This is a genomic window from Primorskyibacter flagellatus (genome assembly GCF_900176485.1).
GTDB lineage: Bacteria > Pseudomonadota > Alphaproteobacteria > Rhodobacterales > Rhodobacteraceae > Primorskyibacter > Primorskyibacter flagellatus.
The window spans coordinates 1-55,011 of record NZ_FWYD01000016.1; the positions used below are offsets into that span (position 1 = coordinate 1).

Consider the following 55,011-nt stretch of genomic DNA (forward strand, 5'->3'; position numbering starts at 1 on the left):
CGTAGGTTCAAATCCTACTCCCGCAACCAACTCAAGCGAAGACGCACTTTCTTCAAGGCCCGCCAACTCGGCGGGCTTTGCTTTTTTGAGCATTTTCTTCATTGCAGCCGCGTCGAGCATCTGCTCAGCCAACAACTTCTTCAGCTTGGCGTTCTCGTCTTCAAGCGTCTTCAGCCGTTTGGCGTCCGACACCGTCATCCCGCTAAACTTCGCCTTCCAGGCATAAAAGGTGCCTTCCGACATCCCGTGCTTGCGGCACAGATCAGCGCACTTCGCTCCGGCCTCATGCTCCGTCAGGATACCGATGATCTGTTCTTCGCTGTATCGCGTTCGCTTCATTGTCCGTCCCTTCGTTGGGTCGGACTCTAATTCCAAATGGAGGAAAAATCCCGTGGCAGCTCAGACATCACGTCCGTCCGACTTTGGGTGCGCTTTTTGTCAACATGACCTAGGTTTGATGGGGCAGTGACCCGGCACAGTAAATACCCTACTCTGATCGGATCATCATCGGACCAGCAAGGATCAACGCAATCAGGTCGGCCTGGCGATTTGTGCCGGTTTTTTGAAAAAGGTTTCGCAGGTGGAACGACAAGGTCGTTTGCGTCACGCCCAATTCCTTTGCTACATCGGCAGAGCGGTTTCCGCGGGCTAAAGACCCGGCGACTCGCGCTTCGGTTGGTGTCAGATCGAAAATCTCCATGAGCAATGCTTCTGGAATCCGCCTTTTCTGATCTGGCGTAGAAATGAACAGCGCAACATGCGGGGTGCCTTTGTTGGCCTTGCCGGATTGGGGCAGGCTGCACACGACGACCGAAATCACGCCGGTTTCCCCTGATTGCTGCAAATTAATGCCAACAACATTCTCTTTTCCGCTTTTTGCCAACCCCACAGCATCACCAATAGCGCGCTTCAAGTCTCTGTTTGATAGCGGATCAGTCGAAAAAAATCCGTCTTGATCGAGCTCGATGGTATCGGTGGTGGCAACCATGCGCTTGGCGGCGTGATTGCAGTGGACGGGTTTCGCGGTCCCATCCAGCAACACTGCTCCGAGGGCGATAAGGTTGAGGGCCGCCTCCGCACCGGTGCTGGACAGGCTGGCAAGTGCTTCACGCAAGGCGGTAATTTCGCTCTCGTGTTGATTTCGAATACGATCAACCTGACGCACCCGCGCGGCGATGGTCGCCAGCATCAGGTCATAGTCGACGGGCTTGACCAGATAATCGTCGGCACCCAGAAGCTTTCCTCTGATCATCTCAGAGGGTTCGGACATCGCGGTCAGGAAGACGAAAGGCACTGCGAACAATTCTGGCCGCATGCTCCGGATTTCGTGCAGCACACCGTAGCCGTCCAGACCCGGCATCGTTATATCGCAAAGCAACAGATCAGGTGAAGCACTTGCCAGCAGATCCAATGCTTCGTCGCCCGAGCACGCGGCGAGGGTGCGATATCCGGCTTCCTGCAATTCCTCGACTATGTCATTTCGCAATGCCCTTTCGTCTTCGACGACAAGGATCAGCGCCCGGTCTGCCGTGCGGCTCATGTCTGGCCTTTCTTGAAGCGGAGCAGTGTCATGCGAAACGTCACGCCGGCGACATCGGGTTGCAAAGTGACATCGCCCCCCTGCAATCGTGCCAATGCGCGTGCCATGAACAGACCAATCCCGGTACCAACGACACCGACGCTATTCGCGCCGCGATAGTTGCGATCAAAAATCTGGGTCCGCTCATTTTCGGGAATAGTATGGCCGGTATTGGACACATCACAAAACAGCCACTGCGCATCTGCGTGCAGAACAACGGATACAGCGGTTTCCGACGCTGCATACTTGATGCCGTTCGACAGAAGGTTTTCCAAGATGTGTTCGGCATGGGCCGGATCGCAGAACGCGGCAACCGATCCTGATACATCGAACCGCAGGTCAATCTTGGACGTGGGCGTCGTTTCACGCTGTCGAGCGCAGACCGTCCGGATGATTTCGCCAAGGTCACATTCTACCCGGCGCGCGCCCATTTGGCCTGCATCAAGACGTGCTGCATCCAGTGTGCTTTCCACCAACCGCGTGAGACCGGCAATGGCGTTTCTCGCGCGGCCCGCGCGTTCAACCACCTCATCCGGTTTCGCATGTAGACCCCTGCGAATGAGACGTTGCAAGGCGGAATCCGCGACTGCGAGAGGCGTGCGGAATTGATGCGAGATCATGGCGGCAAAGTTCCGGTAAATTTCACCAGCCGACCGTTCCCGAAGCAACGCGTCGTCCAATTCACGGGTGCGCTCGGCCACTAGGTACTCCAATCGATCACGGTCTTGCGCATCTTTCTGGTGAACCGCATATCGATCAGAGGCATCATTAATGAACAGGATCGCTCCGAGGATATCTTCTTCGTTACGCATTGGGAAAAACCGCAGATCCACATAGAGCGGCTCGTCTGCATCCTTGCGAAAAAGCGGCTGAAGCATATGTCGCGAGGTTTCACCTTTCAGCGCGCTCTTGATCCCCTCACGCACCGGAGTTGTGTCGAAAAAGCCGGCGATCCTGTCTAACGGTTGATTGACTGCGTCTTCGCCGCTCGTTTCCAGCAATTGTGTCATTGCGCTATTCCACATGGTGCATCGCGTGGATTGATCTACAGCCAAGATGCCTTCGCCGCTGGACGAAACAAGTAGTGCCGAAAAATCCCTTTCGCGCCGCAACATGCGGTTGCGCTGACGCGTTTGGCGCAGCGCCAAAACAAGTATCACCGCCAGAATGCCGCCAGCCATCATGATCCCGATCAGCGAGGCTATAATCTGGCGCAACTGGTCGCGATAGGTCTCTAGCCGCCCGCCCAACTCGTCCCATTCAGCTATCATCGCAGCATTTGCTGCCCGCCCGAAAAGGCGTGGAAACGGTGCCAATTCTACGCGCAGCGGCGCACCGTCACCGGGCGCAAACTCCGCGATCATTGGTGCAATTGAAGCAAGAGTCCCGGACAGGTGATCCAGATCGTCGCTAAAGCCGGTATGTTCAAGAAACCGGCGCTGTGGCCCGTCATTGAGCAAGGCAAACCGGCTGACGAGAAGATCGAAACGCAGGGAAAGATCGTCGCGCGTGGCTTCTCCCAGATCTGCCAGTGCCACGGTCTCGGATAGGCGAAGTGCGGCGACTTCGCTTTGGTGCAGCACCCATAGCATGTTCTGCTCTGCGTCCACGCGCATGTCCTTCTCGATCTCGAACATCCGGATCAAGGAAAAGGTCAACAGCATCGCAAAAACCACAAAGGCCGCAAGTGGCAGGATCAGTCTGAGTGTGGGATTTTGAGAATACGTCATTGCACGTCGAGTTGATAGAGCTGCCAGACCCAGCGATAATCAAAGCGAATATCCTGCAAGGCACGGTGGTCATCGCGCGGATAAACAATCCAGAACGGCCCTTTATCGGCGCGGCGTAGTGCCTTTCCGTCCATGTGCGTGGCGACGATCACGTCGTAGTCGTAGAAATCATTCATCGGGATCTCCACTGAGTAATCGTTCAGCGCGACTGCAGTGACGCTGGTACCTGTTGCGCCCAGGTGGTCCAGAAGATCGCGCATCAGGAACCCGGTGAAGCTGTGCGTGCCGTCGGTGATGACCGTCGATGTGTTGATCGTGACCGCCGAAAGGTCGTCCAGGGCTGCGCGATCCAAGGTAACGGGTGCTTTGGCGAACTGTCCTGTCACGTGCAAGGATAGCGCGGGTTGATCCGCGGATGTGGCAATACTGGCCAGCATCAAGCCACAGGCCAAAGCGGCGACTTTGATGAACATTGTGGCATTCTCCCATTGTCCGGTTGCTTGATCAGTGGTCTTCGCGTGCCGGTGCAAGCATTTTACGATAGAATTTATTTGTCGTCCCCCTCTGAACGAACGGGGCACGACCCGGACAGACCGTGCAAGATTAAAGTGAAACCTTGCAACTTGCGAGCGCACCAAACATGGCCGGAGTAGACCTATGCTGAACATCGTCCCACATTTCAGGATTGTTGGAGTCGCTGGGTTTGTTTTGCTGTCGAGTTGCGGCACACCAGAATACCGAACTGAAAAAAGTCATTGTGAAGCGGAGTGGATGCTTAAGATTCCGCCGGTCTATCGACAAGAGATTGTCACCAAATACCGCAACGAAGAACGACCGACCGGCGAAACGGTCTGCGAATCAACCGGGACAACTACCAATTGCAAGCCGGTCTTGAAGACGGTTTCGGTTCCCTACACGGCGGTAGAAACCGTCGATATCAAGAAATCGCAACGCGGCCCGCAGATATCATCCTGCACCGCGCGGGCGTGCGTGACAAAATACGGCAATAACAAGTGCGAGGGGTAATCCCAGCGCACGAAACAGTTTTTTAGGCAGGCAATGTAGCTTTACTCGGGAGAGGGAAATGTGGGATTTTAGTATTGGTGGTGCGCTTAGAATGATGGTGCGCACGATGCCGTTTATCCTGTTGCGCATGGCGGTCTATTTCGGGATTTCGCTGGGTTATATTCTGATAACCGGAGTCGGTGCCGGTGTCGGCTGGGGTGTCGGTGGGTTTGGCGACGAAGAGTTTCGCGCCACGACAACAATGTGGGGCGGTTTTGCGGGCTTTGGAATTTTTGGCGTCTTTATGTATTGGGCGCGCGAATATATTCTTTACATCGTCAAGGCCGGACACATTGCTGTTTTGATTGAATTGATCGACGGCAAGCCGATGCCAGATGGCCGCAGTCAGATCAGCCATGCAACAGCCGTGGTCAAAGAGCGGTTTCCGCAGGCCAGCGTGTTGTTCGCTGTCGATCAATTGATCAAAGGCGTTGTGCGCACCATTTCGGGATTGGTGCGCGGCATCTTGACCATTCTGCCGATCCCCGGCGCGCAACAGATTGGCGGCCTTATATCCGCGTTCTTGCGCGTCGCTGTCGGGTTCGTTGACGAAGTGATCCTTGCCTACGCCATCCGCACGAATTCGACAAATGCATGGGGGTCCGCGAAAGTGGCGCTCGTGCTCTATGCGCAGAACTACAAACCGATGCTTAAAAATGCTGCATGGCTGGCAATTATCGTCTACGGCCTGAGCTTTATCGTGTTCCTTCTCATGCTCGCGCCAGCGGCGCTGGTGGTCTACCTGATGCCCGGCGCATGGGCGGCAGGCGGCGTGGTATTCGCGCTGCTGTTCGCATGGAGCGTGAAAGCGGCACTGCTAGAACCTTTTGCCATCACCTGTATGATGCAGGTCTATTTCCAGTCAATTGAAGGTCAGCAACCGAACCCTGAATGGGAAGCCAAGCTGGAGCAGATGTCAGGTAAATTCCGCAAGCTGAAGGATCGCGCGTTTGGCGTAGATGCAGCGGCAACATGATAAATATCACAGGATTTGACGTCCATAACGTTGCTAAGGGAGGTGCGGAATGAATAATTCCACACGGATATCACTGGCGCTCGCATTTGTTGCGATGTTACCGCAGGCAGCCGTGGCGAACATTGTTTGCGAGGGCACCTATGAATTCTTCAACGGCAAGGACACGATTAACGCAATTCCCGGTGAAGCCCCAGAAAATGGTGCGCGGGCGGCAGAGCTTTACAACGCCAACCGCGGTGCCTGGCTGGGTCACTTCATGGGCAAACCCAAAAGCGAAGGCCTGCACGAGGTCGAGGTCAGCCAGTGCGGCCGCCAGTTCCTCCTGACCCAAGGGTCGAAAAAGATGCTGTTCCTGCAATCGATCCTGGATGAAACGCTGTATGTGGCGCAGGATATCGGCACGAACGAGGCGGAATTGACGCTGCGCGTCGTCGATCATCGGATCATGGTCGGTTCAGTCAAGGGGAAATCCCACGGCTTTGCCTTCAACATGCCCGTGGCGATGGAGCCGCGCGATGTCACCGTGCCTGATATGAAGGGCTGTTTTGACGACCCGGTGCCCGAGGGCAAAGAGGTGGTCGGCGACCGGTTGATCGTGGACCCCGCCATGCGTGACGAAGTGATCGACATTGTCGCGGAAAAACTGGGCGTGCCACGCGCGCAGGCCGAGCGATATATCTCGGCCCCTCGCTTTGAGAAGAAAACCCGCCAATCCGATACTGGCGTGACCGAAATCCTGCCGGGCGAACCGAACTGCCCGATCGAACTGGCCGGGGTGAAAAACTGTTATGTCCACCCATCTGACACAACGAACACCGTGAATGCCTTTGTGTTGCTTGATGAGGACGGGCGCCTGTTGCCCGTCACGATGGAAGGGGCGACATCGAACCGGCCGCGTGTTTATGATCCGGGCGTCGATGATCTCTGCGCGCCGAAAGCGACCGTGCCACCGGCGGATCAATTCTTGCAGTTCATGTTCATGCCGTACGAGGACACTGGCCACAACGACGTTCAGGCCATTCTAGGAGATGCAAGGACAGGTCTTTACAAAAAAACGCATCGATCTGACGGCAAATCCAAGGGGCGACGCGGGCGGGAGGAAGCCGCCGATGAGGCCTATCAGGCCGTCGGCGCGCCGGTCACGGGGTTGCATTAATCACTTCGCGTTCGACACAAAGCCCGGCACGAAACCACGCAATACAAAAGAGTACCTTCAGCAAGGAATGAGCGCATGAAACAGATCGTATCGAGAATTGCGGCGATGGCGATGACGGCCTGCGTTGCCGCGGCCGCCGGTCCCGCGATAGCGCAAGAGGACGTGGTGATCGTCTATGATGCATCCGGGTCGATGTGGGGTCAGATCGACGGTACCAGCAAGATCGAGATCGCGCGGGATGTCCTGGGCGATCTGGTGACGGATTGGGATGACAACACCAATCTGGGTCTTGTTGCTTATGGTCACCGCGCGGAAGGTGACTGCACTGATATCGAAACAATGGTCGCCCCGGGCCCGCTTGACCGCGCAGCCTTTATCGCCAAGGTCAACGCAATTAATCCCGTAGGTAAAACGCCGATTTCCGCCTCTGTCAGCCATGCCGCCGACCTTTTGTCCTACCGTGACAATCCGGCGACGGTGGTCCTGATTTCTGACGGGGTGGAAACCTGCAACGCCGATCCCTGCGCATTGTCCGCGCAGCTTGCAAAGCAAGGCGTCGCGTTTACCGTTCATGTGGTGGGCTTTGATCTGGATGACGCGGCCAACGCCAGTCTGTCCTGCATTGCCGAAAATACCGGCGGCGTTTTTCTGCCCGCCAGCAATGCAGCCGAATTGACCGACGCCTTGGCGCAAGTCCAAAGCGCCATGGTCCTGAAGCCGGTGACACCCGAACCCGTCGCAGAGGAACCCGCGCTGCCTGAAGTCACGCTAACCGGTCCGCAACAGGTCACGACCGGAGCGGTGTTTGATGTTGCGTGGAGCAAAACCATCAACGCGCGCGACTATATCACCATTGTGCCGATGGGGTCGGATCCGGGCACTTCTACGGATTACATCCGCGCGAAAACCGACACTGCGGGCAAACTGACCGCACCGGCGGAAACGGGCCTTTACGAGCTGCGCTACGTTCTTGACACCGGGGCTGTGACACTGGCCAGCGCACCGATCGAAGTCGTCGAGGCAGAGGTCACCGTAAGCGGTCCGGAACAGGTCACGACCGGAGCGGTGTTTGATGTTGCGTGGAGCAAAACCATCAACGCGCGCGACTATATCACCATTGTGCCGATGGGGTCGGATCCGGGCACCTCTACGGATTATATCCGCGCCAAAACCGACACTGCGGGCAAACTGACCGCACCGGCGGAAACGGGCCTTTACGAGCTGCGCTACGTTCTTGACACTGGGGCTGTGACACTGGCCAGCGCACCCATCGAAGTCGTCGAGGCAGAGGTCGGTATTTCCGGCCCAGGGTTAGTGCGTGCGGGGACTGAAATTGACGTTACCTGGTCAAGCAACGTCAACGCGCGTGATTTCATCACCATCGTGCCGATGGGGGCGGATGAAGGCAGCTACGCTGATTATATTCGCGTGAATTCGGTAACGCAGGGCAAATTGACAGCACCTGACACCACAGGCTTGTATGAATTGCGCTATGTGCTTGATAAGGGCGCGCGCACGTTGGCAAGCGCTCCCCTAGAAGTCGTTGGTGCCGACGCGCCGTTAGACAATGGGGCTGGGCTGAGTGTGCCAGCGACGGCTGCGCCGGGTGAAACGATCACGGTGACATGGACTTTGCAAAGCGACAGCGCCGATCAGCGTATTGCACTGGCACGCAAGGACCAGCCGGATTTCAGTTGGATTTCGGTGCAATCAATCGGTGACGTGGCTTCCATGCAGGTCACACTGCCCGATGAGGCCAGTCTCTATGAAATCCGGTTTCTGGATGTCTCGGGTGGCGCGCTTTTGGGCCGGTCCGTTGTGGAGGTAAAATGATGTTCTGCAAAATATTAAGCAGTGTCACTCTGGTGCTGAGTTTTGCAGCCACTGCGGCATTTGCGCAGATCGACGGCCACGGACCGGACAGTTGGAAGGTGACCGGCGTTGCCGAAAATGACGTGTTGAACGCCAGGATGGGGCCGGGAACCATGTATCCGGTAATCGAGACCTTCGCACCCGATACGCGCGCGTTGGAACAGCTCACCTGCGTACCTTATTACACATTGCGCCATTATAGTGCGATGACCGAGGCACAAATCAGCGCATTACCGCAGCGCTGGTGCCTGATGCGCGACAGCGACATGACGCGCGCAGGCTGGGTCGCCGGACAGTTTATCAAGCCAGACGGCGAGGATACGACCATTCCATCTTTGGACATGATGAAAAAAACCGGCGACCCGCTGCTAGATGAGGCACAGGCGCTGGTGCGCGAGTTGTATATCGTTTTTGAAATGGGCGGAGAGCCGGGCGACAATCCGTTCTTTCCACCGACAGCCGCGCGGTACTTCTTTGCTGACATGGTGCCTGACCTTTCGGGTCACGGCAGTGACGTGCTCTACGATGCGCAGGACTTTCAGGGTCAGGTGACGCGGATCGCACCCGATGATGAACAACCAATGTTTCGGGGTATGATCACGATCAATGTCGATTTCACCAATTTCGGACAGCAAAGCCGTGCGGCATTCAGTTTGCGCGCGGATACATCCCAACCCGGCGCACCGTTCCGGATTTTCCGTGTCGAGCATGGGGATTGGAGCTTTCCACAATGACATTTTTAAAGACCGGATGTGCAGCCGGTGACGCAAAGTCAGATGGTAACCGGGGACGTCCGGAATCTGAACTATGCTATCCGGCAACATCAGGCCATTTCAGCGGTGTTCCGGATGATATTCGCGCAAAACCTATAGCGGATCAGGCCCGAACCGGGAGGGATGCTATCGTTCAGTCCGCTGCAAAGTGCTTATTCAACGGCTGGATCTGCTAATCCCTCACACAAGAAAAGCTCACGAGATGGGCGGAGACGATCTTGTCTCTTTCCGACCGCACCGGAAAGCTCACACGCACCGATTGTCCCAGTCGGTCGTTATGCGCAATGCTGTGCCTCTCAAACGCGAGAAGGCGTTGTGACCCATGTCCCTTGTCCGTGCGGTAGGAAATCGCCCCGCGACAGGCAATGAAGACGTGGTCACTGCGGTTCGGATCAAACTCTTGCTGCGACAGTCGCACACGAACGCTGGCAACACATTTTCTTATGCCGCTGTTACCGAACAGCGCCGGGCGGCAGTCGAAATCCAGCTTGCTGACCCGCAGCGGCGCAACGGGCCGGTGGGTCTGGTTTTGGTGCTCCGGTCTGGTTCGATGGTGACCCCGAAATATCGGGCGTTTTCTTTCGGTGCCAGTCCTTGCACCTTGCCCTAGAAAACGCGCCGCGACCCAACCATCCGCAGCATGCCCTTCAGCGCCTTGAACGAAAACTCTCGCCCAGCCGTCGCGACGGTCAAGGATGCTGACAGAGGTTCCATAGGGCAGGGCGCGCAATACGGAAGATCTCGTATCCGGTGCGGTTCGCAGATTCAGCGCGTCGGCCTGAACATGGGCGTAGCTGCCGACCTCTTGCGCAGAGGCTACGCCACCGTCAAAGCTCAGACATGTCAGTAGCGCGAGCAATGCGAAGAAGGCTCTTCCCGTAATAAATTTACCTGTCATTTTCGCGCCCCCATTATCTGATCCAACCTTCCGGCGCTTGGCGTTAACTGTGTCCAATCTGGCAAGCTCACAAGTGATCGGGCACATATCTTCATATCGACACCGAAGCAGTTGGCATCTCGTCGGCGTCCAGATCAAGGTATCCTTCAAGGCCCGCGCGCATTTCGGGTGCCAGATCTTCGGGATGCATGATGCGGGTATAGAACAGTGTGAAATAGACAACCTTGATCGCGGTCACGACACGCGCGAACAACGTGTGCAGCAGGACACTGACAGAGACTACAACAAAGACCGGCAGCCAGTTAAAGACGGTGTCCGGACCGATCGGGCCCAGTTGCGGCATGTTGCGAGAAATTTCGGAAAGCGCCCCGGCCGAAAAGGCATCCGGCATACCGCCACCAAAGAAAAGGCCAAGAGCAACCCCCGCAAGGCCGCCGAAGACATAGAGCGGCTTCATCAGCGAGCCGATCACGCCGCCCATGATGTCGATTCCGAACACACCAGCCAGGGTTTCGGGCACATGATCCTTCAATCGTTTCATTTTGATAACCCCGTCGCCCAGGCTCAGCCGGTCGATCGCGAAAGCCGGTAGCAGGAAGTGGTTTACCAGATCCCATACTTCGACGATGCCGCCCAGTAACATCGCCATCAGGCCGCCTTCCTTGTTTTTGCGGCTGGCCACCCAGACGGCGGCCATGTCCAGCAGGCCAAGGGTGCGGACCTGAGAGCCGAGGCCGGTAATTTCGCGTCGTGCTTCACGCCGGGTGGGCGTGCCACCGGTGGCGGTGCCATATGTCAGGCGGCTGAGCGTCAGTTCGGCGCGGTTGTAAAAAAAGAACTTGTAGATAAACATCACAGCCCCTCCGAGCAGGAACCATGTGCTGTTGCCGTTCTCGTAAACAGCAAGAACAAGCCCGGCGAAGAACAGGCCGGTCATCACCACAGCATAGACCCACATGACAATCAGCGGCCCCAACAACGCGCGATTTCGCCCGACAATGGTGAAAGTGTGCCGGACGAGAAAGCCCAGTTGTGCAAAGCGGGCCTTGAGGTCTGGTTTCGTGAAATCCATGGTTTTCTATCCCCTAATTCTGCTGTTCTAGTCGCCCGCCGATGCAGGAACGGGTTCAACGCGCCTTACCGTCACTCAGCCGGCCGACCGTAACGTCGTCTTCGACCCAAGGTTGTCAAAGTCGGGCTGGTTACGCCCCGTCTGTTCGCAGGGGAAAAGGAAAATATCTTAAATTTAAAAGGGCTGCCCATTAGTTGCGGGCTCGATTGTCTCAAATCCCAGAAAGCGTTGCGTCATGGGTGCCGGGCAGGAGAATACGCGGAGCCACACTTGACGGTGAGATTTCTCGCGTCGGCTCTATGAAGTTGCGCGGTGCTGTTGCGCGCCCCTCCGCGCAGGCGGTCGTTCCGGCGTCCGGGGAAATGTCCACCCACGCGCGGCTTGAACCTCGGCACGGCGACTGCTACCTCATAGGCGAATCCGTTGGGGTGTTCCGTGAGGGACTGAGAGGCGCGAGCCAACCCATCGAACCTGATCCGGACAATACCGGCGGAGGGAACGGAGCACGAGCAGGCTGCGGGGCAACCTCCGCCCGCCTTTTCTCCCTCCTCCCGTCGTCGGTGGAGGAAGAAATGACACCACAGGTCATCAAGATCGGCATGCTTTTCTCGCCCGAGATCGTTGCCGTCCCTGCCGAAGCGGACGCTGATTACAGCGGTCCCGTGATGCGCGATCCGGTGCTGGTCGCAAAGTCGGTCGATGCGCTGCTCGCCGCTTCCGGCACCATCGCGTTGGAGCAGTCAAGGGTCACCACCTGGAATACCCATGACACCGGATGCAGCCTATCCTCGGCCATTACCGCCGAACTGGCAAAAGGCGCGCCGTTGGAAGGCCCGGCCGGGCGTGCGCAGGTCTGGCTGCACGGCGCGATCTGCGCGGCTGATGACCGGGCTATTGGCGGCGGCCACGGCCCGGTCCACCATTTTCACGGATACTGGCCATGACGCGGGCCACCGTCATCGGCGCTGGCGTCGCAGGGCTCTGCGTGGCCACCGAACTGGTCGCCCGAGGCTGCGCGGTCACTGTCTTCGATCCTGTGTTGCAGCCCGGACCACACCATTGTTCATGGTGGGCGGGCGGCATGCTTGCGCCATTCTGCGAAGGCGAAACGGCAGAAGAGCCGGTGGTTCGGCTGGGTCAGCAGGCGGCTCGCTGGTGGGAACGGCAGGGCGTGGGTGTCACGCAGCGCGGCACCGTCGTCGTGGCCCTTAATCGCGACCGTCGCGAACTCGACCGTTTCGCCCGCCGCATTGAGGGCCACACCCTGCTTGACGGTTCCGCCCTTGCAGCACTGGAGCCGGACCTCTCAGACCGCTTCGACCGGGCGCTGCACGTCACCGCCGAGGCTCACCTTGACCCGCGCGCCGCCCTGCGCCACCTTCGAACGCGGCTTGAGCGCGACGGTGTCACCTTCATCGCAGAGCCGGGCCGTGCCGATGGCCTGACCTTCGACTGCCGTGGTCACGCGGAGCGTGACGCGCTTCCCGATCTGCGCGGCGTTAAAGGCGAAATGGTTGTGCTGCGTGCGCCCGACATCCGCCTGACCCGCCCGGTTCGTCTGCTCCACCCGCGCTTTCCGCTTTATGTTGTGCCCCGTGCCGATGGTCATTTCATGCTGGGCGCGACACAGATCGAAAGCGACGATCGCCGCCGGCGTGTTCGGTCTGTGCTGGAACTGCTCTCGGCCGCCTACGCGCTGCATCCCGCCTTTGGCGAGGCCGAACTGGTCGAGATCGGTGCCGATGCACGTCCGGCCTTTCCCGATAACCTGCCGCGCCTTGTCCGGCGCGGCGAGACGATCCATGTCAATGGCCTGTTCCGCCACGGTTTCCTGCTCGCGCCTGCGCTTGCACGGATGGCGACTGAACTGGCCTTCGACCACAGCAAACCGGAGTTTTATTATGCAGATCACGGTTAACGGAACCGCAACCGAGGTGCAGGCGCAAACCCTCGCCGATGCGCTGGACGAACTGGGCTATCGCGATGCCAAGGTCGCCACCGCCGTCAACGAAAGTTTCGTTCCGGCGACGGCGCGCGACGCCCCCCTTTCCCCTGGCGACCGGATCGAGATCGTCGCCCCGCGGCAGGGAGGCTGAGATGCTGCTTTACGGTACCGAGATCAATTCGCGGCTGATGCTGGGTACGGCGCAATACCCGTCGCCGGCGGTTCTGGCCGAGGCCTTCCGCTGCTCGGGTGCCGGTATCGCCACCGTCTCTGTGCGACGTGAGGCGGGCGGCGATCGCGCCGGCGCGGCATTCTGGGATTTGATCCGCGACCTCGATGTGACACTCCTGCCCAACACCGCAGGCTGCCACTCGGTCCGCGAGGCGGTGACCACGGCGCAGATGGCCCGCGAGCTGTTCGACACACCCTGGATCAAACTCGAGGTGATCGGCCATGCGGACACCCTTCAGCCCGACCCCTTCGGACTGGTGGAGGCCGCGCGCATTCTGACCGATGAGGGTTTCAAGGTTTTTCCTTATACCACCGAGGACGTGGTTCTTGCCGACCGGCTGCTACAGGCGGGTTGCGAGGTGCTCATGCCATGGGGCGCACCCATCGGCACCGGGCTGGGGCTGACCAACATCTATGGCCTGCGCACCCTGCGCGCCCAGTTTCCCGACGTGCCCATGGTGGTGGATGCGGGCCTCGGTCTGCCGAGCCAGGCCGCCATGGCGATGGAGTTGGGCTATGACGCGGTGCTGCTCAACACCGCCGTCGCCAAAGCGGGCGACCCGGCGAGGATGGCGGAAGGTTTCGCCCGCGCGGTCGAGGCCGGGCGGCTCGCCTACGAGGCAGACCCGATGGAGCCACGCGACATGGCGGCCCCTTCGACCCCCGTCATCGGCAGGGCGTTCCTGACATGAGCCTACACCGCTTTTATCCGATCTTTGACAACGCCGGCTGGCTGCACCGCACGCTTCCGCTGGGCGTGAAGCTGGTGCAGCTTCGTATCAAGGATATGGACGTGGCCGACCTTTGGAACGCCATCACCCAAGCGAAATCGCTCTGCCGCGCGCATTCCGCGTCGCTGGTGATCAACGACCATTGGCAGATCGCCATCGACGCAGGCTGCGAGTGGGTGCATCTCGGGCAGGAAGATCTCGATACTGCGGATCTTCCGGCCATTCGCCGTGCTGGCCTCAGGCTGGGTATCAGCACCCACGACCACGCCGAACTTGACCGTGCCCTGTCAATGTCGCCTGACTATGTTGCGCTGGGCCCGGTCTATCCGACGATCCTGAAAAAGATGAAATGGCACCAGCAGGGGCTTGAGCGTGTCACCGAATGGAAGCGCGCCATTGGCGACCTGCCCCTTGTCGCCATCGGCGGCATGCGCGTCGAGCGAACAGCGGACGTCTTTGCCGCCGGTGCCGATGTCGTGTCAGTGGTCACCGATATCACCCTCAGTGACGATCCGGAGACCCGCGTTCGTGCCTGGATCGAGGCGACGCGATGAGCCGCTATGCCCGCCAGATCGCAGTGCCCGAACTTGGGCCTTTGGGCCACGCCCGCCTGCGCCGGGCGCATGTGCTGGTCATCGGCGCGGGCGGGCTTGCTGCCCCGGTGCTGCAATACCTCGGCGGGGCTGGCGTAGGCCGCATTCGGTTGGTGGATCCGGACCGGGTTGAGGCGACGAACCTGCATCGCCAGACGTTGTTCCGCGAGTCTGATATCGGCGTCGCAAAGTCCAAGGCCGCCGCTGCGGCGATCACCGCGCTCAACCCCGATTGCAGGGTCGAGGCGGTCGTGGCGGCGCTTGATCCTGCCAACGTCGGCGCACTCTGCGACAGTACCGATCTTGTGCTTGATTGCGCCGACAGCTTCGCGGCAAGTTACATCCTGTCCGACGCCTGCCACGCTGCGGGCCGCCCGCTGGTCAGCGCCTCGGTGGTTGGGCTCGACGGTTATGCCGGGGCCTTCTGCGGCGGCGCGCCCAGCCTGCGCGCCGTGTTTCCCGACCTGCCGCAAAGGCTCGGCTCGTGCGCCGAGGATGGCGTTCTGGGGCCGGTCGTGGGTGTGATCGGCGCGCTGCAGGCGCAGATGGCTCTCGCATTACTCGCAGGGCTCGATCCTTCGCCCCTCGGGCAGCTTTTCACCTTCGACGGGCGCAGCCTTAGATCGGGCGGGTTTCGCTTTGCCGATACGCCCGAACCCGAGCGCGGCCCCCGTTTCCTCGCGCCTTCCGCGATCACTGCCGCTGACTTTCTCGTCGACCTGCGGGCCGAGGACGAGGCCCCCCTGATGCGGCCCTTCGCCCGCCGTCTTCCCGCCACCGCTTTCGGCCCCGGAGGCCCCATTCCCGCCACCGGACAACGCGCCGTGCTCTGTTGTCGCTCGGGCCAGCGCGCCTGGACGGCCGCTGAAAGGCTTGGGGCGGTCTGGGACGGAAACATATTTCTCGTCGCCCTCGGCGACCCAACCGGAGACATCCCATGAAACCCATGCTGACAGCCCTCGCCCTTGTTCTGGCGACACCCGCCGCCGCGCAGGACGAGATGACCGTTATGCTCGACTGGTTCGTGAACCCCGACCACGGGCCGATCATCATTGCAGAGGAACTCGGTTATTTCGCTGAAGCAGACCTGGCGGTCGAAGTGATCGCCCCGGCCGACCCTTCCGATCCGCCCAAGATGGCTGCCGCAGGTGCGGTCGACCTTGCAATTTCCTACCAGCCGCAACTGCACCTTCAGGTGGCAGAAGGCATGCCGTTGGTGCGCGTCGGAACGCTGGTCGCCACACCGCTCAACTGCCTGCTCGTGCTGGATGACGGACCTGTCGCGCAGATCGCGGATCTCGAAGGTCGCAAAGTGGGTTTCTCTGTCGCCGGCGTCGAGGAGGCGCTGCTTTCGGCCATGCTGGGCGAGTCCGCGCTTGGCACCGGCGATATCGAGTTGGTCAACGTCAACTGGTCGCTGTCGCCCGCGCTGATGTCGGGGCAGGTCGATGCGGTGATCGGGGCTTTTCGCAACTTTGAGCTGAACCAGATGGAGATCGAGGACGTCGCCGGCCGGTGCTTCTACCCCGAGGAACACGGCGTGCCGACCTATGACGAACTGATCTACATCGCCAACCCCCAGACGATGGATGCGGGAATGATCCGGCGTTTCCTCGGGGCAATGGAAAAGGCCACGCAGTACATAGTGAACCACCCGCGGGAGAGCTGGGAGGTGTTCGCGGCCACCTCAACCGAGCTTCAGGACGAGCTGAACAAGAAGGCATGGGCCGATACGATCCCGCGCTTTGCGTTGCGTCCCGAGGCACTGGACGCCGGCCGCTACGCGCGGTTCGAGAACTTCCTGCATCAGGCCGGGCTGATCGAGGGCACGCGCCCCGTCACCGCGCTGGCCGTCGACCTGGGGGCAGAATGAGCTACGGCACGGCATTGCGTCTTTGGCGCGACGCCGCCGGTACAGCGTGGAACGATCATACCCACCACGCCTTGGTTGAACAGATGGCCGATGGTCCGCTGCGACGCGCGGCATACCTGTTTCTTGTCCATTTCCCTTGTGCCTGGACCCTGGCGGTGACCAAGGCCAAGACGCTGGATGAGATGCACGCCTGCCGCGAGGGTGGCGCGTTGATCGACTTGACGGTCGCGCGCCGCCTCGGCCCCACAACGGAAACCAGCCCGCGCTGGCGCCGGCTATGCACGCGCTTACAGACAGCCACGCGGCTGGAGGTCGATTCCTGGGCCATGGGTCTTTCGGGATGAGCAGCGCGCCTGCGCTTCAATTGGCCGGGCGTGTCACGATCGGTGGCACCGCGATCTTCGGCCCCCTGTCGCTGGAGGTTCCGGCGGGGCGGTGGACCTGTCTGCTCGGTCCCTCCGGTGTGGGCAAGTCCACGCTTTTGCGCCTGTTTGCGAGCCTTGGGGACAAGGTCGACTTTGAGGGCACCTTTGGCGCAAGCGATGGTGTGTCGCTGGCAGGTCGCGTGGCGTTGATGGCGCAGAGCGACCTGTTGATGCCATGGCTTGACGTGACCGCCAATGTCACTCTCGGCGCACGGTTGCGAGGCACGCAGCAGCCGCGTGAAAGGGCGCTCGACATATTGGCGCGCGTTGGCCTTGCGGATCACGGCACCAAACGCCCTGACGCCCTTTCCGGCGGACAGCGGCAGCGGGTGGCGCTTGCCCGGACCCTGATGGAAGACCGGCCTGTCATATTGCTGGATGAACCCTTTTCGGCGCTTGATGCGCAGACACGCGCCCGAATGCAGGACCTTTCGGCCGAACTGCTGGCCGGTCGCACCGTGTTGCATGTGACCCATGACGCCGCCGAGGCCGCGCGTCTGGGTGAGACGGTTTTGCTGATGACCCGCGAGGGGATCACCCCGGTCGAATCACCGCCCGCCAGCGTGCCGCGCCCCTATGATGCGGCTGAGACCCTTGCCTTTCAGGGTCAGTTGCTGCGGCAACTTATGGAGACAGTGTGAAAAGGGTCCTGCACTTCGCCAGCGTCGCGCTTCTGGGTATGTTGGTTTGGCAGGCCGTCGTCACGTTTGCCGAACTGCCGCGCTTCATTCTGCCCGGACCCATGTTGGTCTTTTCCACGCTCTGGACCAGCCGGATGCTGATCGCCGAACATGCGGTAGTGACCATCACCGAGGTGCTGATTGGTCTTGGCCTCGGGGCGACCTTGGGCTTTGCCTCGGCGATCCTTCTTGTCGCTTCGCCGCTTGCGCGCACTCTGCTCCGTCCGATGCTCGTCTTCAGCCAGGCCATCCCCGTGTTCGCGCTGGCACCGATGCTGACGCTGTGGCTGGGTTATGGGCTCTGGTCGAAGGTCGCGATGGCGCTGCTGATCATCTATTTCCCCGTGACATCGGCCTTTTTCGACGCGCTGATGCGCACACCCGTCGCCTGGGTGGAACTTGCCCGCGTCATGAACGCCACACCCGCGCGTATCCTGTGGTGCGTCCGCGTTCCAGCGGCCATGCCCGGCTTTGCCTCGGGGCTTCGGCTGGCGGCGGTCTATGCGCCTATCGGTGCCATCATAGGCGAATGGGTCGGGGCATCGCGGGGGCTTGGCTATTTGATGCTGCTGGCGAACGGCCGCGCGAAGATCGACCTGATGTTCGCCGCGCTGATTGTCCTGGCCGTGCTGACGCTGGTTCTTCACGCGTTGGTCGATGCGGTCTGTCGACGGATATGGGGAGGGTGATTTTTCGGTGACTTCGGCCAGACGGTGAACCACCAGAATTTTCTGGAGGTGCTTTTCGCAAAAGAAGGCTTGGACCGCATCAGCTTGCAGCAGTAGCTTGGTCACCACGGTCGCCACGCCGTCGAAATGACCGGGCGTATCGCGCCGCGAAGACCATCACCAACGCCGGTCAGTATTTGCGCGTGCATCGCAATTTATTACGATTTGCGGCGCAGGAAGGTCATTTTTGGCCCTCTCAGAAATCCAGGCCCAGATCCAGCGTCTGCGCCGAATGCGTCAGCGCCCCGGAGGAGATGTAGTCGACACCCGTCGCCGCGACCTCGGCGATTCGGTCCAGCCTCATGTTGCCCGAGGCCTCCAGAACCACGCGCCCGGCCGCCAGCGCAACCGCCTTGCGCAGGGTCGGCGTGTCCATGTTGTCCAGCAGCACGACGTCGGCTCCGCCCTCGTCCAGCACCTCGGCCAGCTGGTCCAGCCGGTCGACCTCGATCTCGCAGCGGATCATGTGCGAGGCCTGCGCCTTGACCGCGCGCAGAACCGGCCGGATGCCGCCCGCCGCCGCGATGTGATTGTCCTTGATCAGGATCGCATCCGACAATGAGAAACGGTGGTTGAACCCGCTGCCATGCAGCACCGCCTGCTTCTCGACCAGCCGCAGGCCGGGCGTCGTCTTTCGGGTGCAGGTCACACGCGTCTCGGTCCCAGAGGTCTGCGCCACGAAGGCCGCTGTCATCGTCGCGATGCCAGACAGCCGCCCGGCAAAGTTCAGCGCGACCCGTTCACCCGAGAGGATTGACGCCGCCGCTCCCTCGATCTCCATCAGCAGGTCACCCGGCCGGATCTCGTCCCCGTCGGCCTTGTGCGCGGTGACAACCAGCGCCGGGTCGACCAGCCGGAAGGTCAGCGCCGCCACCTGAAGCCCCGAGACGATCCCCGCCTCGCGCGCGTTCAGCCGTGCGGTGTAGCGCGTCGTTGCCGGGATGACCGTGCGGGTCGTGATGTCGCCATAGGTGCCCAGATCCTCAAGCAACGCGGCGCGGACCAGCGGTTCCAGGATCAGGTCGGGCAAGGGGGCGGCAGTCATGCGGGTTCCTTTCGGGCCTGGGCGCGGATCTCCTGCGCCTGCGCGAGGGTGAAGAAGGATCTCTCGCCGGTCGCGCCCTGCACATCGGGATGGTCCGAGCGGAAATGCGCGCCCCGGCTCTCTTTCCGGGCCAGCGCGGCGGCGGCGATCAGCGTGGCGGTTGCGGTCATGTTCAGCAGGGCGTCACAGTCGGGCTGCGCCGCTGCGATCGTGGCGATCGTGTCCAGCGTGCGCCGCAAGCCAGCGGCGGTGCGGATCACGCCCGCTCCGTCGGTCATCGCTTGCCGCAGCCGGGCGACCAGCGCCGGATCGGGTGCTTGGGCCGGGGCAAGATCGGGCAGCTCGACCGGCGCGACATCACCCGCGCCCAGCCCCTTGCCAATCGCATCCGCACAGCGCCGCCCGTAGACCAGCGCCTCGAGCAGCCCGTTCGAGGCCAGCCGGTTCGCGCCATGCAGCCCGGTCGAGGCAACCTCGCCGCAGGCCCAGAGGCCGGGCAGGGTGCTCGCCCCCCCGGCATCCGTCGCGATGCCGCCCATGTGGTAATGCGCGGCGGCGGCGACCGGGATCGGCTGCGCCACCGGATCGAGGCCCGAGGCCCGGCAGGCTGCGGCCACGGCCGGAAACTCGGTCAGGATCCGCGCGCCAAGGGCCGCCCGCGTGTCCAGCGCCGGGGCAAGACCGGCCTGCGTCTGGGCAAAGACCGCGCGGGCAACGATGTCGCGCGGTGCCAGCTCGGCATCCGGATGTGCCGCCAGCATGAACCGCTCGCCCCGGCTGTTGATCAGCGTGGCGCCTTCGCCGCGCAGCGCCTCGGTCGCCAGCGGCGCTGGGTCCAGGCCATTGGCGATGGCCGTCGGATGGAACTGCACAAACTCCGCATCGGAGATGACCGCCCCGGCCCGCGCCGCCATGCCCAGCACCTGCCCGCAGATGCGCGGTGGATTGGTCGTCTGCGAAAACAGACTGCCCGACCCGCCGCCCGCCAGCAGCACCGCCGCACCGCGCAGAGCGACCGATTGCGTCAGACCGTCGGCGCAGCGCGCGACCCGGGCCCCGTACACGCGGCCGCCCTCGATCACCAACCCGGTGGCCATCACGCCTTCCAGCACCTGCACATGCGGCGCGGCGCGGACCTGCGCGGTCAGTGCCTGCATGATCTCGGACCCCGCCTGATCGCCGCGCACGCGCACGACACGGGCAAAGCTGTGCGCCGCCTCGCGCGACAGGACATAGCCGCCGTCCGCGGTCCGGTCAAAGGGCGTGCCCAGCCCGGTCAGGTCGAGGATATGCGCCCGCGCCTCGGCCGTGACGGCCTCTGCAACCTGCACGTCCACGGTCCCCGCCCCTGCTCGCACGGTATCGCGGGCATGCGCCTCGGCGCTGTCGGAGGGGTCCATCGCCGCCGCAACGCCGCCCTGCGCCCAGGCCGACGACGCCCCGGAGCCGAGAGGTTCGGGCGAAATCATCAGGACCGGATGCGGGGCCAGGCGCAGCGCAGCATATTGCGCCGCCAGCCCGGCCCCGACGATGATGGCGCGGGGCGTGTCGATCGCTGCCATGGGCCTAACCGTTCAGGCGCGCCGATAGGTCAATCATCCGCTGCACGGCGACACGGGCCTTGGCGGCCACCGCGGGGTCGACCTCGACCGCGCCTTCCATCGTGTGCAGCGACCAGAGCACCTTCTCGAGCGTGATCTTCTTCATGTAGGGGCACATGTTGCAGGGCCCGACGAAATCGACATCCGGCAGCGCGTCCGAGATGTTCGAGGCCATCGAGCATTCCGTCACGAGCATCGCCTTCTCGGGCCGTTCGGTCGTGACATAGTCGATGATTCCGCTGGTCGAGCCCGAAAAATCTGCCTCGGCGACCACGTCGGGCGGGCATTCGGGGTGGGCGATGATGCGGGTGCCGGGGTTCCAGTCGCGGAACTCGCGCAGGTCCTTCGCGGTGTACTGCTCATGCACGATGCACGATCCTTCCCACCAGACGATCTGCTTCTCCGGCACTTGGCTTGCGATGTTCTGCGCCAGATACTTGTCCGGGGTCATTATGACCGTGTCGCTCTCCATTGCGCGGACGATCTGGACGGCATTGGACGAGGTGCAGCAGATGTCAGAGGCCGCCTTCACCTCGGCCGTGGTGTTCACATAGGTGACCACTGGCGCGCCGGGATATTTCGCACGCATCTCGGCGATCCCCGCGGCGGTGATGCTTTCGGCCAGTGAACAGCCTGCGGCCATGTCGGGGATCAGCACCGTCTTGGCCGGGTTCAGGATCTTTGATGTCTCGGCCATGAAATGCACGCCGCACTGGACGATCACATCCGCTTCGACCTTGGTCGCCTCGATCGCCAGTTGCAGGCTGTCGCCCACCACGTCCGCGATCCCGTGATAGATTTCGGGCGTCATGTAATTATGGGCCAGGATCACCGCGTTCCGCTCGGCCTTCAGCTTCCTGATCGCAGCGACATAGGGCGCGAAGATCGCCCAGTCGGGCGGAGACATGACGCGCTCCATGCGGGCATAGATCCCGGACATCTCGGCGGCGAGGTCCGGGGAGGGGGCGAGATCATAATGATCGGCGAGTTCGGCGCGCAGCGCGATCTGGTCGAGCAAGGTGAGGATTCCTCAGGTTATTGCGTGTCGCCGGAGAGGGCGTGGCCGCACGCGGAAGGCGCGGGCTGAGGGCTATCTACGGGTCACATGACGCAAGGGCAAGTTGACGCTGGCGTAATATTGCGATGACATGCGCTAACATGTGTCCAAAACTTCTTTCGGGTGGTCGCGGCCTCATGCTTCTTCTCGCGGGTGAAGGAGAGTTGGATCCAGCTGGCCACGACGGGGGGGGGGGGCGCAGTTTTCGGCTGCGGCGGAAGAGATGGGTGTTTCCCGTAGTTCTGCTTGGGAGTTTTATCGACGATTAAAGCAAAGCACCTCGTTGAAATTATCGGCCGCTCCGGCGAATAGTTGACTGCCAAGCGCCATTGCTCTTCTTCAGCGTCCATCCGGCTTTGAACTTGCTGTCAAGATAGGCATAGAAAAGCGTTGAATCGTCGATTATCGCGGCAACAAGGGCACCTTCAGCCCCCCATGTCGTTTTGCTCTCGCCGATCCAGATATGTTCCCCCATGAACGGCCAGTCCGATCCCTGTTCGGTTCGGCGGGTCCGGGCGACGACCTGACCGATCTCAGCGAAGGGGTGGTCCGGGTCCGCGTTCGTCCAAAGCTGCAAACCTTGTTCGTCCACCACAATTTCCAGCTTGGGCTTTCCGGCGTCGTTCAGCCAGACCCCCGCGATGTCGCGTCCAACCGCGTCGTTGTTCCCGCCGACGGCTCTCAGCCGTGCCAGCGCCAGCCCAGCCTTGGCAGACACCGGATGCCGAGAATATGCCTCGCGAAATTCCGCGAGGGCCTCGCGGTCCTGCTCGGCGATCAGACGGTCTAAAACCTCGCCCGGCGAGTCCAAGAGCGTTTCGTCCAAGGTCACTGGATAGTTGAAACGCTGCGCCGCATCGCGCAGGGCTACCAAGGCCACACGGGCGGCATCGGCATCTTCAGGGGCATCTCGGAGGATGGCGGAACAGGCGTCCAAGCCGATATCGACCAGAGAAACCACGTCCTGTCTGGGGGCCGACGCCTCGCTAGCGAACCGCAGCCCTTGCTGCACGACCTGGCAGGCGAAGCGGTTCCTGTCGGCATCCTGCTTCAGCTTGTCGGTGAACCCGTCCAGATTGGAATAGGCCGCGCCGTCGGACAGCGCGGCAAGGAGCGCGCGGGTTTCCGACAGCGCCTCCGAAGATCGCCCGAGTTTATAGAGCGCTCGGGCCCGGAATTCCCTGTCGCGCAAGCTTGGCGTGCCAGTCTGCGCGAGCTCCTGATAGGCGCTTTCCGCCTCCGCCCAGCGTTCCAGATGTGACAGGGCGTAGGCCCTGAACGCCTTGGGCTCGTTGATCATTCCGGCGTGCAACCCTCTGATCATGTCGGCGAATTGTTCCCAGCCGCCCAGTGACGCCCTGCCGGCCTCGATTGTCGGAAGCCCAGTCTGGATCCGGGACGCGATTTCAAAATCCGCCAGCGCCGCCTCGTAGGAGCCCCCGAAGAAGCGCAGCTTTCCGCGTTGAAGATGCGCCAGCGGCTGAAGGGGCACGGCATCGATGGCGCTGGAAAAGGCGGTGTCGGCGGCATCGCAATCGCCGCGTCCGGTCGGCGGGTGACACGACCAGTTGCCGATGTTGAGCCAAGGTATCGAGACATGCGGCAGGAGTTCCGTGGCGCGCCTACTCGCTTCAAGCGCCCCTGCGGTATCGCCGCTGTTTCGCAGCGCCGTCGCCTCGACCAGAAGCCTGTCGTATTCGGCCTCGCGCACCATCAATTGCAGCCGACCGGTTGCGACTTCGCGCAAGGCCTGCGGCTGGAACGAACGGTCGATGACCGTACCTGAATCAAGCCCGACGTGAAAGCTGCCGTCCGGCGCGCTCCAAGCCATGATGGGAGTGGTCGCCGACGAGCCGTCCATCGGAACCGCAAACCGGGTTAACTGCCGGAAGTCGTCGGTCTCGACGATCTGAAGCACAGTGCCCGGCATGGCCCCACTACCGAGTTGCAGAACCAAACCGATGGTACCTGCCACCACGTCGGTTGCAGCGACAACCCGGCGGTCTTCGAGACCCAGCCCGTCCACGCGGATCTCATGCACAGGTGACATCTCGAACGTTTCCGGGTCGATGCGGAAGATCCGCGACCCGCGCTGTTGCGACCCGGCGCTTGCGAATTGCTGCGCGCTGACGATGGCAAGGAATGATCGGTTCGCAGCATCCCAGCGCAACGATACGAGTTGAGAGCGGAAGAGCGCGGAGACCTGTGCGGCAAGGCCTACGTCCTGGATGGCGCTTGCGTCATAGCTTGCACCGCGCAGCGTTAACGGTTTGGTGCGACCGATCAATGCTCCCGTTTCGTCGTGAAAGCTCAGGGTCAGATTGCGGTCGGCAAGCGCGAAGGCGGCAAATTCGCGTGCCTCCTGGGGCAATTGCAGGGCGGTTGCTCCGGGCCCGACCTGGTCTTCCCGAAGCGTCCGTGCTTTCCGCGCGTCTTCGCCTGCACCGGATGCGAGCGGCCAAAGCGTCGTGCCTGTCGCACCCGTTCCCAGCAAGGTTTGACCGTCCGCGGAAAAGGCAAGGCTTTCCGCCGCAAAACCTGCCGACCAGAGGGTTTGACCCGTGACCGTCATGACCGTGACGCGGCCATCGGCCGAGAACGCGAAATGGGTCCCGTCAGGTGAAAGCGCGGCAGAAAGAGGCATGTCGCGGTCCACGTCCATCGCGTGCCGATAAAGGCTGGTATACGCGACGTCCTCATGATCGAAGATCTCGACATGCGCGGTGGGTCCCCGGTTGCCATAGAGGACCAGCAGACGTTCGCCGCCATCGGCGGCTTGCATTTCGACGACGGTTTCGAACGCATCGTAAAGACGGCTGCCCAGATCCGCGACATCCGCAAGGTCCCAGCGCCTGATGTCACTGCCCTGACTCGTCGCACTCATCAGGATGGCACAATCGGGGGTGAACGCGAGCGCCGCGACAGGCCCGGTCCCGTGACGGAGCCGGGCAGTGACGCGAACGCCGTCGGACTGGAAGACGTGGATCGACCCCGCACCGTCGCCGACTGCCAGCAGGTTCCCGTGCCGACAAGCCGTGGCGGCTGTCACGCCGGATGCGACGGCGACCGGCCTGACTTTGCCGAAGGTTCCTGCGCCATCGAAGATCGTCGACGGCACAAATTCCGGCGGTCCGTCCTGATCGCATACGAGAAAGGCGTCTGTCCGGCCCTCCTCTGATCTCGTCGTCGGAATGACGCAGGACACCCCGTCGCCCGGTTCCCAGCCGACAAGGCCAACCTCGAGACGGCTGTCGCCAAGCGCGGCCGTCACGGATCTTGCGACACCCTCCTCCGACCGCGGTGTGCGTCCAACACGCTCGGGCACCAGAATTTGTCGCGTATCGACCGTATCGCCGAATGCGACCGCAACCGTGTAAGACCAATCATTGCCTTCCCGCACAATATCAGTGACGGCGCGGCCGGACCCCGCCAGAACCCGGCGATGGCTGAAATCGGCGGTATCAACCAGATAGAGGCTGCCCTGCGAGTCCCCCGCCAGAATGGTGCCCTGCGCATCGAGCGGGAGAACCGCCATGATCGGATGGGGGTGGTCCGTCAGCGCCTGCCCCACGAGCCGACCATCGGAATCGAAGAGGCTCACCCCGATCCCAAGAGACTTACGGTCCGCGCCCTGTAGGCTGCCGCTGCCGACGACAACCAAGTCCTCCTTCGCGCGCTTCATCCAGCGGGCGTCGTTGGCGAAGGCGACACCAGAGGGGCCGTGCGCATTCAGCGGCGGTGCAAGCGGCCGACCGTCGAAATCCGTCACGAGGACCATTTCGGTCATGACGATCAACAGCCGGTCTTCTCCGTCCGGATCGGGATGCAGTCTTACGACGTTGGCATATTGACCGTCGAACTGGCCGCGAAGACGCGGCATCTCACGTGCCGCATCCGCAACCGACGGCAGCACCGAGCGGATCTCTGCCGGTGGTGGATCGGGGGCATAGATGGCCTCCGCGCGTGCGCTGACATCGACGGCAAGCGCCAAACCTGCGGCGGGATCCTGCGTAGCAGCAAATTGCGCGCGGCTGGCATCGCGCTGCAACTTCGCGATCTCGGTCTGCTCGTTGGCGCGCGATCTGGCAAGTTGCAGGGAAAGCGAGAGGATGATCGCCGCCGCGCCGATCACCCCGGCTACCGTCGCGAAGACCGTAAGTCGTCGGGTCGATGCGCGGCGGCTTTCAAGAATGTAGTCAAGGGTTTCCGCCGTCGGTGCCACATCTTGGCCTCCTGCGGCATCACGCCAGGCTTCGGCCGCGCGAAGGGATGTTCCCCGCAGCAGAACGGCGGAAGACCTGTTTCGTTGTCGCCATTCCTTCGCCCTGTCCTGCAACCGGGTGAGTTCCTTCAACCAGGCCTGGTTGGCCCGCAGCGCGGCAAGCAGAGTTTCGCCATGCGAACTGAGCGAAAACCGTCCTTCTGCGGGCAGAACGTGGAACTCACCAATGGAGGGGGGCATGCCCTCCGGCGGGACTTCGACTATCCGCACAGGCAAAAGCCGCTTGCCGCGGCGCTCTGCTTCGCCAAGTTCCCGCAGACACCATTTCGATTCTATGGAGGCCGCGCTTACCAGCCAGACCACCGTGTCGCAGGCATGGATCATCTCGGCGATTTCGCCCCACCATTTTTCGCCGTAGGGCAGGTCGCGACGGTCTATTCGGACGTCGAAGTCATGGGATTCAAGGTATGCGACGATGTCGTCGGCGATCTTCGTTTCGACCCGCGCATAGCAAACGAAGACGTTGAGCCGCCTTTCGGGCTGCTTGTCGGAAATGTCTGCTTTAAATGCTCGGAACATCAGGCCCCCGATACTAGGAGTCGTGGCCGGAAAAACCTGTTGAGTTTACCATGAATAGCTCTGCGCACCAAGTTTCTGCCGTTCCACCCCACTGGCCCCCCGTATCGCAAAGCCGTCTGTGATGATGGGACCGCCTCCCCGACGGGCATTATCCAGTTTTTGGTGCCAGCCAAAATGTCCGTTTGGGCCGATCAACTTTACGGTTGTCAGTCTGTCGGACCACAGGGATAAAGGCGGGCACCATTCCCAGTGTGGCCCAGCCTGGGGCGTCGAGGGGCTTTTGCAGTCCGCCCCATGCCGATGGTGCCGAGTCCGCCCCAGTCCTGAAAAGAGTGCTCCATGCTCGATAAGCTCGAAATGTTCATTGCTCTTGCCAAGGCGAAGCATTTTGGCAAGGCCGCCGACGAACTTGGCATCACGCAGCCAACCTTGTCCACGGGGATCAAGAATCTAGAGGATCGGCTTGGAGTCAAACTTGTCTTTCGTGGCTCGAAATTCGGCGGGCTGACGCCCGAGGGGCACAGCGCGCTGGAATGGGCGCGACGGATCGTCAGCGATGCGCGCCAGCTGCGCGAGGAGATGCGATTCACCAGGAATGGCCTGTCGGGCCAGTTGCGCGTCGCGGTCATCCCGACGGCCCTCACCTGGGCCGCGCAGCTCTCGGCGCGGTTCAGCGAGAAAAACCCTAATGTGCGGCTCACGCTTTTGTCGCGCACCTCCATTGAAATCCTGTCCATGATCGAGAATTTGGATGTCGATGCGGGCATCACCTATCTGGACAATGAGCCGACGGGCAGGCTGAGTACCGAGCCGCTGTATCGCGAGCGCTATATGCTTGTCTGTAATGAGGCATCGCAATGGTACGGCCGAGAGTCGGTCGGTTGGAAGGAGTTGGAGGGCGAGAGATTGGCGCTCTTGACGCCTGAAAACCAGAACCGGCGCATCATCAACGGCCATTTCCGTGATGCGGGCGTGACGCCCGATGCCTGGATCGAGTCCGATTCGGCGGTCGTGCTGGTCGCCAATGTCGAGCGCGGCGACTGGCTGACCATCCTGCCGGCCGATATTGCCACCTTCCTTGCGGCAGGCAAGGCGCTGAAACTGGTGCCGCTATCGGGCAATATCCGGCATCCTTCGGTTGGCTTGGTCGCCCCATATCGAGAGCCGCACACCCCTACGCTGCAAGCGCTTCTGAAGGAAGCGGCACAACTGGCGGAGCAGTGCGATTGAAGTTGTCGATCACTTGACGGGATATCCATATTGATTCTGTGATAATGCGGCATTTACCCTTGAGGCAACATAGCCAAAAGGTCAGCCATGCCACAGACTACGTCCATCCCGACCGATGCCGAAATCGCCGCGATCCTCGCCGAGCACAAGCACCGCGAGGGGCCGCTTCTGCCAATGCTGCACGCGCTTCAGGCGGAATTCGGTTACATCCCCACCGCCGCGATCGCGCGGATCGCACATCTGCTGAACATGACAAAAGCCGAGGTGCATGGGGTCGTCTCGTTTTACCACGATTTCCGTGAACGGCCCGCCGGGCACCATGTCGTCAAGATCTGCCGTGCCGAGGCGTGTCAGGCCGTTGGCGGCGATGCGCTGGCCGAAGAGACTCTGGCCAAGCTGGGCCTCGACTGGCACGCGACTACGCCGAACGGCGCCTTGACGGTCGAGCCGGTCTATTGCCTCGGCATGTGCGCCTGCGGCCCCGCCGCGATGGTCGATGACAAGGTCGTGGGCCGGCTGGATGCTGCCCGGATGGCGCGGATCCTGACGGAGGCGGGCGCATGAAACTCTATATCCCGATGGACAGTGCGGCCAAGGCGCTCGGCGCGGATGACGTGGCCGAAGCGGTCCGCCGCGAGGCAGAGGCGCGCGACCTGGATGTCACGATCATCCGCACCGGTACGCGCGGCATGATCTGGCTGGAGCCGCTGGTGGAGATCGACCGCGGCAACGGTCGCGAGGCGTTCGGCCCTGTAACGCCCAAAGATGTGACAGCGCTGCTGGACGGAACGCTCGACGGGCATGGTCCGGTCGAAAATATCCCCTTCTTCGCGCGCCAGACGCGCCTGACCTTTGCCCGCTGCGGCGTGATCGATCCGCTTGATCTGGCCGATTACGAGAAGCATGGCGGCCTCGCCGGCCTGCGTCGCGCGATTGATCTGAGCAGTGCCGAGATCGTCGCCGAAGTCACCGACAGCGGGCTGCGCGGGCGGGGGGGCGCGGGCTTTCCCACCGGGATCAAGTGGAAAACGGTGATGGAGGCTGAGGCACCGCAGAAATACATCGTTTGCAACGCCGACGAGGGCGACAGCGGCACCTTTGCCGACCGCATGATCATGGAGGGCGATCCCTTCACCCTGATCGAGGGCATGGTGATCGCGGGTCTCGGCGTCGGCGCGACCAAGGGCTATGTCTATCTGCGTTCGGAATATCCCGATGCGATTGCCGTGATGAACGAGGCGATCCGGATCGCGCGCGCCAAGGGCGCGCTGGGCGAGGATATTCTCGGCTCAAACCGCAGCTTTGACATGGAGGTGCGCGTGGGTGCCGGTGCCTATGTCTGCGGCGAGGAAACATCCTTGCTCAACTCGCTCGAAGGCAAGCGCGGCGTCGTGCGGGCCAAGCCGCCCCTGCCTGCGCTCGAAGGCTTCCTTGGCCGGCCCACGGTGGTCAACAACGTCATCAGCCTCGCCACTATACCGGTGATCTTCGAGCGGGGCGCGCAGCTTTACGCCGATTTCGGCATGGGCCGCTCGCGCGGGACTGTGACCTTGCAGATTGCGGGCAACGTGGCGCGTGGCGGGCTCTTCGAGACCGCCTTCGGCATCACGCTGGGCGAGGTCGTCAACGATCTGGGCGGCGGCACACGCTCGGGCCAGCCGGTCAAGGCAGTGCAGGTGGGCGGCCCCCTGGGTGCCTATATCCCCGTCGCCAATTTCGATGCACCCCTCGGCTACGAAGAACTGGACGCCAAGGGCGGGCTGCTGGGCCATGCCGGTCTGACCGTCTTTGACGACAGCGTTGACATGTTGAAGATGGCGCGCTTTGCGATGGAATTCTGCGCGGTGGAGTCTTGCGGTAAATGCACGCCTTGCCGCATCGGATCGGTGCGGGGAGTCGAGACGATCGACCGCATCGCGCGCGGCGATGCTGACGCGATCCCGCTCCTGACCGATCTGTGTGAGACGATGACCGACGGATCGCTCTGTGCGCTAGGGGGATTTACGCCCTTCCCGGTCATGTCGGCGCTTAATCATTTTCCGGACGACTTCGCGACCCAGAAGGAGGCAGCGGAATGAAAGACTTCATCATCCCCACATCCATCCACGATGACCGTGACATGGGCACCAAGGCCAAGCAGGGCGCGCCCGTCACACTGACCATCGACGGGTTTGAGGTGACGGTGCCAGAGGGCACATCCGTCATGCGCGCGGCTGCCGAGGTGGGCATTCAGGTGCCCAAGCTCTGCGCGTCGGACAATCTGGAGGCTTGGGGCTCCTGCCGCCTCTGCGTGGTCGAGATCGAAGGTCGCCGCGGCACGCCCGCGTCCTGCACGACGCCGGTGGCCGAGGGCATGGCCGTCACGACGCAAGGTGCCAAGGCCAAGAAGATCCGCAAGGGCGTGATGGAACTTTATATCTCGGACCATCCGCTGGATTGCCTGACCTGTAGCGCCAATGGCGATTGCGAATTGCAGGATATGGCCGGTGCCGTGGGCCTGCGCGATCAGCGGTTTGAGACGGGGCGCAATCACTACGACCCCTTGGGCATCGGCACGCTGGCGGCTGGCGACATCCGCGCGCGCGCACGCCCCGGCGCTGGCGATTTGGGGAACCCCGAATACATCCCCAAGGACCAATCCAATCCTTATTTCACCTATGATCCCAGCAAATGCATCGTCTGCTCGCGCTGCGTGCGCGCCTGCGAGGAAGTGCAGGGGACCTTCGCGCTGACCATCGAGGGGCGCGGATTCGAAAGCCGGGTTTCGGCGGGTATGACCGGCGATGATTTCATGGCCTCCGATTGCGTCAGCTGCGGCGCCTGCGTGCAGGCTTGCCCCACGGCATCACTGCAGGAAAACTCGATCATCGAGCTGGGCACGCCCGAACGTTCGGTCATCACGACCTGCGCATATTGCGGCGTCGGCTGTTCGTTCAAGGCCGAGCTGAATGGCGACGAGCTGGTGCGCATGGTCCCCTACAAGCACGGCAAGGCCAATCGCGGCCATAGCTGCGTCAAGGGCCGCTTTGCCTATGGGTATGCCAATCACAAGGACCGCATCCTGAACCCGATGATCCGCGACTCGATTGAAGAGCCGTGGCAGGAGGTCAGCTGGGACGAGGCGCTGGCCTTCGCGGCGCAGCGGATGCGCGGGCTTCAGGACAAGTACGGCAAGAAATCCATCGGCGTCATCACCTCCAGCCGCTGCACCAACGAGGAAACCTATCTGGTGCAGAAACTGACCCGCGCGGTATTTGGCAACAACAACACCGATACGTGCGCGCGCGTGTGCCATTCGCCCACGGGCTATGGCCTTGGCCAGACCTTCGGCACCTCGGCGGGCACGCAGGATTTCGACTCGGTCGAGGATACGGACATCATCATCCTGATCGGGGCCAACCCGACCGACGCGCATCCGGTCTTTGCCAGTCGGATGAAAAAGCGTCTGCGCGAAGGTGCCAAGATCATCGTGATCGACCCGCGCAAGATTGATCTGGTCCGCTCTGCGCATATCGAGGCATCGCACCACCTGCCATTGCGCCCCGGCACCAACGTTGCCGTCGTCTCGGCCATCGCCCATGTGATCGTGACCGAAGGGCTGATGGATCAGGATTTCATCCGCGAGCGCTGCGACTGGGAGGAGTTCAGCGAATATGCCGAATTCATCAGCGACACGCGCCACAGTCCCGAAGCGACCGAATTGCTCACCGGCGTGCCTGCCGCCGACCTGCGCGCCGCTGCGCGCCTCTTTGCCACCGGTGGCAATGGCGCGATCTATTACGGGCTAGGCGTGACCGAACACAGCCAAGGGTCGACCACGGTGATCGGCATTGCCAACCTTGCCATGCTGACCGGCAATATCGGGCGCCGCGGCGTGGGCGTGAACCCGCTGCGCGGTCAGAACAACGTGCAAGGGTCCTGCGACATGGGATCTTTCCCGCATGAGCTGCCCGGTTATCGCCATGTCAAGAATGACGATGTGCGCGATATCTACCAAGAAGTCTGGGGCGTTCAGATCGACAACGAGCCGGGCCTGCGCATCCCCAACATGCTGGATGCCGCTGTGGAGGGCACGTTCAAGGGGCTTTACTGCCAGGGCGAGGATATCCTGCAATCCGACCCGGATACCAAGCATGTCGCCGCCGGCCTTGCCGCGATGGAATGCGTCATCGTGCATGACCTTTTCCTCAATGAGACGGCGAATTATGCGCATGTCTTTCTACCGGGCTCGACCTTCCTGGAAAAGGACGGCACCTTCACGAATGCCGAACGGCGCATCAACCGCGTGCGCGAGGTGATGAAGCCGCTCAATGGCTATGCCGATTGGGAGGTGACGCAGCTTTTGGCCAATGCCATGGGCGCGGGCTGGCACTATACCCATCCCAGCCAGATCATGGACGAGATCGCGCTGACCACCCCCAGCTTCGCCGGCGTGTCCTATGACGTGCTGGAAGAGAAGGGATCGGTCCAGTGGCCCTGCAACGAGGCGCACCCGGATGGCACGCCGCTGATGCATGTCGATGGCTTCATGCGCGGCAAGGGGCGGTTCATCGTCACCGAATATGTCGCGACCGAGGAAAAATCCGGCCCGCGCTTCCCCCTCTTGCTGACCACGGGGCGCATCCTGTCGCAGTATAACGTGGGCGCGCAGACGCGGCGCACCGCCAATAGCGAATGGCATCACGAGGATCTGCTGGAGATTCATCCGCACGACGCCGAAGTCAGGGGCATCAAGGACGGGCAATGGATCAAGCTCGCGTCCCGCTCGGGCGAGACAACGCTGCGGGCGCAGATCTCGGAGCGGATGTCGCCGGGGGTAGTGTACACGACCTTCCACCATCCCGACACGCAGGCCAATGTCATCACCACCGATTACTCGGACTGGGCCACCAACTGCCCCGAATACAAGGTGACGGCGGTGCAGGTCTCGAATTCCAACGGGCCGACCGACTGGCAGGAGGCGTATAACGCGCAGGCAGCAAAATCGCGCCGTATCCTGCCCGCGGCGGAATAGCGCCATGAACGCGCCGCGCCTCACCTATAGCGTGCCGGGCGTCAACGTCCGGCATGACGGGCTGCACGATATACGGCGCAGCCTGCCCGAAGAGACGCCCGTCGCGCTGGTCTTTGACGGGACCACTGCGGCGGTGATGATGGCCAGCCCCGATAATATTCAGGATTTCGCCATGGGCTTTGCTCTCACCGAGGGGTTCATCAGCGGCCTCGCGGATGTGACCGACTTCGAAATCGTTGCGCATGAGTTGGGCATCGAGGCGCGGTTCTGGCTGGCGTCCGAGCAGGCCGAGGCGGTACGCCGGCGCCGACGCAGCATGCTCGGGCCGGTGGGCTGCGGTCTGTGCGGGATCGACAGTCTCGAGCAGGCCATCCGCCCCCTTCCTGTCCTTCCTGCCGGGGGAACGCGTCTCTGTCAGGCGGCCATCGCCGGTGCCAGCGAGGCACTGCGCGCGCATCAGCCGCTGCATGATCAGACCCGCGCGGTCCATGCGGCGGGCTTTGTCGGGCCGGAGGGCGATATCGTGCTGATGCGCGAGGATGTCGGTCGGCATAACGCGCTCGACAAACTCATCGGTGCGCTATCGCGCGGCGGGATCGACCCCGCGAGCGGGGCCATCGTGCTGACCTCGCGCGTGTCGGTCGAGATGGTACAAAAAACCGTCATCGCCGGGTGCCCCGTGCTGATCGCCGTATCGGCACCTACTGCCCATGCATTGCGGCTGGCCGAAGGGGCGGGGCTGACGCTAGTCGCCTTCGCGCGCGGCGGCAGTTTCGACATTTACGCGCATCCCGAGCGTATCCAGACAGGAGCCTGCCATGCAGCCTGACAAACTCGTCATGATGGTCAACCAGATCGCCACCTATTTCACGACCCAGCCCGGCACCGATCAGGCTGAGTGTGTCGCCGCCCATATCAATGATTTCTGGGAGCCGCGAATGCGAACGACGCTATCAAAGTATTACGCGGACGGCGGCACCGGCCTGTCAGACCTTGCGAAAGAAGCGATAGCGTTCCTACGAGTGCCCGCGGACTGAACTTGCGAGCCCGCCGGATCTGTCCAAATGCATTTCAGTGAAAAAAACGCGCACCGCAACACCTTGTGTTTAGCGGGCCAGAGTGTCCTAAACCTCTGTGATTTCAGGCAAACGCAGGGCTTTGGGGGGGCAATGGCTGGGGACTGCGCGACGGCCGATGTGATGAGCCCGAGGCATCGCGGAAATGCCACCTATCGAGCGGCTCGATTGTCTCGCGACCGACCGCTGGATCGGCTAGCGGAGCATTCGCCATACCCGCCGCCGCCGCAGAGTCCATGCTCCTGCCCCCAGGACGAGCAGGCAGAGTGCCCCTTTCGTCACGTATTCCATCGTTCCTTGGATAAGCCAGGCGTGTACGACTGTTCCTGTGACGATTACGATCGCTGCCGCGCTGTGCCCGAGACGCCAGATGCGAAGTCCCAGCCGTTTTCTCGCGGCCGCAAGGATGGCTGTTGCGAAGAGGGCCCACATCGCGACCGCACCCCAGATGGAAAAGGGCGTCGGTGAGCGGAAAAGCAGAACATCCACCACGTCGGGCGGACTGGTGATCCAAAGGCCCGCCACATGGACAACAACCGCTAAAACCAACCCCGCTCCGGTCCAGATATGCACGCGCCGGGCCGGCCCTCCCGAAAGCAGGCCGGTGACCAGCAGGGGCTGGACAAGCAGAAGGGCCAGCCCGACGATCCCGGAAAAGCCGGCAATGATGTAGACCGGCTCCCGCCATTGCAGAAGCGGACTTTGCGCCGCCGCGACCAATGCTGCCGCGATTGCCAGGGCCAGAGCCGCCCATAAGAGCGCGCGGCGCAACAAAGTCATCAGACCGGGCGCAACACGAACTCTACATGCAGGCTCGTGTCCGATGCCCGCGCCATCACGGGCCGCAGGAAAACCGTCTCAAAGCTGCCGTCATCGTAATCGGTATCGTAGGCGAGGTGCCCGTGGGGCTGACCGAAGGCAGGCACGATCTGTGGCATCTCGATGCGGAACACGCCGTCCGCGTCCGTGAGCACCGCGCCATGCGAACGCGCGTCCCGTTCGTGACCTTCGGTCGTATGGGCCCAGACCTGAATGCGGCGACCGGCAAGAGGTGCCCCGTCGCTCGCGCGTCGCACGGTGCCAGTGGTCCAGAAGCCGCCACCCCCGATCCTCTCCACGATCGGGGCACCCGGACGGTAATTGTTGGCTCCGCCCCGCATTGTCGGGCTGGGTGCAAGGGATTGCGCGCGGGCCGGTATGGTCAGGCCGGACGCACCAATGAGAAGCGCTGCCCCTGCAGTGGCAACGACGGTTCGGCGCGTCGGGTTCGGGGTCGTCATGTCGATGTCTCCCAACTGCGGTTTCAAAAATGGACTTCTTCGATCACCTATATTTATTTCAAAAAAGAGCCCATTCAACCACAGCACACGGGGAATTCACCGCATGTCGGGCGCGATTTGGCTCAGCCGGCGAGGTATGTACGGAACCAGGCCACCATGCGCTCTTCGGCAAGGCGGGCGGCCTGTTCGTCATAGCGCGGCGTGGTATCGTTGTGGAAACCGTGGTTCACGCCGGGGTAGATATGCGCCTCGTACCGCTTGTCGCCTTCTTCCAGTGCTTTCTGGTAGTCCGGCCACATGGCGTTGATACGCTGATCGAGCGCGGCAAGCTGGATCATCAGCGGGGCCTCGATCCGGGCCACTTGGCCGCTGTCGGGGGCTGCGCCGTAGAAGGGAACGCCTGCCGCCATCTCGGGATAGGCGACCGCCAGCTTGTTCACGACACCGCCCCCGTAGCAGAAGCCGGTCGCGCCCACCTTGCCGTTTGTGCCGTCAAGCGCCTGAAGATACTCGAAACCCGCGAAGAAATCGTTCAGGAGCGCGTCCTGATCGAGGCTTCGCTGCATATCGCGGCCTTCATCGTCGCTGCCCGGGTAGCCGCCAAGCGAGGAAAGCCCATCGGGGCCCATGGCAACGAACCCCGCCTTTGCGAGGCGGCGCACCACATCGCGGATATAGGGGTTCAGACCGCGGTTTTCGTGGACGACCAGAACGGTGGCTGGCGGGCGGTCGGGGTCGATTTCCGTTGGTCGGACCAGATAGGCCGTGATCTCGCCCGTTCCGTTCGGGCTGGGATAGGTGATGTCTTCGCCCTGGATGCCGGGATCATCTTCGGCCACCTGCTGGGCCAGCGCGTAATTGGGCGCAAGCGTGCCAAGGATCGCGGCCGCCGTCAGGCCACCGACGGCCCATTTGCCGGCACGGTCGAGAAACTCCCGTTTCGAAATTTTGCCGTGCGCATAGTAATCGTAAAGGTCCAGCAGCTCCTGGTCGAAATCGGCTGCGGTTAGGCGGGGCTGAGGCGTTTGGTCATTCATTGCAATAACTTCCCTGATGAGTGAAATTGAGATGTGAGACGCGCATGTGCCAGTCGGGCCGTCCAAGCGGTGCCCAACGCATCTGCAAGAGAGCCCGAAGCCATACAGGATAGCCTAAGGCGACCACCATGACCGCGCAAGCCGCCAGTCATTACTGTCTCAGCATTCAACACTCTGGCTCAGGCTGGTCCAATGCATCTGCGGCGATACTCGAACTACAGGCCGTCGGACATCAGCCATTCAAACAACCAGTATACTGAAGTGTCAGCGCGGCGCTGATGTCTGGGCTCGGAGGGTGGATTGCAGGGCAAACAATGCCAAGACTCCAACTTCCCGCAGTCGCGCCGAAACGCAAAGCCTGGAACAAGGGCCGGATCATCGGTCGGAAACGTCCATTCTTGCCGAAACAGGTCTGGGCGATCCGTCCGCGGCTCGAACCGGCACGCAGCCTGCACGATCTTGTACTGTTTAACCTTGGCATGAAATGACCGAAATTCGACAGCGAAAGACCGAATGGGACAGCGCCCGGTGGAAGCGCCATCCTCGCAAATGCTGATCGTCGTTGATGCGCGCGACATCGGCGAACCGCTTGGCCAGTATCTGGGCAAGCCGATGATGGAGGCGACACCGCGTGCCCGCCTCGACCACCGATGCCACTCAGCGCAGAAGAAGCCATGCCAGTTTGCGACGAAAGACACTTGAATTGCGATTTATATATCTATACTACATGATATATGGATAAGAATTACGCACTCGACGCCTTTGCCGCCCTCAGCCAGTCCACCCGGCTCGACGTGTTCCGCCTGCTGATCAAGGCCGGAGGAGCGGGCATGTCGGCGGGCGACATCGGCGAGACCCTCGGGGTACGCCAGAACACGATGTCGGCCAACTTGGGCGTTCTTGCCCGATCCGGTCTGATCCGTAGCGCGCGGGAAGGACGCAGTATCCGCTATTTCGCCGACATGGAGGGAATGCGCGGCCTGCTGGCGTTCCTGATGGAGGATTGCTGCGGCGGACGTCCCGAACTGTGTCAGCCGATCATCAACGAGCTCGCCTGCTGCTAGGAGATTTTCATGGCCACCGAGCCCTATAACGTTCTGTTTGCCTGCACCCACAATACCGCCCGGTCGATCATCGCGGAAGCGATCATGAACCCGATGGCCGGTTGATTCCGAAATCCTGAGAGTTTGACATGACCGATACTTCGCTTCCCGCTGCGGCGGGTCTTGGAACCTTCGAGCGTTGGCTGTCCGTCTGGGTGGCGCTTGCCATCGGGGCGGGACTGCTGCTGGGCAACCTTTTTCCGGGCCTCTTCGGTGCTCTGGCCGCACTGGAGGTCGCTTCGGTCAACCTGCCCGTCGCGGTCCTGATCTGGGCGATGGTCTATCCGATGATGGTCGGCGTGGACTTCGGCTCCCTCGCCCGCGTCGGGGACAAGCCGAAAGGGCTGGTTGTCACGCTGGTGGTGAATTGGCTGATCAAGCCCTTCACTATGGCGGCGCTCGGCGTACTGTTCTTCGAGCACGTCTTCGCCGGGCTGATCCCGCCGGACGATGCGCAAGCCTATCTTGCGGGCGTGATCCTGTTGGGGGCCGCGCCCTGCACGGCGATGGTGTTCGTCTGGTCGAACCTGACGCGCGGCGACGCGACCTATACGCTTGTGCAGGTCAGTGTGAACGACGTGGTAATGGTGTTCGCCTTCGCCCCCATCGTGGCCTTTCTTCTGGGAGTGACGGATATTGTCGTGCCTTGGGACACGCTGCTTCTGTCGGTCGGCCTCTACGTCATGCTTCCGCTGCTGGCGGGGTACTTGACCCGCCGGAACCTGGTTGCCAAGGGGGGCGAGGCGGCGGTGGATGCGTTCAAGGCCCGTGTGCAGCCTTTCTCGATCATCGGGTTGCTGGTAACGGTCGTGTTGCTTTTCGGCTTCCAGGGTGAGGTGATCCTCGACCGCCCGCTTGTCATCTTTCTGATCGCCATCCCGCTGCTTATCCAGTCCTACGGCATCTTTTTTGTCGCTTACGGTGCAGCACGGGCCTGGGGCATCCCGTTCAACGTGGCCGCGCCCTGCGCGCTGATCGGAACGTCCAACTTCTTTGAACTGGCTGTCGCCGTCGCCATCAGCCTGTTCGGTCTTGGCTCCGGGGCAGCACTGGCCACGGTGGTCGGCGTGCTGGTGGAAGTGCCGGTGATGCTGTCTCTCGTCGCCTTGGCCAACCGGACGAAACACTGGTTTCCTGCGGAAGAGGGCGCGTCGTGAGCATCGTCATCCATCACAACCCCGAATGCGGCACCTCGCGCAACGTGCTGACGATCATCGAGGCGTCGGGCGCAACGCCGGTGGTGATCCCCTATCTTGAAACCGGCTGGACCCGCCCCCAGCTTCTGGCGCTTTTCGCGGCCGCTGGCCTGACACCCCGCACCGCGCTGCGGACAACAAAATCCCCGGCGGAAGAGTTGGGGCTGCTCGATCCGTCGGTCAGCGACGACGCGATCCTCGCCGCGATGCTGGCACACCCCGTTCTGGTCAACCGTCCCATCGTCTGTTCGCCCAAGGGCGTGCGCCTGTGCCGTCCGAGCGAGACGGTACTCGACCTGCTGGGCAACCTGCCGCCGGGTCCAATGGCGAAAGAGGATGGTACGCCACTGATTGACGCGGAAGGAAATCGCCTTGCCTGACACACCGAACCTAGACGAAAGCCATTTCGCGCCAATCGACGCGAAGCGTTTGCTGCCAACGGAACGAGCAACACACGCCCCGCGCATCCTGCTGCTTTACGGCTCCCTGCGGGAGCGTTCCTTCAGTCGACTGATGACGGAAGAGGCCGCGCGCGTCCTGAGGCGGTTCGGGGCTGAAACACGCACCTATCGGCCCTCCGGTCTGCCCTTGCCGGACGACGCGGACGCCGATCATCCGAAGGTGCAGGAGCTGCGGGATCTGGTCGCCTGGTCCGAAGGCATGGTCTGGTGCTCGCCGGAGCGACACGGCGCGATGACCGGCATCATGAAAACCCAGATCGACTGGATACCGCTTTCTCTCGGCGGCGTGCGTCCGACGCAAGGGAAGACGCTGGCTGTCATGCAGGTCAGCGGCGGATCGCAGAGCTTCAACGCCGTGAACCAACTCCGCATCCTCGGCCGCTGGATGCGTCTGCTGACCATTCCGAACCAATCCTCCACCCCGAAGGCGTTTCTGGAGTTCGATGACGCGGGCCGCATGAGACCCTCGCCGTTCTACGACCGGATGGTCGATGTCATGGAGGAGCTGATGAAGTTCACGCTTCTGACACGCGACAACAAGGACTTCCTGCTCGACCGCTACAGCGAACGAAAGGAAAGCGTTGCGGACCTGTCAAGGCGGGTGAACCAGAAAGCGATCTGACTGCATTTCAATGCGCGGCAGAGCCAGAGCTGCTCTTCAGGCGTGCCGCTCCTCGCCATCGCCCATCCGCTGCCCCGGTGCGATGTATTCGAGGCCGGTGGCGTATGCCTTGGGGGAAGCAACGGTGAAGGCCTGAACAGATCATCCGGGCCTCGCGCTGACGCCGGCGGTGCGTAACACGCACCTGATTGTCATGTAGAAACTGCATGTAAGTTCAGAGGCCGCTTCGAACGGGATCGCGCCCCTTGCCTTGGCGCAGGCACTTGCTGAGATGTTTTCTCCCCTGGACGCCGCCTCGGCCCATCGACCTTACGATATGGATCGGTGCAGTGCTAGCCGTCGTCGTCGGCACCAAGAATTGCAGATGATCGATTCCACCGGCACCAGCCAGTCGTGGTTCTGTCGGTCACATTGCGGGTTTTCGAGGCGCTCAGCCTTTCGCGCCGTGTGCTTTCTCTGAACAAGACTGATCGCAGCGGTATCGCGCAATACCAGGCGCGGCATTGTGGCGGCGGGGGGCAAAGGCGATCATGCCGTCGGACTGATCAAGGAGATTGATGTGCTCGAACGAATTAAAGCGATGCAACAGGCGCTGGCCCGGACGCCGCATCTTGTCAGGCTGGGGCGGCTGTTTTCCGAAACGGTGCTACTCCAGGTGGACGAGGCGGAATACTATCTTCACTTCGACAAGGGCGAGCTTGTCGCCATAGAGCCCGGTCCCAGCCGCAAGATTGCCTGGTGCTTTGCCATCCGGACCGACGCCGCGGCGCTGCGGGCCTATTGGACGGCGCGGCCAACGCCCGGTTTCCACGACCTGTTCGGTCTGGTCAAGATCGACCGGGCAAGGATCGACGGTGACATTCTGTGCTTGGTCAAGAACCTGCGCTTCTTCAAGGAATTCCTCTCCCTCGGACGCGAGGAGGTGCCGGCATGAGCATTGAACCCATTACCGGACGCTATGCGACCGTCGAGATCGAGGGCCGCGCCCAGCGGATCTATTTCGAAGAGGCCGGTTCGGGCCGTCCCGTGTTGTGCCTGCACACGGCAGGTGCGGACACCCGGCAATGGCGGCACCTGATGAACGATGCCGCGGTGACCCGCGACCATCGGCTGATTGCTTTTGACATGCCTTGGCATGGCAAGTCGCTGCCTCCCCAGGGTTTCGAGCGCGAAGAATACCTGCTGACCACCGAGACCTACATCGCCACGGTGCTGGCCGTCTGCGAGGCGCTTGGACTGGAGCGTCCCATTCTTGCCGGATGCTCCATGGGCGGGCGGATCGCCTTGCAATTGGCGGCCCTGCATCCCGAACGGTTTGCCGGGTTCATCGCCATAGAGGCATCGGATTTCCAGCCCGCCTGGTATGACATCGACTGGTTCGACCGGCCCGACGCGCATGGCGGGCAGATGGGGGCGGCGCTGGTATCCGCCAATATTTCTCCCTATGCCCCCGACGCCGAGCGCTGGAATACGCTCTGGATGTTCATGGCCAGCGGGCCGGGCGTGTTTCGCGGCGACCTGAGCTTTTACACCCGTGACGACAGTCTGATCGGACGGCTGGCGCGGATCGACACCAGCCAGACCCCGGTGCATCTGCTGGTCGGTGCCTATGACCTGACCTGTACCCCGGAGGACGCGGAACGCACCGCTGCGGCGATCCACGGCGCGACCTGCACGGTCATGGACGAACTCGGCCATTTCCCGATGAGCGAACATCCCGAGGGGTTTCGGCCCTTCTTCATCGACGCCCTCGCGCGGATGACGGCAGGCAAGGAGGTCGCGGCATGAGCAATCCTTGCATCATCTGTGTGGCCATCACCGGGTCATTGCCGCAGAAGTCTGACAATCCGGCGGTGCCTGTCTCGATCGAGGAGCAAGTGGAAAGCACGCAGGCGGCGCATGAGGCAGGGGCGAGCATCGTTCATGCCCATGTGCGAAATCCTGACGGCACCCCAAGTTCCGACCCAGAGCGTTTCGCCCGCCTGCTGGAGGGTCTGCGCAAGCATTGTCCGGAAATCTTGGTCCAGTTCTCTACCGGTGGCCGGTCGGGCGCTGGCCACGAGCGCGGCGGGATGTTGCGGCTGAAGCCGGACATGGCCTCGCTTTCGGTCGGATCCAACAACTTCCCGACCAGGGTCTACGAAAACCCGCCTCAGTTGGTCGACTGGCTGGCGGCGGAGATGGCCGCACATGGGGTGCGGCCCGAGATAGAGGCTTTCGACCTGTCGCATATCCTGATGGCTCATCGCATGTGGCAGGACGGCCGCCTGCGCGACCGTCCTTATGTGCAGTTCGTGATGGGCGTGCAGAACGCCATGCCCGCCGACCAAGAGGTCTTTGACTACTATGTGCGGACGATGCACCGCCTGTTCGGCACGGATGCGCCGTGGTGCGCCGCCGGCATCGGACGGCACCAGATCGAGCTGAACGACTGGGCGATCCGGGCAGGGGGCCATGTCCGCACCGGGCTGGAGGACAATGTCAGGCTGGACCGGCATACCCTGGCACCATCCAATGCGGCGCTGGTGGCCAAGGCGGTGACGCTCTGTGAGCGATACGAACGCCCGGTCGCCACCCCTTACGAGACCCGCGCCATTCTCGGCTTGCACCAGCCGGTCGTGGCTTGAGAGTGGTTTCCACTCGGCGCGCTGCCACCGGCGCGCCTTTTCCCGGTGATTACCGGCCGTCCTTCTGGATCTTGCGGGCAAAGCTCTTGGCAAGAGTGGCGAAATTTTGGGTATGTATGCCTTGGTTGTCTTGCCGCACGGCGAGGGAAATCGTCGTCCCCGGATTGTGCCCCTCGTAGTCGCGGTAGACCACCCCATGTCGCGGCGACAGCGAAACCGAGCGCGGCACCAGCGCAATCCCGACCCCGACCGAGACCAGCGAGATCGCGGTCTGGAAGTCTTGGGCCAGGACTTCCTTGGCGGGGATGAAGCCTTCCTTCTTGCACACGTCGAGGATCTGATCGGCAAAGCTGGGCCGGGGACGACGCGGATAGAGCACGAAAGTCTCGCGTTTCAAATCGGACAGGCGCGGCACCTTGGCGCGGGCCAGATCGGATTCGGCCGGAACGGCCAAGATCAGCGGTTCTTCGTGGAACGGGAAACAGCGGATCTCGTCGTCGACCAGTGCCGGGCGGGCAAAGGCCACATCGATCTGGCGCGCGATCAGGGCGGTCTTCAGCTCGGCATTGTTCATCGCCGACAGCGCCAGTTCGATGTCGGGATAGGCATTGCGAAACTCGCGGATCAGCTCTGGCAGGACGCCGTGGCTGGCGGTGCCGACAAAGGCGATGCGCAACCGGCCCGCCGCGCCTTCACCGATGCGCCGGACCTCACGTTCGGCGCGCTCGACCTGATCCATGATGTCACGCCCACGCTTGAGCAGGGCATCTCCGGCCTGGGTCCGGCGGATCTGGCTGCGGGAGCGGTCGAAAAGCAACACGCCCAGGTCGGACTCGAGCTGCGCGATCTGGCGGCTGAGAGGTGGCTGCGCGATGCCAAGGCGCGTCGCGGCGCGGCCGAAATGCAGCTCTTCGGCCACTGCCACGAAATAACTCAATCGCCTGAAATCCATAGCCGTCCTCCCCTCGGCCATCATCCGACACCCATCCGCACGGAACAAGCCCTACGAGGGTCGCAGGGCATCGCGCAGGCGGTCTTCGTCGAGATGCACGCCAAGGCCCGGCCCCTGCGGCACGCGGAGGTGGAAATCCTCGATCACCAGCGGGTCACGCACGATTTCCGAGACATGCAGGCGCGGGCCGAAATGCTCGCATCCCCAAGGCAGACGTGGCAGCGTGGCGAAGACCGCCAGATGCGCCGCGGCCCCGATCGAACCTTCCAGCAAGCAGCCGCCGTAAAGCTCCATGCCGCTGCTTTCCGCGACCCTTGCCGCCTGGGACAGCGCCATAAGCCCGCCGCTCTTGACCAGTTTCAGCGAGTAAACGCTGCCGCAGCCCATGGTGCCGGCGCGGGTAATCTCGCGGTGGGAAAAGGCGGCTTCGTCGACCATCAGGGGGATCGGGCTCTGCGCGGCCACCCGTGCCATGCCCTCGAAATCGTCGCCGGGCAGCGGTTGTTCGATCAGGTCGACCTGCAATTCCTTCAAGATTGGCAGGTAGCGGCGGCAGTCGGCTTCGCTCCAAGCCTGATTCACGTCGACGATCAGGCGGCGCATTTCCGGCACCTCGTCGCGCAATTTTTGCAGGCGGCGCAAGTCGGCTTCGGGGCTGGCAAAGCCGAGCTTGATCTTGAAGTCACGGTGTTCACGGGTGGCCAGCTTGGCGCGTGCCTCCTCGACCTCCTGGTCGGCATCACCCGAGGCCAGCGCCCAGAGCACCGGCACGCTCTCGCGCAATGCCCCGCCGAGGAGAGTCGTCACGGACAGGTCGAGAGACCGCGCGAGGGCATCGAAGGTCGCCGTCTCGATGGCCCCCTTGGCGGAATTGTTGCGAAAGGCGGCCCGGGACATGCGCGCTGCCACCTCGGCGGGCCGTGCGGCGGGACAGCCGATCAGCGCGGGTGACAAATAGCGCGTCACCACCGCCTGGATCGATTCCACCGATTCTTCGGCCCAGCGGGGCCCGCCAAGCACCGCCGCCTCGCCGATGCCTTCGATTCCGTTGGCCAGCCGCACCCGGACCAGCACAAACTCGCGCTTGCTGAACTCGGTGTTGGACAGCCGATGCGCACGAATGCTGGGCAGGGTAACGATCTGGGCCCGGATCTCGCGGATGGCGGTCCGGCTGATGAAGTCCTGGTCCTGCGTCACGGTATCGACGACCTCGGCGGTGGAATACGCCATTGGGTTCTCCTTGGGATAAAGAAGCGGACGCCCCGAAGGACGCCCGCGAGGCGAGGTTACGGTTACTCGGCGGCCACCGCCTGGGCCTCGGCATCGCGCTTGAGGCGGAAATCGAAGCGCATCACCAGGTCGGTGTCGGCACCATCGGGCGCTGGTTTCATGTCACCGATCAGGCTCTCTTTGACGGCAAAGACAGAGTCGTTGTCGAGATACTCGGTCTCGCTGTCGTAGATCTGGCTGATCAAAGGCTTGTAGCCTGGCTTCGAGATCATGAAGTGAATGTGGCCGGGGCGCATCGGGTGGTGGCCCATGTAGTTCAGCAGTTCGCCGGCCGCCCCATCATAGGGGATCGGATAGGGCTCGGGGCGCAGGCCGACGAAATCATAAGAGCCATCGGCCTCGGTCAGGAAGCGGCCGCGCAGGTTGTAATCGGGCTGCTCAGGGTCCTGCTGTTCGTAAAGCCCGTTCGGCGCATCCTCCCAGACGTCGATTTGCACGCCTTCGATGGGATCGCCCTTGGTATCCACGACACGGCCCGAAACGCGCACGGTTTTCTGACCTTCGAAGTCCTTTTGCACGATGCTGGCACCCTTGGGCAGGACTGGCGGGTTCTCGCGGTAGAACGGGCCCAGCACGGTGCTTTCGCTTTCACCGTCGGTGACCTGGTTGTCGAGCATGTCGACCAGAACCTCGACGCCGAGGATATCGCAGATCAGGATGAATTCGTTGCGCGCCTCGCTTGAAATATCGCCCGCGCGGCGCATCCATTCGCAGCCCTCCAGCCATTCGCCGTGGGTCAGGTTCACCTCTTTGACGAAGGCGTGGAAATGCTTCAGCGCCGAGGTCATGATCTCGCGGTTGCGTTCTGGAATATCGGGTTTCATCGCGCCGGTGACGGCCTCGGTGATGTTGTCCAGGGTGATGTTTCGCATGGGTTTCTCCTCCTTTGCGTATGTGGTGGGCGTTACCAGATCGCCTCGGCGATAGGATCGCAGAGTTCCGGTGCTGGGGCCTGTCCGCCGATGACGCCGAAGCGGCCCTTGTAGAAGATCAGCGGTCGCGCACCGGGATCGGTGAGCAGCCGGCTGACATGGCCGATGAAGATCGTGTGATCGCCGGCCTGCACCTCGTTGACGATGTCGCAGGCATAGGCCGCCAGCGCACCGCGGATCACCGGCAGGCGGTCGAGATCGTCGAACGGATTGGCAAGGCCTTCGACGGGCCGTCCCGCGAAGTGCCAGGCCAACCGCTCGGAGCCTTCGGCGAGCGTACTGACCGAGAAGCGGCCGGTCTGTCGCAGATGTGGCAGGATCTTCGCGCGCTCCCCGATGGAGACCGAGATCAGCGGCGGGTCAAGCGAGATCGACATGAAGGCATTGGCGGTCATGCCGTGGTCGCCATCGGCATGGCGCGTGGCGATGACGTTGACGCCGGTGCCAAAAAGGCCGCAGGCATCGCGAAGCTGGCGGGGATCAAGTTGGGTCATGCGGAGGTCTCCGGGTTGAGGCCGGGACGCAGCAGGGTCGCCGCGGCGGCAGTCAGTCCTTGTTCCAGCAGGCCGCGGATGCGGGTCGAGGACACCACCTCGCCGGCGGCGCAGCGCACCGGGGGTTGGACATGAACGTCGAAGCGGCGGGCCAGCAGGGATACGTTGCCTTCCTGTTTCGCGCCGAAACGGAAGTCGCCACCGACTCGAAGCTCGCGGGGTCCCAGCAGGGCCAGCCGGGCCATGAATGCGGCGGGAGAGAGCGCGCGGAGCGCCTCGTCGAAGGAAAACACCACCACATGGTCGGGACCCAGCGCCGAGATGCGGGCCAGTTTCGCCGCCAGCGGGCAAAGCTGCGTGGCGCGGCCGAAGAAAACCTTGGGCGGCGGATCGAAGGTGCAGACCACGGAGGGCACGCCCAGAGCGCGCGCCCGTTTCACGGTGCCGGAAATCAGCGCCTGATGGCCGGAATGCACACCGTCAAACGCCCCCAGCGTGACGACGCTGGCACCAAGCGTTGGCACGTCGCGGTGCCAGTGGGTCAGGTCGGGTTGGTCAAACATGGCGGCCTCCTCCTCTGCCGGTTAGGTCGACATTAGCGGCACCCGGCCCGAGGAGGCGATACCCGGAACGGTATGCTGTCATACCTAGCGGCACGGGCCGTGTCGGACGCAGGGTAAGGGCATATCGTCGGGCGGCACTCAGGCCGTTCCGTCGCTTCATCGGAGGAGAAAGACCATGCCCAAAGACGCCACACCCGGTTCCAAGACCGAGGCTTTCACCGGACAGGAGTTTCTGGAGAGCATTCAGGACAGCCGCGAGATCTATATCTATGGTGAACGCGTGAAGGATGTGACCAAGCACCCCGCCTTCCGCAATTCCGCCCGCATGGTGGCGCGCTGGTACGACAAGTTCCACGAGCGCAAGGACGTAATCGGGGTCGAGGCCGACAATGGCTCGGGCAATATCACGCATCCGTTTTTCCTGGGCTCGAAGACCAGCGAGGACCTGATCAAGAGCCGCGACGCGGTGGCCGACCTGCAAAAAGTCTCTTACGGGTGGATGGGCCGGTCGCCCGACTACAAGGCCGCCTTCCTCGGCACGCTGGGTGCCAACAGCGGGTTCTACGGCGAGTATGCCGGCAATGCGCTGAACTGGTACAAGAAGACCCAGAATCGGCTGGACTACTGGAACCACGCAATCGTCAACCCGCCGATCGACCGCGACCGTGCGATCGAGGAGGTCCGCGACGTCTTCATGCATGTCGAGAAGGAAACCGACGCCGGGCTGATTGTCTCGGGTGCCAAGGTGGTGGCGACCGGATCGGCACTGACCCACTACAATTTCATCGCCCATTACGGCATCCCGGTAAAGGACAAGGAATTCGCCCTGATCTTTACCGCGCCGATGGACGCCGAAGGTGTCAAGCTGATCGCCCGGTCGTCCTATGAGTTCAACGCCGCCGCCACCGGATCGCCGTTCGACTATCCGCTGTCCTCGCGAATGGACGAAAACGATTCCATCCTCATCTTCGACAAGGTGCTGGTGCCCTGGGAGAACATCTTCGTTTACGGCGACACCGACAAGATCAACCAGTTTTTCCCGGCCTCTGGCTTCGTGCCCCGCTTTACCCTGCACGGGCTGACCCGGCTGTCGGTCAAGCTGGATTTCATCGCCGGTCTGTTCTCGATGGCGGTCGAGGCGACGGGGTCCAAGGATTTCCGCGGCGTGCAGACCGCGGTGGGAGAAGTTCTGGCCTGGCGCAACCTTTTCCATGGTCTGTCCGACGCCATGGTGAAATCCCCGGTCCCATGGGATGGCACGGACGGCTACAACCTGCCCAACACCAATGTCGGCCTCGCCTACCGGGTCTTCGCGCCCATGGCCTATGGCCGGATCAAGGAGTTGATCGAGCGCCATGTTGCATCCGGGCTGATCTATCTGCCCTCCTCGGCGGCCGATTTCGAAAGCGAAGCGATCCGGCCCTATCTCGACCGCTTCGTGCGCGGCTCGAACGGTTATGCGGCCATCGACCGCGTCAAGCTGCTCAAGCTGCTCTGGGATGCCATCGGCACCGAGTTCGGCGGCCGGCATGAGCTCTACGAGCGCAATTACGCGGGCAACTACGAAAACACCCGCATCGAGACCCTGTTGAACGCCACTGCCAATGGCGACCTCGCCAACCTGCAAGGCTTCGTGTCCCAGTGCATGGGCGAATACGACCTGTCCGGCTGGACCGGCAAGGACCTGATCAATCCCGACGACATCAACCTCGTCGGACGCGGGATGCTTCAGAGCTTCGGCTGAATATCAGATATCGGGGGCCGTCTCACACCGGAGATGGCCCCTTTTTCCATCCGCAAGAGTGATGTGATCCCCGAACATGTCCTCGACGATCGCTGGAGGCTTTCCCTAGATTTTCCTGAACTGGGAGAGGACCGGAAACCCAAGAAAGCGTTCATCCTCAAACAAGGCGAAGAGTTGGCGCTCGATAGAGAGATGCTGCCGGACGTGTTTCGCCATCGTTTATATCTGATGTAGAATTTTTGCAAGAAGGGCCTGCCACAGGCCTTTGCCACGCAGGCCGCGAGTGGCCGTTTGGGAATGCACCGCCCTCCGCTGCAAGCGCGCCGACGTCCGTTTCTGACGATGCTATGCCAACCGATTTATTGGGCGTCCATCTCCACATTTAGGAAAGGTTCAGGGCTGTCCTCCGCCTCAAGCTTCTTGCCTTTGATCCATCAATACGGATTGCCGCCCTTGCGCAGAAAGCTGCGATCCTGGCTACAGCAAGGTGATCAATGAATATGACGTCGTACCGCTCGAGGTGCCGCACAACCCTGTTGATCACCTTTTGCCTGAGGGCTTTGATCCTGATGCGGTGCTATGTCGTGTATTGCGCGGGCAATTCGAAAAGATCGATGAACCAGCGGCACAGGTCCGCATCGCCAATCATCTCAACGCGAACCGTTTCGGGGGCCTCGTTGCCATAAAACACTGCCGCCAAAGGCGGTGCCGCAGGGGCAATGATGTGCAGATCGGGTGCATCCACCTCGCCCCGCGTGACAGGCAAGACGCTGTTTTCAAGGCGGGCCGTAAATTGCGCGGTGCCAATGGTCAATTGAACCACGGCCGTCCTCCCCGGCGCGGCCTCGGCTTTGAACATCGTTCTCAGCGACAGCATGAAGGACACTGGCGAGAGGGGCAATGTCGGGTCATGCAATGGCGAGGCGGCGGCCCAGCGACCGAGTTCCTGGATGATCGGTTCAGCCGCATAGCCCCAGCCCGTCAGGCCGTAGAGCTGCGCTGGCACCGGTTCGGGCGCTGTTGAACGCGCGATCACGCCATGGCCCTCAAGCCCGGCGAGCCGTTCGGTCAGCACCTTGGCACTGAGTCCCGGCAGGCTGGCGCGAATGTCGCTGAAACGGCGCGGCCCGAACATCAACTCGCGCACGATCAGCAAGGACCAGCGTTCGCCCAGTAACTCAAGTCCGAAAGCGGTGCCGCAGGCATCATCGTACCAGCGCCCGTGGGGGGATTTTGCTCGACTGGTAGTATTTTGTAACTTCATAGTTGCTTTTTGTAACTCATATATTTTAGCCTGTCCAGATCGACCATGCGAGTCGGCAAGTCTGTCATGCCACCGACATGCACAAGCCCAAGTTCACAAAAGGCGCTGCATGCGGCCCGTGATCAGAGCCAAACGGTCACCCTGTCATGGTCAATGATTGGCGTATGCCAAAAAGCAAAGAGGAGAGACACCATGACCTATGTTGCCGGGTTCCTGACCCCCGTCCCGAATGAAAACAAGGAAGCCTATATAGCAAGTGCCCAAAAGGCCTGGCCATTGTTCAAGGACTACGGTGCCTTGCAGATCGTAGAGGCTTGGGGCGATGATGTTCCTGAAGGCGAACATACCGATTTCAAACGCGCGGTGGCATTGAAGGATGGCGAAACCGTCTGTTTTTCCTGGATCATCTGGCCCGACAAGGAAACGCACGATAAATGCGGTGCCAGCATGCAGACCGATCCGCGTTGGCAAGACATGGATATGCCCTTCGATGGCAAGCGGATGATGTGGGGCGGCTTCACACCCTTGCTTGAAGAAAAGGCTTAAACCATGGAGAGCGCCAATTCGTCAGTACCTACCGTCTGGACCTTTGACTGGGTGCCCGATGGTCCACGCGGCTTTGTGCGGGATCTGCGGTTGCGATGGGCTTGCGAGGAGGCGGGGTTGGACTATCAGGTCCGCTCGGTCCCTTTCGAGGATCGCGGGGCGGATCACCTTGCCCATCAGCCTTTCGGGCAGGTGCCGTTCTTGACGGATGGCGACCTGCGCCTCTTTGAAAGCGGTGCGTGCCTGTTGCACCTTGCCGAGAAAAGCGAGATCCTGATGCCGCAGGACGCAGCGGAGAAAGCGGACACGCTGTCTTGGGTCATTGCGGCATTGAACTCGGTCGAGATGGTCAGCCTGCCGTGGTGGTTTGTCGGATTGTCGAACCCGCCCGAGAACCCGCTTGAAGACTGGCTACGTTCACGTCTCGACGTGCTGGAGGGTGTGTTTGCCGCGCGTGACTGGCTGGCCGCCGGGCGTTTCACCGCCGCCGATCTGATCATGGCGGATGTTGTGCGCCTGCCTTGGGTCCGCGGCCTTGGCAGCTATCCGGCAACGGATGCCTATGTGGCGCGAATCTGTGCGCGACCCGCCTTTGAAAAGGCTCACGCTGACCAAATGGCCCATTTCGCAGCAGCGGACGTGGCCCGCGCCGGTGAAACGTAAAACCCCTCGGAAAGAAGCTGCTGGGTGATACCGATTTTACACCTGTCGAACACGCCGCGCAGATGGCCAGGAAGATCGGCGCGCAACTTGCCGTTCTCCCCGACACAACGCATATGTCGATCATGTCCCGCCCCGATTGGCTGGCGCCTTTGATCGCGAACCGGATCGAACCGGCGCAAGAGTGATGGCGCGAAGCCGATACTGGACGAAGATGTGACAGAGATCATCGGTAGCCCCGATTGCGGCAATTCACCGAAAAACAAATTCGTGCAGGACATCGCGATTGTGCTGGAATACGGCGCAGGAAAGGCCGAGCAGTTTGGCGATACGGAAAGCTATCTTGCAGGTAACAAACTGGCCAGCACCTACGATCGCCTGACGGTGAGCGGTGTCAGCTTCTCCCAGTCCCCGGTAGATGCGGGCGCGGTTCGCATGGCGGTGCTTGATGACACATGCGGCAACCTGATCCAGCTTGTGCAGATCAAGGATGCGCAAACCAAGTGACGCACGCTTGCGGTTCAATCCGAATGCTCTCACCTGGCGAAAAAAAACCGGGTGGTGGCCTCTTTCTAACCGCTCAACCCATCTGCTCCCGGCGCAGCAGGATCACTGTCCCGGCCGGGTCTGATGTCCAATGACCAGTGACATTGGTCAACGGTTCCAGCTCGTCGCGGCAGGGGCTGCCCAGGTGCGACAGTGCGGCGTCCGGATCGTCGTCGAACAGCTCGATCCAGACATCCGTCTGGCTCTGGTGGGGCACCCGGTCGATCCACAGGGTTAAGCCGCCGAAGTTGAAGCCCGTGCTGTTGTCCAACTCGCGGGTGACCGTCAGGCCTACTTTGTCACGGTAGAAGGCCACGGTCTCTTCCCAGCGGTGCATCGGCACTTTGATGGCGATGTTCTTTCCCGGTTCCATGTGATGTAATTCCTCTTTCAACGTTGATTTACTTGTAGAAACCGTCACGCAGGTTGATCCCGTGCTCCAGCCAGGCCTTCATTGCGCAGAGCATTGCCGTCCAGCCCTCACAGTTACCAAAACATGAGGTCAGCCCGGCCTCGGTTTCGGGCCAGCCATATTCGCTGATCCGCACCAGGGTGCGCCCGTCATCCAGCGGGCTGAACTCCATGGTCACGGTCGTCCATGTGGCGGTTTTTTGGTCCGCCTCCCACTGCAAGACAATTTTCTTGTTGGGGATTACTTCCAGCACCATGACCGGGAAGGCTCCAGGAAAATCGTGGAAATCCCACGTCACCTCGACACCGCTTTCCAGCCGCCCCCGCGCCCCGCCGGTGGTGAAGTATTGCGACAGAAGGTCAGGCGAGACCACGGCTTCGAAGACCTCCTCGACCGGCTTGGCGATACGCCCGGCCACTGTAAATTTCAGTTCCACGATACGAATCCTCTTTGCTTCGCTTTTATAATGTTATAAAATTATAACATGTCAATCGAAGATCAATATGATGCCCTGTTCAAAGCGCTCGGGCACCGCGTGCGGCGGCGAATCCTGGACCTGATCAAGGACGGCCCGAAGACGACCGGCGCGCTGTGCAAGACGCTGACGGAGCTTGACCGATGCACGGTGATGCAGCATCTGTCAGTAATGGAGAAAGCCGGGCTGGTGGTGGTCGAACGGCGCGGGCGTGAACGCTGGAACCATCTGGACGCCTTGCCGATCCATGATCTGCAAACCAGGTGGATCGGACCTTACGCCGCGCACGCGATCACGATGCTCGATGATATAAGTAGGCTGGCCGGAACCGATGCGCCGACCGCCGACATTGCTGACAAGAGTAACGCCTGAGACGCTTGAGCAGGTCGCTTTGTCCGCTCCTCACTTGTAAGAACAGACCACAGCGAGTGGGCAGTTTGAAAATCGTTCCTCCGCTTGGCTTTCAATGACCGCTGTGACGACAGCAGATTGCATCGCAGCAAAAGACTTACCGCCGCGAAGTTCGGCAATCGCCCCATCGACGATCAGCCCCAAGATTGCCAGCCATCTCTCTCGATCCGCCAATGGTGCAGGAACGTGCCTATTTCGAAGCGCGACAGACGGTGCCTCCGTGTGCCGCTGGGCTCGGATGCTCAGGTCAGGTTGGGGGTTCACCCTTAGAATCCAGCGCGCTGGTTGGGAGGCAAGAGCTGGCTCTTACGACCGCCGGAGCCGCGTCCAGACGAAACCTCTCATCATTTGCAAGCAAACCACTGCCGGTCAGCGGATGCACGGCTTGAAACTGCTGAGCCAACGGCTGTGGGCGGGGGACCTGACCGCCAGGTCACCGAACTTCAGGGTCGTGTTGTCGGAATGAACGGCTTTACCGCGCTCGGCATACGCGTCACAGAAGCCGTCGGATAAGTGTGGCTGGAGAAAAGAGAAGGCATGGCCGCCACCCGAGTTGCGCAAAAGACTTGCAAATGTCCAAGCTTAGCGTTGACGAAACGAATGGCATCTCATTCTGGCCTCTCGCATGCTTGACGCCGCCGCGAACTGTAATTAGGCAATGCGCTATGGCGGGCCTGTAGCTCAATTGGTTAGAGCAGAGCGCTCATAACGCTTTGGTTGCGGGTTCAAGTCCTGCCGGGCCTACCAGATGCCTCAATAATTAGTTTTATTGCAGGACTGCGTCTTGTTTGGATGAACTTTACGGGACGGTTCAGCCCGTACAGCTCGGAAGGCCAGCCTGATCCCACCATTTACGCATATCACCGCCCAAGCACTTGTCAGGGCAAGGCTTTCCGTCGCGCGTCTCTAGGTAGGTGCTTGGAGGTGACGTTCAGGTCTGCGCGATAGCCAGAAGGCCCTCGACGTTCAGATGCGTCTCGAGATGCGCGGCCAGCGCATCCAGTGTTTCCTCGACCACGCCATTGTAGGATTGCGGGCCTGCACATACGCCAAGTGCGGCAAGCCAGGCGCGGCGAAACGCGTCATCGGCGAACATCCCGTGAAGATAGCTGCCGCTGATCCGGCCATCGGGTGACACCGCGCCTTCGGGCGCGTCCGCGACATGGGCAAAGGGCCGCGTCCTGTCGGGGCCATCGCTGGTGCCGATGTGGATTTCATAGCCGCTGAACGACAGGCCCGTGGCCACATGACGGGCCGTCACCTCGGTCAGGTGTTTGTCGCCCCCCATTACCGTCGTGGTGTCGAGCAGACCCAGACCGGGCGTGACGCCCGGCGGACCCTCCAGCCCATCGGGGTCGGCAACGCTTTGCCCCAGCATCTGATAGCCGCCGCATATCCCCAGAATGCGGCCGCCGCGTCGGTGATGTGCGATCAGGTCGATGTCCCAGCCCTGCGCGCGCAAGAACGCCAGATCGCCCCGTGTCGATTTCGATCCGGGCAGGATCACCACATCGGCATCCGCCGGCAGAGGGTGCCCGGCCGGTAGCATCGTTAGCCGCACTTCCGGTTCTGCCATTAGCGGATCGAGATCGTCGAAATTGGCAATGCGTGAGAATTGCAGGCAGACAATATGCAGACGTCCTTTGGGCGGTGCCTGCCGGATATCCAGCGCATCCTCGGCAGGCAGGCGCCAGGCATCGGCGAACCACGGTGCGACACCAAAGCCGCGCCAGCCCGTGCGCGCCTCGATCATGGCATAGCCATCGTCGAAAAGACGCGGGTCCCCGCGGAACTTGTTGATGATAAAGCCGCGTACACGGGCGGCATCGGTTGGATCCAGCACCGCTTGCGTACCGACGATCTGTGCGATGACGCCGCCGCGGTCGATATCGCCGCAGAGGATAACGGGCACTCCGGCGGCTTCGGCAAAGCCCATATTGGCGATATCGCCCTTGCGCAGATTGATTTCCGCCGGGCTTCCAGCCCCCTCCACGATCACCAGATCATGCGCGCGGCCCAGCCGGCCGAAACTGTCCAGAACCGAAGCCATCAGGGTGGGCTTGATTTTGAAATAATCGCGGGCCTTGGTGGTCGTCAGCCGCTGGCCCTGCACGATGACTTGCGCGCCCGTGTCGGTTTCCGGCTTCAGCAGGACGGGGTTCATGTCGGTATGCGCGCGCAGCCCGCAGGCCTGTGCCTGAAGCGCCTGCGCGCGACCGATCTCGCCGCCATCGGATGTGACGGC

General features: G+C 61.9%; 59 protein-coding genes, 1 tRNA gene, 3 pseudogenes and 1 riboswitch (1 of these 64 only partly in view). Of the genes and pseudogenes, 39 read left to right on the forward strand and 24 right to left on the reverse strand.

Annotated features, from left to right (window positions below; all coding sequences use genetic code 11):
* From B8991_RS15445 to B8991_RS15460, 4 genes are all read right to left on the reverse strand, one after another.
* Window positions 1-339, reverse strand: a 339-nt coding sequence (locus B8991_RS15445; RefSeq protein ID WP_235866653.1) for a transposase, incomplete at its 3' end; no start/stop codon positions are given.
* Window positions 340-487: 148 nt separating this feature from the next.
* Entirely contained in the window at window positions 488-1,540 is a 1,053-nt protein-coding gene (locus tag B8991_RS15450; protein ID WP_084353845.1) for a response regulator, read from the reverse strand.
* Entirely contained in the window at window positions 1,537-3,309 is a 1,773-nt protein-coding gene (locus tag B8991_RS15455) for a sensor histidine kinase (protein WP_084353846.1), read from the reverse strand. Before B8991_RS15455 ends, B8991_RS15450 begins: the two co-directional genes overlap by 4 nt.
* The gene (locus tag B8991_RS15460; RefSeq protein WP_218673232.1) at window positions 3,306-3,782 is read right to left on the reverse strand and encodes a putative pterin-binding protein; all 477 of its coding nucleotides are present in this window, start codon (window positions 3,780-3,782) and stop codon (window positions 3,306-3,308) included. Before B8991_RS15460 ends, B8991_RS15455 begins: the two co-directional genes overlap by 4 nt.
* 184 nt (window positions 3,783-3,966) lie before the next feature.
* Here B8991_RS15460 and B8991_RS15465 point away from each other — a divergent pair, with 184 nt between their 5' ends.
* The 5 genes from B8991_RS15465 to B8991_RS15485 all read left to right on the forward strand — a co-directional run bounded on the left by B8991_RS15465 (window position 3,967) and on the right by B8991_RS15485 (window position 9,112).
* The gene (locus B8991_RS15465) at window positions 3,967-4,335 is read left to right on the forward strand and encodes a hypothetical protein (RefSeq protein WP_143514620.1); all 369 of its coding nucleotides are present in this window, start codon (window positions 3,967-3,969) and stop codon (window positions 4,333-4,335) included.
* A 58-nt stretch (window positions 4,336-4,393) separates the two neighbouring features.
* Window positions 4,394-5,350, forward strand: coding sequence for a hypothetical protein (locus B8991_RS15470; protein WP_084353848.1), 957 nt, complete (start codon window positions 4,394-4,396; stop codon window positions 5,348-5,350).
* Window positions 5,351-5,399: 49 nt separating this feature from the next.
* Window positions 5,400-6,506 (forward strand): hypothetical protein, encoded by a 1,107-nt coding sequence (locus tag B8991_RS15475; protein ID WP_084353849.1) that lies wholly within the window; start codon window positions 5,400-5,402, stop codon window positions 6,504-6,506.
* A gap of 75 nt (window positions 6,507-6,581) precedes the next feature.
* Window positions 6,582-8,339, forward strand: a complete 1,758-nt coding sequence (locus B8991_RS15480) for a vWA domain-containing protein (protein ID WP_084353850.1) — start codon at window positions 6,582-6,584, stop codon at window positions 8,337-8,339.
* On the forward strand, window positions 8,339-9,112 hold the full coding sequence (locus tag B8991_RS15485) for an SH3 domain-containing protein (protein WP_143514621.1): 774 nt from the start codon (window positions 8,339-8,341) through the stop codon (window positions 9,110-9,112). The genes B8991_RS15480 and B8991_RS15485 overlap by 1 nt, the downstream gene beginning before the upstream one ends.
* 211 nt (window positions 9,113-9,323) lie before the next feature.
* On the opposite strand, the gene B8991_RS15490 is transcribed toward B8991_RS15485, so the two are convergent.
* Together B8991_RS15490 and B8991_RS15495 are read right to left on the reverse strand one after the other, a co-directional pair.
* On the reverse strand, window positions 9,324-10,049 hold the full coding sequence (locus B8991_RS15490) for an SH3 domain-containing protein (RefSeq protein ID WP_179141512.1): 726 nt from the start codon (window positions 10,047-10,049) through the stop codon (window positions 9,324-9,326).
* 91 nt (window positions 10,050-10,140) lie between these two features.
* Window positions 10,141-11,121 carry a hypothetical protein gene (locus tag B8991_RS15495; protein WP_084353853.1) on the reverse strand — a complete coding sequence of 327 codons (981 nt, stop codon included), beginning with the start codon at window positions 11,119-11,121 and terminating at the stop codon, window positions 10,141-10,143.
* A 414-nt stretch (window positions 11,122-11,535) separates the two neighbouring features.
* A riboswitch (TPP riboswitch) is annotated at window positions 11,536-11,636 on the forward strand.
* A gap of 45 nt (window positions 11,637-11,681) precedes the next feature.
* On the opposite strand from B8991_RS15495, the gene B8991_RS15500 reads away from it, so the two are divergent.
* The 10 genes from B8991_RS15500 to B8991_RS21955 are packed head-to-tail and all read left to right on the forward strand — an operon-like array spanning window position 11,682 to window position 18,288.
* On the forward strand, window positions 11,682-12,065 hold the full coding sequence (locus tag B8991_RS15500; RefSeq protein ID WP_268876746.1) for a bifunctional hydroxymethylpyrimidine kinase/phosphomethylpyrimidine kinase: 384 nt from the start codon (window positions 11,682-11,684) through the stop codon (window positions 12,063-12,065).
* Complete coding sequence (locus B8991_RS15505; protein ID WP_084353855.1) at window positions 12,062-13,039, forward strand: FAD-dependent oxidoreductase; 978 nt, start codon at window positions 12,062-12,064, stop codon at window positions 13,037-13,039. Before B8991_RS15500 ends, B8991_RS15505 begins: the two co-directional genes overlap by 4 nt.
* A complete protein-coding gene (gene thiS / locus B8991_RS15510; RefSeq protein ID WP_084353856.1) occupies window positions 13,023-13,217 on the forward strand; it encodes a sulfur carrier protein ThiS in 195 nt (64 codons plus the stop codon). Before B8991_RS15505 ends, thiS begins: the two co-directional genes overlap by 17 nt.
* 1 nt (window position 13,218) lies before the next feature.
* Window positions 13,219-13,989 carry a thiazole synthase gene (locus B8991_RS15515; RefSeq protein ID WP_084353857.1) on the forward strand — a complete coding sequence of 257 codons (771 nt, stop codon included), beginning with the start codon at window positions 13,219-13,221 and terminating at the stop codon, window positions 13,987-13,989.
* The gene (locus B8991_RS15520; protein ID WP_084353858.1) at window positions 13,986-14,582 is read left to right on the forward strand and encodes a thiamine phosphate synthase; all 597 of its coding nucleotides are present in this window, start codon (window positions 13,986-13,988) and stop codon (window positions 14,580-14,582) included. Before B8991_RS15515 ends, B8991_RS15520 begins: the two co-directional genes overlap by 4 nt.
* Window positions 14,579-15,562: a HesA/MoeB/ThiF family protein gene (locus B8991_RS15525; RefSeq protein ID WP_084353859.1), complete on the forward strand. Its 984-nt coding sequence runs from the start codon at window positions 14,579-14,581 to the stop codon at window positions 15,560-15,562. The genes B8991_RS15520 and B8991_RS15525 overlap by 4 nt, the downstream gene beginning before the upstream one ends.
* Complete coding sequence (locus tag B8991_RS15530; RefSeq protein ID WP_084353860.1) at window positions 15,559-16,494, forward strand: ABC transporter substrate-binding protein; 936 nt, start codon at window positions 15,559-15,561, stop codon at window positions 16,492-16,494. Before B8991_RS15525 ends, B8991_RS15530 begins: the two co-directional genes overlap by 4 nt.
* A complete protein-coding gene (locus tag B8991_RS15535; protein ID WP_084353861.1) occupies window positions 16,491-16,838 on the forward strand; it encodes a hypothetical protein in 348 nt (115 codons plus the stop codon). The genes B8991_RS15530 and B8991_RS15535 overlap by 4 nt, the downstream gene beginning before the upstream one ends.
* On the forward strand, window positions 16,835-17,560 hold the full coding sequence (locus tag B8991_RS15540) for an ABC transporter ATP-binding protein (protein ID WP_084353862.1): 726 nt from the start codon (window positions 16,835-16,837) through the stop codon (window positions 17,558-17,560). The genes B8991_RS15535 and B8991_RS15540 overlap by 4 nt, the downstream gene beginning before the upstream one ends.
* Before the next feature lie 38 nt (window positions 17,561-17,598).
* Window positions 17,599-18,288, forward strand: coding sequence for an ABC transporter permease (locus tag B8991_RS21955; RefSeq protein WP_235866655.1), 690 nt, complete (start codon window positions 17,599-17,601; stop codon window positions 18,286-18,288).
* A gap of 15 nt (window positions 18,289-18,303) precedes the next feature.
* Here B8991_RS21955 and B8991_RS21960 read toward each other — a convergent pair.
* The 5 genes and pseudogenes from B8991_RS21960 to B8991_RS15570 all read right to left on the reverse strand — a co-directional run.
* A pseudogene (locus tag B8991_RS21960) lies at window positions 18,304-18,423 on the reverse strand (pantoate--beta-alanine ligase); the annotation flags it as partial.
* Between the two features lie 100 nt (window positions 18,424-18,523).
* On the reverse strand, window positions 18,524-19,372 hold the full coding sequence (gene nadC, locus B8991_RS15555; protein ID WP_084353864.1) for a carboxylating nicotinate-nucleotide diphosphorylase: 849 nt from the start codon (window positions 19,370-19,372) through the stop codon (window positions 18,524-18,526).
* Window positions 19,369-20,934, reverse strand: coding sequence for an L-aspartate oxidase (locus tag B8991_RS15560; protein WP_084353865.1), 1,566 nt, complete (start codon window positions 20,932-20,934; stop codon window positions 19,369-19,371). The genes nadC and B8991_RS15560 overlap by 4 nt, the downstream gene beginning before the upstream one ends.
* A gap of 4 nt (window positions 20,935-20,938) precedes the next feature.
* Entirely contained in the window at window positions 20,939-21,991 is a 1,053-nt protein-coding gene (gene nadA / locus B8991_RS15565; RefSeq protein ID WP_084353866.1) for a quinolinate synthase NadA, read from the reverse strand.
* A 328-nt stretch (window positions 21,992-22,319) separates the two neighbouring features.
* Window positions 22,320-26,831, reverse strand: a complete 4,512-nt coding sequence (locus B8991_RS15570; protein ID WP_084353867.1) for a TIR domain-containing protein — start codon at window positions 26,829-26,831, stop codon at window positions 22,320-22,322.
* A gap of 339 nt (window positions 26,832-27,170) precedes the next feature.
* On the opposite strand from B8991_RS15570, the gene B8991_RS15575 reads away from it, so the two are divergent.
* The 6 genes from B8991_RS15575 to B8991_RS15600 all read left to right on the forward strand — a co-directional run bounded on the left by B8991_RS15575 (window position 27,171) and on the right by B8991_RS15600 (window position 34,112).
* Window positions 27,171-28,061 carry a LysR family transcriptional regulator gene (locus B8991_RS15575; protein WP_084353868.1) on the forward strand — a complete coding sequence of 297 codons (891 nt, stop codon included), beginning with the start codon at window positions 27,171-27,173 and terminating at the stop codon, window positions 28,059-28,061.
* 87 nt (window positions 28,062-28,148) lie between these two features.
* Window positions 28,149-28,625 (forward strand): formate dehydrogenase subunit gamma, encoded by a 477-nt coding sequence (locus B8991_RS15580; protein ID WP_084353869.1) that lies wholly within the window; start codon window positions 28,149-28,151, stop codon window positions 28,623-28,625.
* Entirely contained in the window at window positions 28,622-30,139 is a 1,518-nt protein-coding gene (locus B8991_RS15585) for a formate dehydrogenase beta subunit (protein ID WP_084353870.1), read from the forward strand. The genes B8991_RS15580 and B8991_RS15585 overlap by 4 nt, the downstream gene beginning before the upstream one ends.
* Entirely contained in the window at window positions 30,136-33,075 is a 2,940-nt protein-coding gene (fdhF, locus tag B8991_RS15590; protein ID WP_084353871.1) for a formate dehydrogenase subunit alpha, read from the forward strand. Before B8991_RS15585 ends, fdhF begins: the two co-directional genes overlap by 4 nt.
* A 4-nt stretch (window positions 33,076-33,079) precedes the next feature.
* Complete coding sequence (fdhD, locus tag B8991_RS15595; RefSeq protein ID WP_084353872.1) at window positions 33,080-33,904, forward strand: formate dehydrogenase accessory sulfurtransferase FdhD; 825 nt, start codon at window positions 33,080-33,082, stop codon at window positions 33,902-33,904.
* The gene (locus B8991_RS15600; protein WP_084353873.1) at window positions 33,894-34,112 is read left to right on the forward strand and encodes a formate dehydrogenase subunit delta; all 219 of its coding nucleotides are present in this window, start codon (window positions 33,894-33,896) and stop codon (window positions 34,110-34,112) included. Before fdhD ends, B8991_RS15600 begins: the two co-directional genes overlap by 11 nt.
* 234 nt (window positions 34,113-34,346) lie before the next feature.
* Here the strand turns inward: B8991_RS15600 and B8991_RS15605 are convergent, their stop codons facing one another.
* From B8991_RS15605 to yghX, 3 genes are all read right to left on the reverse strand, one after another.
* Complete coding sequence (locus tag B8991_RS15605) at window positions 34,347-34,931, reverse strand: ferric reductase-like transmembrane domain-containing protein (RefSeq protein WP_084353874.1); 585 nt, start codon at window positions 34,929-34,931, stop codon at window positions 34,347-34,349.
* Window positions 34,931-35,431 carry a twin-arginine translocation pathway signal gene (locus tag B8991_RS15610; protein WP_084353875.1) on the reverse strand — a complete coding sequence of 167 codons (501 nt, stop codon included), beginning with the start codon at window positions 35,429-35,431 and terminating at the stop codon, window positions 34,931-34,933. The genes B8991_RS15605 and B8991_RS15610 overlap by 1 nt, the downstream gene beginning before the upstream one ends.
* Before the next feature lie 122 nt (window positions 35,432-35,553).
* Window positions 35,554-36,468 (reverse strand): YghX family hydrolase, encoded by a 915-nt coding sequence (gene yghX / locus B8991_RS15615; protein ID WP_084353876.1) that lies wholly within the window; start codon window positions 36,466-36,468, stop codon window positions 35,554-35,556.
* Window positions 36,469-36,782: 314 nt separating this feature from the next.
* On the opposite strand from yghX, the pseudogene B8991_RS15620 reads away from it, so the two are divergent.
* The 9 genes and pseudogenes from B8991_RS15620 to B8991_RS15660 form a co-directional block, all read left to right on the forward strand.
* Window positions 36,783-36,950 (forward strand): annotated as a pseudogene (locus B8991_RS15620) (integrase); the annotation flags it as partial.
* A gap of 31 nt (window positions 36,951-36,981) precedes the next feature.
* Window positions 36,982-37,170 carry a hypothetical protein gene (locus B8991_RS15625; protein ID WP_084353878.1) on the forward strand — a complete coding sequence of 63 codons (189 nt, stop codon included), beginning with the start codon at window positions 36,982-36,984 and terminating at the stop codon, window positions 37,168-37,170.
* A 32-nt stretch (window positions 37,171-37,202) separates the two neighbouring features.
* Complete coding sequence (locus tag B8991_RS15630) at window positions 37,203-37,532, forward strand: ArsR/SmtB family transcription factor (RefSeq protein WP_084353879.1); 330 nt, start codon at window positions 37,203-37,205, stop codon at window positions 37,530-37,532.
* 128 nt (window positions 37,533-37,660) lie between these two features.
* Window positions 37,661-38,728 carry an ACR3 family arsenite efflux transporter gene (arsB, locus tag B8991_RS15635; RefSeq protein WP_084353880.1) on the forward strand — a complete coding sequence of 356 codons (1,068 nt, stop codon included), beginning with the start codon at window positions 37,661-37,663 and terminating at the stop codon, window positions 38,726-38,728.
* Entirely contained in the window at window positions 38,725-39,147 is a 423-nt protein-coding gene (gene arsC, locus B8991_RS15640) for an arsenate reductase (glutaredoxin) (protein ID WP_084353881.1), read from the forward strand. Before arsB ends, arsC begins: the two co-directional genes overlap by 4 nt.
* A complete protein-coding gene (gene arsH / locus B8991_RS15645; RefSeq protein WP_084353882.1) occupies window positions 39,140-39,850 on the forward strand; it encodes an arsenical resistance protein ArsH in 711 nt (236 codons plus the stop codon). The genes arsC and arsH overlap by 8 nt, the downstream gene beginning before the upstream one ends.
* Window positions 39,851-40,409: 559 nt before the next feature.
* The gene (locus B8991_RS15650; protein WP_084353927.1) at window positions 40,410-40,784 is read left to right on the forward strand and encodes a hypothetical protein; all 375 of its coding nucleotides are present in this window, start codon (window positions 40,410-40,412) and stop codon (window positions 40,782-40,784) included.
* Entirely contained in the window at window positions 40,781-41,638 is an 858-nt protein-coding gene (locus B8991_RS15655; protein ID WP_084353883.1) for an alpha/beta fold hydrolase, read from the forward strand. Before B8991_RS15650 ends, B8991_RS15655 begins: the two co-directional genes overlap by 4 nt.
* Window positions 41,635-42,477, forward strand: a complete 843-nt coding sequence (locus B8991_RS15660) for a 3-oxoadipate:acetyl-CoA acetyltransferase (protein WP_084353884.1) — start codon at window positions 41,635-41,637, stop codon at window positions 42,475-42,477. Before B8991_RS15655 ends, B8991_RS15660 begins: the two co-directional genes overlap by 4 nt.
* A 49-nt stretch (window positions 42,478-42,526) precedes the next feature.
* Here B8991_RS15660 and B8991_RS15665 read toward each other — a convergent pair whose 3' ends face one another.
* The 5 genes from B8991_RS15665 to B8991_RS15685 form a co-directional block, all read right to left on the reverse strand.
* Window positions 42,527-43,429, reverse strand: coding sequence for a LysR family transcriptional regulator (locus tag B8991_RS15665; protein WP_084353885.1), 903 nt, complete (start codon window positions 43,427-43,429; stop codon window positions 42,527-42,529).
* Between the two features lie 51 nt (window positions 43,430-43,480).
* Window positions 43,481-44,659: a muconate/chloromuconate family cycloisomerase gene (locus B8991_RS15670; RefSeq protein WP_084353886.1), complete on the reverse strand. Its 1,179-nt coding sequence runs from the start codon at window positions 44,657-44,659 to the stop codon at window positions 43,481-43,483.
* Window positions 44,660-44,721: 62 nt separating this feature from the next.
* Window positions 44,722-45,591, reverse strand: a complete 870-nt coding sequence (locus tag B8991_RS15675) for a dioxygenase family protein (protein WP_084353887.1) — start codon at window positions 45,589-45,591, stop codon at window positions 44,722-44,724.
* A gap of 32 nt (window positions 45,592-45,623) precedes the next feature.
* The gene (locus B8991_RS15680; RefSeq protein ID WP_084353888.1) at window positions 45,624-46,145 is read right to left on the reverse strand and encodes a flavin reductase family protein; all 522 of its coding nucleotides are present in this window, start codon (window positions 46,143-46,145) and stop codon (window positions 45,624-45,626) included.
* A complete protein-coding gene (locus B8991_RS15685) occupies window positions 46,142-46,708 on the reverse strand; it encodes an FAD synthetase family protein (RefSeq protein ID WP_084353889.1) in 567 nt (188 codons plus the stop codon). The genes B8991_RS15680 and B8991_RS15685 overlap by 4 nt, the downstream gene beginning before the upstream one ends.
* A 175-nt stretch (window positions 46,709-46,883) precedes the next feature.
* Between B8991_RS15685 and B8991_RS15690 the strand changes: the two genes are divergently transcribed.
* Window positions 46,884-48,452, forward strand: a complete 1,569-nt coding sequence (locus B8991_RS15690) for a 4-hydroxyphenylacetate 3-hydroxylase N-terminal domain-containing protein (protein WP_084353890.1) — start codon at window positions 46,884-46,886, stop codon at window positions 48,450-48,452.
* A gap of 33 nt (window positions 48,453-48,485) precedes the next feature.
* Entirely contained in the window at window positions 48,486-48,686 is a 201-nt protein-coding gene (locus tag B8991_RS15695) for a hypothetical protein (protein ID WP_084353891.1), read from the forward strand.
* Window positions 48,687-49,029: 343 nt separating this feature from the next.
* Here B8991_RS15695 and B8991_RS15700 read toward each other — a convergent pair whose 3' ends face one another.
* Window positions 49,030-49,716 (reverse strand): winged helix-turn-helix transcriptional regulator, encoded by a 687-nt coding sequence (locus tag B8991_RS15700; protein ID WP_084353892.1) that lies wholly within the window; start codon window positions 49,714-49,716, stop codon window positions 49,030-49,032.
* 192 nt (window positions 49,717-49,908) lie between these two features.
* On the opposite strand from B8991_RS15700, the gene B8991_RS15705 reads away from it, so the two are divergent.
* The 4 genes from B8991_RS15705 to B8991_RS21730 all read left to right on the forward strand — a co-directional run bounded on the left by B8991_RS15705 (window position 49,909) and on the right by B8991_RS21730 (window position 51,429).
* Entirely contained in the window at window positions 49,909-50,262 is a 354-nt protein-coding gene (locus tag B8991_RS15705) for a DUF1428 domain-containing protein (RefSeq protein WP_084353893.1), read from the forward strand.
* Window positions 50,263-50,265: 3 nt separating this feature from the next.
* Window positions 50,266-50,925 carry a glutathione S-transferase family protein gene (locus B8991_RS15710; RefSeq protein ID WP_084353894.1) on the forward strand — a complete coding sequence of 220 codons (660 nt, stop codon included), beginning with the start codon at window positions 50,266-50,268 and terminating at the stop codon, window positions 50,923-50,925.
* Window positions 50,926-50,987: 62 nt separating this feature from the next.
* The gene (locus tag B8991_RS22190) at window positions 50,988-51,110 is read left to right on the forward strand and encodes a hypothetical protein (protein ID WP_268876747.1); all 123 of its coding nucleotides are present in this window, start codon (window positions 50,988-50,990) and stop codon (window positions 51,108-51,110) included.
* Window positions 51,111-51,138: 28 nt separating this feature from the next.
* Complete coding sequence (locus B8991_RS21730) at window positions 51,139-51,429, forward strand: VOC family protein (RefSeq protein WP_084353895.1); 291 nt, start codon at window positions 51,139-51,141, stop codon at window positions 51,427-51,429.
* 73 nt (window positions 51,430-51,502) lie between these two features.
* On the opposite strand, the gene B8991_RS15720 is transcribed toward B8991_RS21730, so the two are convergent.
* The gene (locus tag B8991_RS15720) at window positions 51,503-51,841 is read right to left on the reverse strand and encodes a hypothetical protein (protein WP_084353896.1); all 339 of its coding nucleotides are present in this window, start codon (window positions 51,839-51,841) and stop codon (window positions 51,503-51,505) included.
* A gap of 28 nt (window positions 51,842-51,869) precedes the next feature.
* Window positions 51,870-52,316 (reverse strand): SRPBCC family protein, encoded by a 447-nt coding sequence (locus B8991_RS15725; RefSeq protein ID WP_084353897.1) that lies wholly within the window; start codon window positions 52,314-52,316, stop codon window positions 51,870-51,872.
* A gap of 48 nt (window positions 52,317-52,364) precedes the next feature.
* Here B8991_RS15725 and B8991_RS15730 point away from each other — a divergent pair, with 48 nt between their 5' ends.
* On the forward strand, window positions 52,365-52,727 hold the full coding sequence (locus B8991_RS15730) for an ArsR/SmtB family transcription factor (protein ID WP_084353898.1): 363 nt from the start codon (window positions 52,365-52,367) through the stop codon (window positions 52,725-52,727).
* 30 nt (window positions 52,728-52,757) lie between these two features.
* Here B8991_RS15730 and B8991_RS21535 read toward each other — a convergent pair whose 3' ends face one another.
* Window positions 52,758-52,910 carry a hypothetical protein gene (locus B8991_RS21535; protein ID WP_179141513.1) on the reverse strand — a complete coding sequence of 51 codons (153 nt, stop codon included), beginning with the start codon at window positions 52,908-52,910 and terminating at the stop codon, window positions 52,758-52,760.
* Between the two features lie 133 nt (window positions 52,911-53,043).
* On the opposite strand from B8991_RS21535, the pseudogene B8991_RS22335 reads away from it, so the two are divergent.
* Both B8991_RS22335 and B8991_RS15740 read left to right on the forward strand, forming a co-directional pair.
* Window positions 53,044-53,279, forward strand: a pseudogene (locus B8991_RS22335) (hypothetical protein); the annotation flags it as partial.
* Window positions 53,280-53,436: 157 nt separating this feature from the next.
* Window positions 53,437-53,513 (forward strand) — tRNA-Ile (locus B8991_RS15740).
* Between the two features lie 184 nt (window positions 53,514-53,697).
* Here the strand turns inward: B8991_RS15740 and B8991_RS15745 are convergent.
* Window positions 53,698-55,011, reverse strand: partial view of a cobyric acid synthase gene (locus tag B8991_RS15745; RefSeq protein ID WP_084353900.1) — the 3' portion only. Its footprint extends 138 nt past the window's final position; 1,314 of the gene's 1,452 nt are visible here — the last part of the coding sequence; its start codon lies beyond the right edge, outside the window; it ends in the stop codon at window positions 53,698-53,700.

Excerpts from the sequence above, each read along its gene's own strand:
- B8991_RS15450 (WP_084353845.1), bottom strand. The coding sequence starts at position 1,540 with ATGAGCCGCACGGCAGACCGGGCGCTGATCCTTGTCGTCGAAGACGAA.
- B8991_RS15455 (WP_084353846.1), bottom strand. The coding sequence starts at position 3,309 with ATGACGTATTCTCAAAATCCCACACTCAGACTGATCCTGCCACTTGCG.
- B8991_RS15460 (WP_218673232.1), bottom strand. The coding sequence starts at position 3,782 with ATGTTCATCAAAGTCGCCGCTTTGGCCTGTGGCTTGATGCTGGCCAGT.
- B8991_RS15465 (WP_143514620.1), top strand. The coding sequence starts at position 3,967 with ATGCTGAACATCGTCCCACATTTCAGGATTGTTGGAGTCGCTGGGTTT.
- B8991_RS15470 (WP_084353848.1), top strand. The coding sequence starts at position 4,394 with ATGTGGGATTTTAGTATTGGTGGTGCGCTTAGAATGATGGTGCGCACG.
- B8991_RS15475 (WP_084353849.1), top strand. The coding sequence starts at position 5,400 with ATGAATAATTCCACACGGATATCACTGGCGCTCGCATTTGTTGCGATG.
- B8991_RS15480 (WP_084353850.1), top strand. The coding sequence starts at position 6,582 with ATGAAACAGATCGTATCGAGAATTGCGGCGATGGCGATGACGGCCTGC.
- B8991_RS15485 (WP_143514621.1), top strand. The coding sequence starts at position 8,339 with ATGTTCTGCAAAATATTAAGCAGTGTCACTCTGGTGCTGAGTTTTGCA.
- B8991_RS15490 (WP_179141512.1), bottom strand. The coding sequence starts at position 10,049 with ATGACAGGTAAATTTATTACGGGAAGAGCCTTCTTCGCATTGCTCGCG.
- B8991_RS15495 (WP_084353853.1), bottom strand. The coding sequence starts at position 11,121 with ATGGATTTCACGAAACCAGACCTCAAGGCCCGCTTTGCACAACTGGGC.
- B8991_RS15505 (WP_084353855.1), top strand. The coding sequence starts at position 12,062 with ATGACGCGGGCCACCGTCATCGGCGCTGGCGTCGCAGGGCTCTGCGTG.
- thiS (WP_084353856.1), top strand. The coding sequence starts at position 13,023 with ATGCAGATCACGGTTAACGGAACCGCAACCGAGGTGCAGGCGCAAACC.
- B8991_RS15515 (WP_084353857.1), top strand. The coding sequence starts at position 13,219 with ATGCTGCTTTACGGTACCGAGATCAATTCGCGGCTGATGCTGGGTACG.
- B8991_RS15520 (WP_084353858.1), top strand. The coding sequence starts at position 13,986 with ATGAGCCTACACCGCTTTTATCCGATCTTTGACAACGCCGGCTGGCTG.
- B8991_RS15525 (WP_084353859.1), top strand. The coding sequence starts at position 14,579 with ATGAGCCGCTATGCCCGCCAGATCGCAGTGCCCGAACTTGGGCCTTTG.
- B8991_RS15530 (WP_084353860.1), top strand. The coding sequence starts at position 15,559 with ATGAAACCCATGCTGACAGCCCTCGCCCTTGTTCTGGCGACACCCGCC.
- B8991_RS15535 (WP_084353861.1), top strand. The coding sequence starts at position 16,491 with ATGAGCTACGGCACGGCATTGCGTCTTTGGCGCGACGCCGCCGGTACA.
- B8991_RS15540 (WP_084353862.1), top strand. The coding sequence starts at position 16,835 with ATGAGCAGCGCGCCTGCGCTTCAATTGGCCGGGCGTGTCACGATCGGT.
- B8991_RS21955 (WP_235866655.1), top strand. The coding sequence starts at position 17,599 with ATGTTGGTTTGGCAGGCCGTCGTCACGTTTGCCGAACTGCCGCGCTTC.
- nadC (WP_084353864.1), bottom strand. The coding sequence starts at position 19,372 with ATGACTGCCGCCCCCTTGCCCGACCTGATCCTGGAACCGCTGGTCCGC.
- B8991_RS15560 (WP_084353865.1), bottom strand. The coding sequence starts at position 20,934 with ATGGCAGCGATCGACACGCCCCGCGCCATCATCGTCGGGGCCGGGCTG.
- B8991_RS15570 (WP_084353867.1), bottom strand. The coding sequence starts at position 26,831 with ATGTTCCGAGCATTTAAAGCAGACATTTCCGACAAGCAGCCCGAAAGG.
- B8991_RS15575 (WP_084353868.1), top strand. The coding sequence starts at position 27,171 with ATGCTCGATAAGCTCGAAATGTTCATTGCTCTTGCCAAGGCGAAGCAT.
- B8991_RS15580 (WP_084353869.1), top strand. The coding sequence starts at position 28,149 with ATGCCACAGACTACGTCCATCCCGACCGATGCCGAAATCGCCGCGATC.
- B8991_RS15585 (WP_084353870.1), top strand. The coding sequence starts at position 28,622 with ATGAAACTCTATATCCCGATGGACAGTGCGGCCAAGGCGCTCGGCGCG.
- fdhF (WP_084353871.1), top strand. The coding sequence starts at position 30,136 with ATGAAAGACTTCATCATCCCCACATCCATCCACGATGACCGTGACATG.
- fdhD (WP_084353872.1), top strand. The coding sequence starts at position 33,080 with ATGAACGCGCCGCGCCTCACCTATAGCGTGCCGGGCGTCAACGTCCGG.
- B8991_RS15600 (WP_084353873.1), top strand. The coding sequence starts at position 33,894 with ATGCAGCCTGACAAACTCGTCATGATGGTCAACCAGATCGCCACCTAT.
- B8991_RS15605 (WP_084353874.1), bottom strand. The coding sequence starts at position 34,931 with ATGACTTTGTTGCGCCGCGCGCTCTTATGGGCGGCTCTGGCCCTGGCA.
- B8991_RS15610 (WP_084353875.1), bottom strand. The coding sequence starts at position 35,431 with ATGACGACCCCGAACCCGACGCGCCGAACCGTCGTTGCCACTGCAGGG.
- yghX (WP_084353876.1), bottom strand. The coding sequence starts at position 36,468 with ATGAATGACCAAACGCCTCAGCCCCGCCTAACCGCAGCCGATTTCGAC.
- B8991_RS15625 (WP_084353878.1), top strand. The coding sequence starts at position 36,982 with ATGGGACAGCGCCCGGTGGAAGCGCCATCCTCGCAAATGCTGATCGTC.
- B8991_RS15630 (WP_084353879.1), top strand. The coding sequence starts at position 37,203 with ATGGATAAGAATTACGCACTCGACGCCTTTGCCGCCCTCAGCCAGTCC.
- arsB (WP_084353880.1), top strand. The coding sequence starts at position 37,661 with ATGACCGATACTTCGCTTCCCGCTGCGGCGGGTCTTGGAACCTTCGAG.
- B8991_RS15655 (WP_084353883.1), top strand. The coding sequence starts at position 40,781 with ATGAGCATTGAACCCATTACCGGACGCTATGCGACCGTCGAGATCGAG.
- B8991_RS15660 (WP_084353884.1), top strand. The coding sequence starts at position 41,635 with ATGAGCAATCCTTGCATCATCTGTGTGGCCATCACCGGGTCATTGCCG.
- B8991_RS15665 (WP_084353885.1), bottom strand. The coding sequence starts at position 43,429 with ATGGATTTCAGGCGATTGAGTTATTTCGTGGCAGTGGCCGAAGAGCTG.
- B8991_RS15670 (WP_084353886.1), bottom strand. The coding sequence starts at position 44,659 with ATGGCGTATTCCACCGCCGAGGTCGTCGATACCGTGACGCAGGACCAG.
- B8991_RS15675 (WP_084353887.1), bottom strand. The coding sequence starts at position 45,591 with ATGCGAAACATCACCCTGGACAACATCACCGAGGCCGTCACCGGCGCG.
- B8991_RS15680 (WP_084353888.1), bottom strand. The coding sequence starts at position 46,145 with ATGACCCAACTTGATCCCCGCCAGCTTCGCGATGCCTGCGGCCTTTTT.
- B8991_RS15685 (WP_084353889.1), bottom strand. The coding sequence starts at position 46,708 with ATGTTTGACCAACCCGACCTGACCCACTGGCACCGCGACGTGCCAACG.
- B8991_RS15690 (WP_084353890.1), top strand. The coding sequence starts at position 46,884 with ATGCCCAAAGACGCCACACCCGGTTCCAAGACCGAGGCTTTCACCGGA.
- B8991_RS15695 (WP_084353891.1), top strand. The coding sequence starts at position 48,486 with ATGGCCCCTTTTTCCATCCGCAAGAGTGATGTGATCCCCGAACATGTC.
- B8991_RS15700 (WP_084353892.1), bottom strand. The coding sequence starts at position 49,716 with ATGAAGTTACAAAATACTACCAGTCGAGCAAAATCCCCCCACGGGCGC.
- B8991_RS15705 (WP_084353893.1), top strand. The coding sequence starts at position 49,909 with ATGACCTATGTTGCCGGGTTCCTGACCCCCGTCCCGAATGAAAACAAG.
- B8991_RS15710 (WP_084353894.1), top strand. The coding sequence starts at position 50,266 with ATGGAGAGCGCCAATTCGTCAGTACCTACCGTCTGGACCTTTGACTGG.
- B8991_RS22190 (WP_268876747.1), top strand. The coding sequence starts at position 50,988 with ATGGCCAGGAAGATCGGCGCGCAACTTGCCGTTCTCCCCGACACAACG.
- B8991_RS15720 (WP_084353896.1), bottom strand. The coding sequence starts at position 51,841 with ATGGAACCGGGAAAGAACATCGCCATCAAAGTGCCGATGCACCGCTGG.
- B8991_RS15730 (WP_084353898.1), top strand. The coding sequence starts at position 52,365 with ATGTCAATCGAAGATCAATATGATGCCCTGTTCAAAGCGCTCGGGCAC.